The 55,949-nt window shown below is 67.8% G+C and carries 48 protein-coding genes; 17 read left to right on the top strand and 31 right to left on the bottom strand.

What is annotated here, in order from left to right; translation table 11 throughout:
• Nucleotides 1-3: 3 nt before the first annotated feature.
• Nucleotides 4-1,155: an AI-2E family transporter gene (locus UK23_RS18765; RefSeq protein WP_045312852.1), complete on the bottom strand. Its 1,152-nt coding sequence runs from the start codon at nucleotides 1,153-1,155 to the stop codon at nucleotides 4-6.
• Nucleotides 1,156-1,233: 78 nt separating this feature from the next.
• Between UK23_RS18765 and UK23_RS18760 the strand changes: the two genes are divergently transcribed.
• The 3 genes from UK23_RS18760 to UK23_RS18750 all read left to right on the top strand — a co-directional run bounded on the left by UK23_RS18760 (nucleotide 1,234) and on the right by UK23_RS18750 (nucleotide 7,551).
• Nucleotides 1,234-3,411 carry a hypothetical protein gene (locus UK23_RS18760; RefSeq protein ID WP_045312851.1) on the top strand — a complete coding sequence of 726 codons (2,178 nt, stop codon included), beginning with the start codon at nucleotides 1,234-1,236 and terminating at the stop codon, nucleotides 3,409-3,411.
• A gap of 150 nt (nucleotides 3,412-3,561) precedes the next feature.
• Nucleotides 3,562-4,308, top strand: a complete 747-nt coding sequence (locus UK23_RS18755) for a hypothetical protein (protein WP_045312850.1) — start codon at nucleotides 3,562-3,564, stop codon at nucleotides 4,306-4,308.
• A 192-nt stretch (nucleotides 4,309-4,500) separates the two neighbouring features.
• Entirely contained in the window at nucleotides 4,501-7,551 is a 3,051-nt protein-coding gene (locus UK23_RS18750) for a chaplin family protein (protein WP_045312849.1), read from the top strand.
• An 82-nt stretch (nucleotides 7,552-7,633) separates the two neighbouring features.
• On the opposite strand, the gene UK23_RS18745 is transcribed toward UK23_RS18750, so the two are convergent.
• The 3 genes from UK23_RS18745 to UK23_RS48750 are packed head-to-tail and all read right to left on the bottom strand — an operon-like array spanning nucleotide 7,634 to nucleotide 9,262.
• Entirely contained in the window at nucleotides 7,634-7,990 is a 357-nt protein-coding gene (locus UK23_RS18745) for a hypothetical protein (protein ID WP_052684799.1), read from the bottom strand.
• A 19-nt stretch (nucleotides 7,991-8,009) separates the two neighbouring features.
• The gene (locus tag UK23_RS18740) at nucleotides 8,010-8,750 is read right to left on the bottom strand and encodes an MBL fold metallo-hydrolase (protein WP_045312848.1); all 741 of its coding nucleotides are present in this window, start codon (nucleotides 8,748-8,750) and stop codon (nucleotides 8,010-8,012) included.
• Entirely contained in the window at nucleotides 8,741-9,262 is a 522-nt protein-coding gene (locus tag UK23_RS48750) for a GNAT family N-acetyltransferase (protein WP_156213219.1), read from the bottom strand. The genes UK23_RS18740 and UK23_RS48750 overlap by 10 nt, the downstream gene beginning before the upstream one ends.
• Before the next feature lie 231 nt (nucleotides 9,263-9,493).
• Between UK23_RS48750 and UK23_RS18730 the strand changes: the two genes are divergently transcribed.
• Nucleotides 9,494-10,174, top strand: coding sequence for a hypothetical protein (locus tag UK23_RS18730; protein WP_231114565.1), 681 nt, complete (start codon nucleotides 9,494-9,496; stop codon nucleotides 10,172-10,174).
• A 242-nt stretch (nucleotides 10,175-10,416) separates the two neighbouring features.
• On the opposite strand, the gene dnaB is transcribed toward UK23_RS18730, so the two are convergent.
• From dnaB to UK23_RS18700, 6 genes are all read right to left on the bottom strand, one after another.
• Nucleotides 10,417-12,375: a replicative DNA helicase gene (gene dnaB / locus UK23_RS18725; RefSeq protein ID WP_419503888.1), complete on the bottom strand. Its 1,959-nt coding sequence runs from the start codon at nucleotides 12,373-12,375 to the stop codon at nucleotides 10,417-10,419.
• Between the two features lie 609 nt (nucleotides 12,376-12,984).
• Nucleotides 12,985-13,443, bottom strand: coding sequence for a 50S ribosomal protein L9 (gene rplI / locus UK23_RS18720; RefSeq protein WP_045312845.1), 459 nt, complete (start codon nucleotides 13,441-13,443; stop codon nucleotides 12,985-12,987).
• 18 nt (nucleotides 13,444-13,461) lie between these two features.
• On the bottom strand, nucleotides 13,462-13,701 hold the full coding sequence (gene rpsR, locus UK23_RS18715) for a 30S ribosomal protein S18 (RefSeq protein WP_030480165.1): 240 nt from the start codon (nucleotides 13,699-13,701) through the stop codon (nucleotides 13,462-13,464).
• 58 nt (nucleotides 13,702-13,759) lie between these two features.
• Nucleotides 13,760-14,269 (bottom strand): single-stranded DNA-binding protein, encoded by a 510-nt coding sequence (locus tag UK23_RS18710; protein ID WP_045312844.1) that lies wholly within the window; start codon nucleotides 14,267-14,269, stop codon nucleotides 13,760-13,762.
• Between the two features lie 29 nt (nucleotides 14,270-14,298).
• Nucleotides 14,299-14,673 carry a 30S ribosomal protein S6 gene (gene rpsF, locus UK23_RS18705; protein WP_082114766.1) on the bottom strand — a complete coding sequence of 125 codons (375 nt, stop codon included), beginning with the start codon at nucleotides 14,671-14,673 and terminating at the stop codon, nucleotides 14,299-14,301.
• Between the two features lie 101 nt (nucleotides 14,674-14,774).
• Complete coding sequence (locus tag UK23_RS18700; RefSeq protein ID WP_045312842.1) at nucleotides 14,775-15,704, bottom strand: hypothetical protein; 930 nt, start codon at nucleotides 15,702-15,704, stop codon at nucleotides 14,775-14,777.
• A gap of 134 nt (nucleotides 15,705-15,838) precedes the next feature.
• Between UK23_RS18700 and UK23_RS18695 the strand changes: the two genes are divergently transcribed.
• The 3 genes from UK23_RS18695 to UK23_RS18685 are packed head-to-tail and all read left to right on the top strand — an operon-like array spanning nucleotide 15,839 to nucleotide 18,985.
• On the top strand, nucleotides 15,839-16,609 hold the full coding sequence (locus UK23_RS18695) for a deoxyribonuclease IV (RefSeq protein ID WP_045312841.1): 771 nt from the start codon (nucleotides 15,839-15,841) through the stop codon (nucleotides 16,607-16,609).
• 23 nt (nucleotides 16,610-16,632) lie between these two features.
• Nucleotides 16,633-18,042 (top strand): glycosyltransferase family 87 protein, encoded by a 1,410-nt coding sequence (locus UK23_RS18690; RefSeq protein WP_082114765.1) that lies wholly within the window; start codon nucleotides 16,633-16,635, stop codon nucleotides 18,040-18,042.
• Nucleotides 17,978-18,985 (top strand): GDSL-type esterase/lipase family protein, encoded by a 1,008-nt coding sequence (locus UK23_RS18685; protein WP_156213217.1) that lies wholly within the window; start codon nucleotides 17,978-17,980, stop codon nucleotides 18,983-18,985. Before UK23_RS18690 ends, UK23_RS18685 begins: the two co-directional genes overlap by 65 nt.
• Here the strand turns inward: UK23_RS18685 and UK23_RS18680 are convergent.
• The 10 genes from UK23_RS18680 to UK23_RS18635 all read right to left on the bottom strand — a co-directional run bounded on the left by UK23_RS18680 (nucleotide 18,897) and on the right by UK23_RS18635 (nucleotide 34,302).
• The gene (locus tag UK23_RS18680; RefSeq protein ID WP_045312839.1) at nucleotides 18,897-20,489 is read right to left on the bottom strand and encodes a glycosyltransferase family 87 protein; all 1,593 of its coding nucleotides are present in this window, start codon (nucleotides 20,487-20,489) and stop codon (nucleotides 18,897-18,899) included. The genes UK23_RS18685 and UK23_RS18680 overlap by 89 nt on opposite strands.
• A 106-nt stretch (nucleotides 20,490-20,595) precedes the next feature.
• A complete protein-coding gene (locus tag UK23_RS18675) occupies nucleotides 20,596-21,042 on the bottom strand; it encodes a hypothetical protein (RefSeq protein WP_045312838.1) in 447 nt (148 codons plus the stop codon).
• Nucleotides 21,039-24,875, bottom strand: a complete 3,837-nt coding sequence (locus tag UK23_RS18670; RefSeq protein ID WP_045312837.1) for a GDSL-type esterase/lipase family protein — start codon at nucleotides 24,873-24,875, stop codon at nucleotides 21,039-21,041. The genes UK23_RS18675 and UK23_RS18670 overlap by 4 nt, the downstream gene beginning before the upstream one ends.
• A 52-nt stretch (nucleotides 24,876-24,927) precedes the next feature.
• Nucleotides 24,928-25,428: a hypothetical protein gene (locus tag UK23_RS18665; protein ID WP_045312836.1), complete on the bottom strand. Its 501-nt coding sequence runs from the start codon at nucleotides 25,426-25,428 to the stop codon at nucleotides 24,928-24,930.
• A 34-nt stretch (nucleotides 25,429-25,462) separates the two neighbouring features.
• Nucleotides 25,463-25,780: a hypothetical protein gene (locus UK23_RS18660; protein ID WP_156213216.1), complete on the bottom strand. Its 318-nt coding sequence runs from the start codon at nucleotides 25,778-25,780 to the stop codon at nucleotides 25,463-25,465.
• Nucleotides 25,781-25,812: 32 nt separating this feature from the next.
• Complete coding sequence (locus UK23_RS18655) at nucleotides 25,813-26,319, bottom strand: hypothetical protein (RefSeq protein ID WP_045312834.1); 507 nt, start codon at nucleotides 26,317-26,319, stop codon at nucleotides 25,813-25,815.
• Nucleotides 26,320-26,347: 28 nt separating this feature from the next.
• Nucleotides 26,348-27,244: a S8 family serine peptidase gene (locus UK23_RS18650; protein WP_052684796.1), complete on the bottom strand. Its 897-nt coding sequence runs from the start codon at nucleotides 27,242-27,244 to the stop codon at nucleotides 26,348-26,350.
• A gap of 7 nt (nucleotides 27,245-27,251) precedes the next feature.
• Nucleotides 27,252-30,488, bottom strand: a complete 3,237-nt coding sequence (locus UK23_RS18645) for a hypothetical protein (RefSeq protein WP_156213215.1) — start codon at nucleotides 30,486-30,488, stop codon at nucleotides 27,252-27,254.
• A gap of 554 nt (nucleotides 30,489-31,042) precedes the next feature.
• A complete protein-coding gene (locus tag UK23_RS18640) occupies nucleotides 31,043-33,550 on the bottom strand; it encodes a transglycosylase domain-containing protein (protein WP_156213214.1) in 2,508 nt (835 codons plus the stop codon).
• A gap of 353 nt (nucleotides 33,551-33,903) precedes the next feature.
• Nucleotides 33,904-34,302 (bottom strand): DUF5318 domain-containing protein, encoded by a 399-nt coding sequence (locus tag UK23_RS18635; protein WP_196777787.1) that lies wholly within the window; start codon nucleotides 34,300-34,302, stop codon nucleotides 33,904-33,906.
• A gap of 165 nt (nucleotides 34,303-34,467) precedes the next feature.
• Here UK23_RS18635 and UK23_RS18630 point away from each other — a divergent pair, with 165 nt between their 5' ends.
• Together UK23_RS18630 and UK23_RS18625 are read left to right on the top strand one after the other, a co-directional pair.
• Nucleotides 34,468-35,004 carry a PadR family transcriptional regulator gene (locus UK23_RS18630; RefSeq protein WP_045312832.1) on the top strand — a complete coding sequence of 179 codons (537 nt, stop codon included), beginning with the start codon at nucleotides 34,468-34,470 and terminating at the stop codon, nucleotides 35,002-35,004.
• Nucleotides 35,005-35,034: 30 nt separating this feature from the next.
• Nucleotides 35,035-36,117 carry an inositol-3-phosphate synthase gene (locus UK23_RS18625; protein ID WP_045312831.1) on the top strand — a complete coding sequence of 361 codons (1,083 nt, stop codon included), beginning with the start codon at nucleotides 35,035-35,037 and terminating at the stop codon, nucleotides 36,115-36,117.
• Between the two features lie 54 nt (nucleotides 36,118-36,171).
• Here UK23_RS18625 and UK23_RS18620 read toward each other — a convergent pair whose 3' ends face one another.
• A complete protein-coding gene (locus UK23_RS18620; protein WP_045312830.1) occupies nucleotides 36,172-36,906 on the bottom strand; it encodes an SDR family NAD(P)-dependent oxidoreductase in 735 nt (244 codons plus the stop codon).
• A 146-nt stretch (nucleotides 36,907-37,052) separates the two neighbouring features.
• Here UK23_RS18620 and UK23_RS54615 point away from each other — a divergent pair, with 146 nt between their 5' ends.
• Complete coding sequence (locus UK23_RS54615; protein ID WP_269112290.1) at nucleotides 37,053-37,184, top strand: hypothetical protein; 132 nt, start codon at nucleotides 37,053-37,055, stop codon at nucleotides 37,182-37,184.
• Nucleotides 37,185-37,193: 9 nt separating this feature from the next.
• Nucleotides 37,194-37,769 carry a hypothetical protein gene (locus tag UK23_RS18615; RefSeq protein ID WP_045312829.1) on the top strand — a complete coding sequence of 192 codons (576 nt, stop codon included), beginning with the start codon at nucleotides 37,194-37,196 and terminating at the stop codon, nucleotides 37,767-37,769.
• Here UK23_RS18615 and UK23_RS18610 read toward each other — a convergent pair.
• Entirely contained in the window at nucleotides 37,718-38,347 is a 630-nt protein-coding gene (locus tag UK23_RS18610) for an HAD family hydrolase (RefSeq protein ID WP_045312828.1), read from the bottom strand. The genes UK23_RS18615 and UK23_RS18610 overlap by 52 nt on opposite strands.
• A gap of 67 nt (nucleotides 38,348-38,414) precedes the next feature.
• Here UK23_RS18610 and UK23_RS18605 point away from each other — a divergent pair, with 67 nt between their 5' ends.
• The 4 genes from UK23_RS18605 (at nucleotide 38,415) to UK23_RS18590 (ending at nucleotide 44,546) form a co-directional block, all read left to right on the top strand.
• Nucleotides 38,415-39,581 (top strand): MFS transporter, encoded by a 1,167-nt coding sequence (locus UK23_RS18605; protein WP_045312827.1) that lies wholly within the window; start codon nucleotides 38,415-38,417, stop codon nucleotides 39,579-39,581.
• A 56-nt stretch (nucleotides 39,582-39,637) separates the two neighbouring features.
• Nucleotides 39,638-41,653: a PhoX family protein gene (locus UK23_RS18600; RefSeq protein ID WP_231114564.1), complete on the top strand. Its 2,016-nt coding sequence runs from the start codon at nucleotides 39,638-39,640 to the stop codon at nucleotides 41,651-41,653.
• A 129-nt stretch (nucleotides 41,654-41,782) separates the two neighbouring features.
• Nucleotides 41,783-43,882, top strand: coding sequence for a PhoX family protein (locus tag UK23_RS18595; protein ID WP_045312826.1), 2,100 nt, complete (start codon nucleotides 41,783-41,785; stop codon nucleotides 43,880-43,882).
• Between the two features lie 121 nt (nucleotides 43,883-44,003).
• Nucleotides 44,004-44,546 (top strand): DUF3455 domain-containing protein, encoded by a 543-nt coding sequence (locus UK23_RS18590; RefSeq protein WP_045312825.1) that lies wholly within the window; start codon nucleotides 44,004-44,006, stop codon nucleotides 44,544-44,546.
• Here the strand turns inward: UK23_RS18590 and UK23_RS18585 are convergent.
• On the bottom strand, nucleotides 44,519-45,694 hold the full coding sequence (locus tag UK23_RS18585) for an MFS transporter (protein ID WP_231114562.1): 1,176 nt from the start codon (nucleotides 45,692-45,694) through the stop codon (nucleotides 44,519-44,521). The genes UK23_RS18590 and UK23_RS18585 overlap by 28 nt on opposite strands.
• 50 nt (nucleotides 45,695-45,744) lie before the next feature.
• Here UK23_RS18585 and UK23_RS18580 point away from each other — a divergent pair, with 50 nt between their 5' ends.
• Nucleotides 45,745-46,425 (top strand): SDR family oxidoreductase, encoded by a 681-nt coding sequence (locus UK23_RS18580; protein WP_045312824.1) that lies wholly within the window; start codon nucleotides 45,745-45,747, stop codon nucleotides 46,423-46,425.
• A gap of 1 nt (nucleotide 46,426) precedes the next feature.
• Here UK23_RS18580 and UK23_RS18575 read toward each other — a convergent pair whose 3' ends face one another.
• The 5 genes from UK23_RS18575 to UK23_RS18555 form a co-directional block, all read right to left on the bottom strand.
• Nucleotides 46,427-47,734 carry an amidohydrolase family protein gene (locus tag UK23_RS18575; RefSeq protein WP_045312823.1) on the bottom strand — a complete coding sequence of 436 codons (1,308 nt, stop codon included), beginning with the start codon at nucleotides 47,732-47,734 and terminating at the stop codon, nucleotides 46,427-46,429.
• 434 nt (nucleotides 47,735-48,168) lie between these two features.
• Nucleotides 48,169-49,332, bottom strand: coding sequence for a sensor histidine kinase (locus UK23_RS18570; protein WP_045312856.1), 1,164 nt, complete (start codon nucleotides 49,330-49,332; stop codon nucleotides 48,169-48,171).
• 293 nt (nucleotides 49,333-49,625) lie between these two features.
• Entirely contained in the window at nucleotides 49,626-50,732 is a 1,107-nt protein-coding gene (locus UK23_RS18565) for a nitric oxide synthase oxygenase (protein WP_045312822.1), read from the bottom strand.
• A 132-nt stretch (nucleotides 50,733-50,864) separates the two neighbouring features.
• The gene (gene trmB / locus UK23_RS18560) at nucleotides 50,865-51,509 is read right to left on the bottom strand and encodes a tRNA (guanosine(46)-N7)-methyltransferase TrmB (RefSeq protein WP_231114567.1); all 645 of its coding nucleotides are present in this window, start codon (nucleotides 51,507-51,509) and stop codon (nucleotides 50,865-50,867) included.
• A gap of 68 nt (nucleotides 51,510-51,577) precedes the next feature.
• Nucleotides 51,578-51,982, bottom strand: a complete 405-nt coding sequence (locus UK23_RS18555) for a hypothetical protein (RefSeq protein WP_231114560.1) — start codon at nucleotides 51,980-51,982, stop codon at nucleotides 51,578-51,580.
• 260 nt (nucleotides 51,983-52,242) lie between these two features.
• Between UK23_RS18555 and mycP the strand changes: the two genes are divergently transcribed.
• Entirely contained in the window at nucleotides 52,243-53,388 is a 1,146-nt protein-coding gene (gene mycP / locus UK23_RS18550) for a type VII secretion-associated serine protease mycosin (protein ID WP_052684793.1), read from the top strand.
• Here mycP and UK23_RS18545 read toward each other — a convergent pair.
• The 3 genes from UK23_RS18545 to UK23_RS18535 form a co-directional block, all read right to left on the bottom strand.
• Nucleotides 53,354-54,256 carry an ABC transporter ATP-binding protein gene (locus UK23_RS18545; protein WP_045312820.1) on the bottom strand — a complete coding sequence of 301 codons (903 nt, stop codon included), beginning with the start codon at nucleotides 54,254-54,256 and terminating at the stop codon, nucleotides 53,354-53,356. The two genes, mycP and UK23_RS18545, sit on opposite strands and share 35 nt — an antisense overlap.
• Before the next feature lie 99 nt (nucleotides 54,257-54,355).
• Nucleotides 54,356-55,105, bottom strand: a complete 750-nt coding sequence (locus UK23_RS18540; RefSeq protein ID WP_045312819.1) for an ABC transporter permease — start codon at nucleotides 55,103-55,105, stop codon at nucleotides 54,356-54,358.
• A gap of 5 nt (nucleotides 55,106-55,110) precedes the next feature.
• On the bottom strand, nucleotides 55,111-55,949 hold an 839-nt coding region (locus UK23_RS18535; RefSeq protein WP_045312853.1), incomplete at its 5' end, for an ATP-binding cassette domain-containing protein.

Genomic DNA, 55,949 nt, shown 5'->3' with positions numbered 1-55,949 from the left:
CGTCTAGAGGTCCTTGACCCGCTCGCTCCTGTCGTCCTTCGGCGCCGTGTCCTGCGGGTCCAGCACGTCGACCTGCGACGGGTCCTCCTCGGCGTCGGCGTCCGACACCAGCGACCGGATCCCGGAGTTCAGCACCGCCAGCAACGGCACCGCGAGCAGTGCCCCGGCGATCCCGCCCGCGACCAACCCGACGGCGATGGCGACCACCACCGCCAACGGGTGCAGCTTCACCGCCCGCCCGAGCAACAACGGCTGCAGCACGTGCGACTCCAGCTGCATCACGCCGATGAGCACGGCAAGAACGACCAAGGCCGCGATCGGCCCGTTGGTCACCAACGCGATCAAGACCGCCACAGCGCCCGTGAACACCGCACCGATGATGGGAATGAACGCTCCGAGGAACACCAACGCGGACAACGGCACCACGAGAGGCACGCCGATGATCGCCAGTCCGATACCCACACCGAGAGCGTCCACAACCGCGACAGCAGCCGTTGCGCGCACATAAGAAACGAGAGAGCCGAACCCGCGACGCCCGGCAACGTCGACACGAGGCCGCACGTCACGAGGCACCGCACGGATCACGAACCGCCAGATCCCGTCCCCGTCGTGCAGGAAGAAGATGAGCGTGAAGAGCGCCAGCAGCAGCCCGGTGAGCGCCTCACCGACGGTCGCCGCGGTCGTCAGGGCACCGGACGTGATCTCCGCCTGGTTCTCCTTGATCGTCTTCACGATGTCGTTGAGGTAGTTCTGCAGCTGCTGGTCCGACAGGTGCGCGGGCCCGTCCTTCAGCCACCGCTGAATGGTGTCCAGCGACGCGCCCACCTGCGACTGCAGCTCGGGAAGGCCGCGGGAGAACTCGCTGATCACGAACGTCAGCACGCCGCCCAGCACCCCGATGCCGAGGATCATCATCACCGTCGTCGCCACGCCGCGCGGCACCCGCCACTCGACGAGCTTCGCCACGCCGGGGGACAGCAGGGCGGCGAGCAGGAGGGCGATTGCGATGGGGATCACGATCGACGCGAGGAAACCCAGCACGTACGCGACCACGTACAACGCGGCCACCACAACGACGAACCGCCAGCTCAGCGCGGCACTCACCCTCAGCAGAAGAGGAACGCGGCTGCTGATCTCCGACTCCGGTGCGCTCACATGCCTCACGTTAACTGTTCAGCCTCTCGCCAAGCCGGAACCTGATAGGGATGATCCGTTCGTCAGGGGAGGACGAGAGTGATCAAGCCGGAAGACTTGACCGACGTCGAACGCCAGGTCGCAGGGGCCTACGCGGGCGGCACCGAGATCGACCTGACCGGGCGGAGCGTCCGCGGCGAGGTGCTGACCGGGCTGCTGACCGGCATGTACCGCGTTCCGCGCAAGGGATTGCCAGCCCTGCGACTGCAAAACGCGCGGATCACCGGCAAGTTCGAGCTCGAAGGCACCAGGGTCACCCGCGTCATCGACCTCACCCACTGCGCGTTCGAGGAGTCGCTCGACCTCCGCATGGCCCGCCTCATCGGGCTCAGGCTCCGCGGCACCCGCGTGCCCGGACTGCAGGGCCGCAACCTCAGGGTGTTCAGCGACCTGGTCCTCGAAGCCGGCTTCACCTGCACCGGCACGGTCGACCTCACCGACGCGGCGGTCGACGGCACCCTGCGGCTCGCCGGCGCGGTGCTGCGTTCCAACAGCGAGCACGCGTTCCTCGGCGCGAGGCTGCGGGTCAGCGGATCCGTCCAGGCCATCGCCATGCGGGCCAACGGCGAGGTCAGACTCCGCGGCGCGGCGATCGGCGGCAGCGTCCACCTCGGCGGCGCGCGGCTGGTCAACACCGGCCGGGACGCGCTGGAGGCGTCCGGCATCGTCGTCGCGGGCAACTTCTTCTGCAACGCCGAGGGCGGCCGGTTCACCGCGGACGGCCGGGTGCTGCTCGACGGCGCCCGCGTCGGCGGCAACCTCGAGTTCACCGGCGCCCGCCTGCACTCCACCCACCGCGTCGACAACCAGGTGCTGGTCCTGCCGCACGGGTTGGCGGACGAGGCGGCGACGCTGGTGGCCGACCGCATCAAGGTCGAGGGCAACGTCGAGCTCGACAACGGCTTCACCTCCACCGGCACGGTCCGGCTGCCGAACGCGAGCGTCGGCGGCTATCTGCGGCTCTCCGGCGCGGTGATCGGTCCGCGCGAGGTCGCCGAGGAGCTGGCCGGTGACGTCACCAACCGCATCCCGGTGGCGATTCACGCGGACGGCTTGCAGGTCAGGGGCGATGTCGAGGCGCGAAGTGCGGCCAACAACGGCGGCACGCGCACCCCGCCGTTGCACACCTACGGCCAGGTGCGGCTGTCGAACGCGCACATCATGGGCAGTGCCAGCATGTCCGGCGTGTCACTGCACGGGCCGGGCATCGACGTCCTGTTCGCCGACCGCCTCGAGATCGGCGGCACGCTCTTCCTGCGCGAGCTGAAGGCGAAGGGCTCGGTCCGCCTCCAGAACGCGAACATCGGCTCCACCCTCGACATGTCCGGCGCCGAGCTGACCCTGCCGCGGTTGCGTCCCAACGGCACGCAGAAGCCGTCGCTCGACGCCCGTGCCATCACGATCGGCAAGGACCTCCTCTGCAGCCGCGGGTTCACCGCGGTCGGCGGCGTGCGGCTGCGGCTGGGCGAGGTCGGCAAGATGGCGACGTTCAGCGACTCGCACCTCGGTTCGACGGCCGCGGACATCGCGCTCAACGCCTACGGCCTCACCGTGCACCAGTTCCGCCTGCACATCCCAGAGGGCCAGCAGCCCAAGGGCAAGGTCGTGCTGAGCAGGCTCAAGGCTGTCTCGGTGACCGACGGTCCTGGGCTGTGGGACGCGGAGGGCGGCGTCGCCGTCGACGACTTCGAGTTCGCCGGCATCACCGCAGACCCGGACGTGCCCGTGGAGACCCGGCTGAGGTGGCTGCTCAAGGTGCAGCCGGACTTCGCGCCCGGACCGTACGAGCAGCTCGCCGCCGTCTACCAGCAGGGCGGTGAGGAGGAGCTCGCCCAGAAGGTCCAGCTGGAGAAGCAACGGCGGCGCTACTCCGAGCTCGGCCGCGCGGGCCGGGTCTGGGGCGCGGTGCAGCGGTGGACGGTCGGGTACGGCTACCGCCCGTGGCTCGCGATCTGCTGGCTCGGCGTGTTCTGGCTGGGCGGCGCGCTCTGGTTCAACTGGCACCCGATGCTCAAGCTCAACAAGGACGAGGACCCGGTGTGGAACGCCTGGCTCCTGTCACTCGACCTGCTGCTGCCCATCATCGACTTCGGTCACGACGGGAAGTGGCAGTTCACGGGCGCGTCGCAGTGGATCTCGGGGCTGCTCGTGGCCGTGGGCTGGGTGCTGGCGTCGACCGCGGCTGCGGGTGCGGCACGGGTGCTCAAGAGAGTTTGATCTTTGGGCCTTCCGTTCACACGATGTAGTTAACCGAGCGCTCTGAGCGTGCATTCGGGGCAGTGGGACTGGCAGAGTCGCCGACGTCGACTTGATCACTTGATCGTCGGCGAATCCCTTGAGTGCCACCGAGTAGCGAGGTTTCCTGCGTTGACCGCTGATCTGCGAGCGAAGACGGGAGCGAACGGCATCCGCCGGTTCGCCACCCGAGCGCTGCTCGCTGTCGGTGGTGCCATCGCGGGTACGGCCGTTGCCTGGGCGCTCAGCACGGCCTCCGCGAACGCTGCGGAAGACGTGCAGCAGTTCGACGTCGTCACCAAGATCGTCCACGTGGACGAGAAGCTGCCGGTCGTCGTCCCCGCTGCCGAGGCCGTGAACAAGCTCGACGAAACGCTTCGCACCGAGCAGCAGAAGGCTCGTGCCGCTCTGCCGGACGTGCAGGTCTCCAAGGCGGTCGAACAGATCGCCGAGCGGATCCTGCCGCAGGTCACCAGGATCGGTCAGTCCCAGGCTCCCGCCACCGAGCGGGCCATGGACGTGATCTTCCCGGAGACCCCGGCCATCGCCGAGGGCGAGCCCGCCCCGGCGTCCCCGCAGTACACCGGCCCGTCCGGTGCCTTGTGGACGGATCTGCTGGAACACAACGACTTCGTTGTGCCCTCCGAGCAGCTCCCGTCTCTGCCCAGCACCCCGTTCCCGAAGCTGCCCGTTCCGGCCCCCGCGCCGGCGCAGTGCTCTTCGTGCAACGACGGTTCTGGTTCTGCGAAGGGCGGCACCATTGCTGCTCTCGCCTCGTCTGGCACCTCCCACGGCACCTCGGTGACGCGCGCCCTCGCGCCGTCCACCGACGAGGTCACCGTGACTCCGGGCAAGCAGCCCGGTATCAACCCAGACTGATTTCAGCGCGCGGTCCGCGACAGCCCTCTCCCCCGGCTGTTCGGAAATCGACCGTCGCGCTTTTTTCTTGCGCTCTCCTCGGTCGATCACCGCGTGCGACTCCCCCGGTGATGGCGCGCCTTCCCCTGCGCGCCCGGCCCCACCCCCCCATGAACCCCCCTGATTCCAGGGGACTTTGGTAAAGGAGATCCAATGCAGACCTGGGCAAAGCGCGGAATCCAGTCCGCGTTTGTCACTGGTGGTTTGCTGATGCTCGGTACGGGCATCGCTTCTGCCCAGGAGAACGTCAACCCCGACGCAGCACCGTCGCCCGTTGACGCCGGCGTTTCGGTTCCGGTGAAGGTGGACCAGAACAACCTGGGTACCCCCGCCAAGAGCCTGAACGTCCCCAAGATCGACCGGACGATCAGCACGGACCGCGTCACCAGCGCGGTGCCCCTCCGCACGGCCGCTCCGGTCGCGCACCCGTTGATCAAGCAGGCCGCCGACCGCGTGCAGGGCACTGCCGCGCAGGGCCTGTTCCGCGGCAACACGGTCCAGGCACACGTCGATGTGCCGATCAACATCTGCGGCAACGCGATCGCGGTTCTCGGCAACTCCGAGGCGGCCGGCGACTGCTCGCAGGACACGCACCGCGACGGCACCATCGTCACCGACGGCCAGGGCCAGGCGCTTGCCGGCAACGTCGTCGCCGTGAACCACGTGCTGCCGGTTCAGATCACCGGTAACGCCATCGCGGCGGGTGGCAACGCCACCACCAACACGACCGCCGAGCAGGTTTCGACCACCGGCGGCGACATCACCACCAACGGTGACAAGGGCGCCGTCTCCGGCAACGTCGTCGCCGAGCAGGGCGCGACCCCGGTTCAGATCACCGGCAACGGTGTGGGCGCGGTGGGCATCGCCGCGGCCAACTCGGTCGCCCACACGTTCGCCTCCTCCGAGGGCGACACCACCACGAGCGGCAAGAACAGCTCGATCTCCGGCAACGCCGTGCCGATCCCGCTGTCCCCGCTGTTCGAGGTGAACGGCAACTCGGCCGCCGGTGCGGGCAACGCCTCCACCGACTCGGTGCAGACCGGTACCGCCTACACCGGTGGCAAGACGCTCACCGACGGCGACCCCGCCACGCTGGCCGGCAACATCGCCGAGCCCGCGCTCGCCGGCCCGATCACGGTCGACGACAACGCCGCCGCCGCTGGTGGCAACTCGTCCGCGACCAGCTCCACGGTCAACGAGTCGACCGCCGGTGGCGAGAAGTTCACCCGCGGCACCGGGTCCACCGGCTCCGGCAACATCGCCGGTGCGCCGATCTCGCTGCCCGTCGCCGCTGGCGGCAACGGTGGCGCGCTCGTCGGCAACGCGCTGACGGACCACTCGAACGACGCGACGTCGACGGCCGGTGGCAACGCCTTCACCGTTGGCGACAAGTCGGTCCTGTCCGGCAACATCGCCGACGTTCCCCCGGCCACGGCCGTGGACGTGTGCGGCAACGGCGCCAGCGCCGGTGGCCAGGCCGCCGGCACCTGCGAGAACGACGTCAAGTCGGTCACCGGCGGCTACCAGGGCAACACCGGCAACGACTCGGTCGGCTCCGGCAACATCGTGCAGACCCCGCTCGCCGCTCCGGCTGAGGTCTACGGCGTTGCCGGCACCCTCGCCGGCCAGGCGTCCGGCTCGGCGGACGAGACCAAGGAGGTTCGCTCCAGCGGTCAGCCGAACACGGTCGACGACAAGGGCACGGTCTCGAGCAACGTCGTCACCGCGCCCACCGCGGTCGCGGCGCAGGTCTTCGGCTTCACCGCCGGGCTCGTGGGCAACACGACGTCCGACTCGGCGAACGACACCTCGGTCAAGGCCGGCGACGACCCCAAGGCCTGGGGCAAGAAGAGCTCGGTCTCGGGCAACATCGTCCAGGCTCCGACCTCGACGCCGGCGCAGGTCTTCGGCGACGGTGTCACCCTGGTCGGCAACAACGCCACCACGGCCGACAACGCCACCGACATGGCTGCGGGCGGCGACGCTCACACCAACGGTGACCAGGGCTCCATCGCGGGCAACGTCATCTCGGCTCCGGTCGCGACCGGCTCCCAGCTCGCCGGCTGGTCGGTCGGCGGCGGCAGCAACGTCGACTCCGCTGTCACCAACGACCTCGACTCCGTGGCCGGTGGCGACGTCGCCAGCAGCGCCAACGGTGGCTCGGTGTCGGGCAACCTGATCGGTGCGCAGCCGGCGGTGTCCCCGTTGCTCCCGGGCAACACCGTCTCCGCGGCGGGCATCACCAACTCCGACGTGGTCAGCGACAGCAACGTGGTGTCCGGTGGCGACAGCAAGTCGCAGGCCCACGACGCCTCGGTGTCCGGCAACCTGATCCACGTCCCCGCCAACGCGGTTGCCGCCGTGTACGCGGACGCAGTGGCGGCCGCGGGCAACGCGACCACGGCCACGGACGAGAACTCGAACACCACGGCCGGCGGTCTCATGGAGACGGACGGCAGCGGCCCGCTGACCGCCCGCGAGATGACCGTCCCGGTCGAGGCCGCGGCCGGCATCGTCCGCGTTCCCGTCGAGGTCCTCGGCCAGGCGACCACCACGGGCACCGGTGCGGACCTGCAGTCCACCGGCGAGCAGGAGGGCACCCTGCGTGCCACCCAGCTCAAGGGCATCCAGCTCCCCAAGGGCGTGGACAGCCTGATGAAGGCCGACGAGGTTCCGGCGTTCCACGGCATCGACCAGCTGCCGGTGAACACGCTGCCCAGCCCGGCGGGCCTGCAGGCCCTGGCCGGTCAGCTGCCGACCCCGCAGCTGCCCGCCGTCGGCCAGCTGCCCACGCAGCTGCCTGAGCTGCCCGCCGTGGCGCAGGAGCGTTCGAACCTCCCGCTGAACGGTGGCACCGCCGGCATCACGCCGAACGTCCAGGGTCTGCCCCTGGGCCAGGTGCTGGCCGCCGCGCAGGAGCTGCTCCCCACGGGTGCGGCTGCCGAGCGTTCGCTGCCGTCGCTGCCGTTCACCGCGCCGGCTCTGCCGGTTCCGGTGCAGCTGCCCGCGCTGCCGACCGAGCGTTCGCTGCCCGCTCTGCCGCTGGACGGCCCGGCCTCCCTCTCGGGTCTCAACCTGAACCCGGCGCAGGGCCTGGCCCCGAAGGCTGAGGAGCGCGCGCTCCCGCAGCTGCCGGTGAACGCTCCGGCGCTCGCCATGATCGACCCGGCCAACCTGTTCCAGACGGTGACCGGCTCGCTGTAACACCCGAAAGTTGTAACACCCTCCTCCGGTAAGAAGCTGAGCCCCGGCGACACGACGGTGTCGCCGGGGCTCAGTGCTGTTCTCAGTGCTGTTCCGCGGTCGCGAGCAGGTCGTCCGGTTCGGCGTCACCGTCGCTGGTGACCCAGTGGATCTGCGGACTGTCGCCGACGAGTTGCCTGATCAGCGACGAGATCGGGGAGCCGTCACCGAAGTCGTGCTCGGCGAGCACGGCGAGAACCGTGTCGCGGTACCGCGCGACGGTGAAGTCCGGCCGCAGCCCCGCCCGCAGCACCCGCGCGGCGTCGAGCAGCGAGTCCGGCGCAGTGATCAGGACCAGGGTGACGAGAGTGCCGCGTGTCCTGGCACGGATCAGCGACTGCTCCAGTCGGTCGAGCAGCAGCGCGTGGCCGGGCAGGCCCGTGAGCGGGTCGTGCAGCACAAACCGGTTCTAGCCGAGGTCAGGCCCGTTGACCAGCATTGCCGCGCCGAAGCTCGTAGACGTCACCCTCGGAGGCGGCGAAGATCTCTCCGGCGAACTTCCTGCGGGCCTTGGCCACTGCGGCGAACCTGTCGTTGCCCGGCCAGAAGTGGGTCAGCATCAGCCGTCGCGCACCGGCTTCCCGAGCCCACTCACCGGCTGCCTCCGCCGTCATCAACAGCCCCGAGCTGTCTCCCGGCCGATCGGTCGCCTCGACGATGAACAGGTCGGCTCCCCGGCCGAGCGTCGCCAAGGCGTCGGCTGGACCCGTGTCGCCGGTGTAGGCGAGGACGCGCTCGGACTCCAGGCGGACACCCGCGTTCGGGACGAAGTGCGGCAGGTCGATGCCGGTCAGCCGGAACGGACCCATCTCCCACTCACCTGGCAACGGGTGCACGTCGAAGACTTCCTGCAACGACACGTCGGGCTCGAGGCCCTGCAAACGGTCGAGCACACCCGGCGGGCAGTACAACGGCAGCCTGCAGCGCTCCCCGTAGTACCGCATGCGGAACAAACCGTGCAGGTCAGCGCAGTGATCGGGGTGCTCGTGGGTGATCACCACGGCGTCCGGGCCCGCCGGCCACAGGCCCAGCAGCCGGGGCAGCGTGCCGTAACCGAGGTCCAGCGCCACCCGGTAGCCCGCGTCCTCGACGGCGAAACCGCTGCACGCCCTGCCCGGCTCCGGGTAGGCGCCGCAGCTGCCGAGAACCGTCAGTCGCACGGCCTGGCCAGCAGAATCCCGCGCGGCCCGAAGCCCGACTCGGAGTAGAAGGCGACAGCCTCCTGGTTCGTGGCGAAGATGGTGGCGAACAGCGTCCAGGCGCCGTGAGCGGTGGCCACCTCCTGCGCGGCGGCGACCAGAGCCTTGCCGATGCCACGGCCGCGGAACCCGTCGAGCACCACCGTGTGGATGTCGGCGTTGCGCCGCGGCACCAGGATCTGGTGGTCGGGCGGTGGTGGCAGCAGCACCACCTCGGCCATGCCGACGACCTCGCCGTCCACCTCGGCGACCGTGAACAGCCCGGAGTCGAAGGTCTTCTCGAAGTGCTCCCGCACGGCGTCTGTGGAGGGCACGCGGAAGAGCGACGGGTCGAGCTCGACGTGGCGTTCGGCGTTGGTCAGGCGCAGCTGGACGAGGGCGGGAATGTCGTCTCGCGTCGCTGGCCTGATGTAGGTTCTCACGACCGGCGACATGTCGATCTTGAGCGACCGGCGAGTTCGTGCTCGTCTCACGGCGATGGCACCATGATCAGTCTCAGAGCTCGTAGCATTTCCTCATCGTGGCCGGAACACCTTGACGAACTCAAGAAGCTTCCCAACCGACTCGATGCCGCAGATGCAGTGGTCTGCGAGCTACGGCTGTCGTGGACGGCCACGTTGCCCGCCGGAGCCCGACTCCGGTCGCTTGACGAGGGTCATGTCATGTCGTGTCGGGTAGAGGACATCGGCCTGTGGTCTGCCTGCTTGGATGTCGATGTGACCGCGTACGACGTCGCTCGTTGCCTGCCCGCCATCCCAGAACTGCGCGTGCTGTGCCGTGCGCTGGCCGCGCTGGACGTCGTGCTGGCCCCTGGCAGCGAGGACCGGTACCACCTCTACAGCACCACTTGGGCGCCCGGTGAGGAATTGGCGTCCATGTACGACGGCGCAGGCAACGAATACTCCATCGTGTTCACCGCCGCGGGGGCGTACGTGCGCGGTTTCGACCACGAGTCGTCGATGAGTCCCTACGCCACCGACGATGAAGAGCCGTGGCCCGGTGTACTCGACACTGTGCCCGACGTGTTCCGGGAGTGTGTAGAGGAATCGGCGTTCTCCGATGAGTTCGGCACGCCATGCGTCACGGTGTGCCTGTGGCGTGAGCACGGCGACACCGTCTGGCGGCATGGAGACATCACCTTCCCCGATGGAAGCCAGGATCCGGACGGGGCCGACTGGCTGTTCGCCCTGCTGACCAATCGCACGCCCGAGGCGTTCCGCGAGTGGGCGCAGGACTACTACGGCCAGTCGGTCGACCTCGACGCGGTGCGGCACGTCTACACCGGGCGGCCGCTGACCTCAGACGTCGTGACCGCGCTCAACCCCGCTACCACCCTGGCCGCTGTCGCCGATCACCTCGTCGCAACCGGCTACCCGATCCGCTGACCGTAGTGCTGTCCGGTGCCGTACGCCGATGCGTAGGAGCGAGACCGGGCAATGTAGTGGCTAGTCCGATCCTCCACCTGGTCTCAGCAGCATTCCACGTGCGAACCCGCACCGACCCCAGACTGGATCGGGGGCGGCGGCGACCCGGACGGCCGAGTCTCATATCGACTGCATAAGTGCAGCTCAGGTGCAGTTCCCTTTGAGAAAGTGCAGTGAGATTTGAGACCCTGCACTGACCAGCATCAGGCCTGGGCCAGGTCGGTGAAGCGGCTGTAGTGCAGCTGGTGCGCCACGGTGATGGTGGCGGTGGGGCCGGCACGGTGCTTGGCGATGATCAGGTCGGCCTCGCCGGCGCGCGGGTCGTCGCGCTCCCAGGCGTCCGGGCGGTTGATCATGATGACCATGTCGGCGTCCTGCTCGAGCGAGCCGGACTCGCGGAGGTCGGAGAGCATCGGCTTCTTGTCGGTGCGCTGTTCCGGACCGCGGTTCAGCTGGGAGATCGCGATGACCGGGACGTGCAGCTCCTTGGCGATCAGCTTCAGGTTTCGGGAGAACTCCGAGACTTCCTGCTGGCGTGACTCGGTCTTCTTGCCGGAGCTCATCAGCTGGAGGTAGTCGACGACGACCAGCCTGAGGTCGTGCCGCTGCTTGAGGCGGCGGGCCTTGGCGCGGATCTCCATCATCGTGAGGTTCGGGCTGTCGTCGACGAACAGCGGCGCCTCGCTGATCTCGCTCATGCGGCGGGCGAGGCGGGTCCAGTCGTCGTCGCTCATCCGGCCACCGCGCATGTCGCCGAGGCGGATGCGGGCCTCGGCGGAGAGCATGCGCATGACGATCTCGGTGCGGCTCATCTCCAGACTGAAGATGGCGCTGGTCAGGCCGTGTTTGATGGAGCACGAGCGGGCGAAGTCGAGGCCCAGCGTCGAGTTGTGGGTCGGGATCATCGTCTCGCCCGCGAGGTACAGGTGGTCGTGGTTGTCGACCTCCACGCACCGCACCGGCACGGACGCGACCGGGCGCACCGCCACGATCTCCACCTGGTCGTGGCGACCCAGGCCGGCGATCAGCTCGTCGACGTCACGACGCAGGCGCGCGAACCGGCCGTCGATCTGCAACGCCGCCAGCAACTCCTCGCGCTGCTTGCGCGAGGCCCGCAGGTACGTGGCGGGGATGTGCGGGTCGTCGGCCACGTCGAGGTCCTTGGCCACGCGCAGCTCTTCGTCCGTCAGCTCCCCGTCGCCCAGGCCGGACAGGAACTTGCCCAGGGCGGTGGGCGAGAGCGGCAACGACGCGGCGGGCAGCTCCCACGCCGCCGACATGCGCACGAACACGCGGCACACGCCGACGCGCTGGAACAGCTGTGCCGTCGTGCGGATGGCCCAGAAGCCACCGGTCTCGCTGCACGACTCCGTGAGCCACTGGTGCTCGGCGTCGGCCACGATCACCGCGCCGTCGGAGAACTCGACCTCGAAGCACGGGCGGCCCGTCATCACCTCGGTCGCGGCGACCACGCGCGTCGGGCGGCCGTCGGCGCCGATCAGGAGGTCGCCGGGCGAGACCGAACCCATCGTGGTCCAGCCGGACGGGGTGGGCAGCGGGGTGTCCAGCGCGAGCGCCTTGCCGACACCGGGACGGGCGGCGACGATGATCATCTGGCCACCGTGCAGGCCGTTCGTCAGCTCGTCGAGGTCGGCGAAGCCCGTCGGGATGCCCTGCGAGATGCCGCCGCGGGACGCGATCGCGTCGATCTCGTCCATCGTCGGCTGGAGCAGGTCCTCCAGCGCCACGTAGTCCTCGGTCGTGCGGCGGTCGGTGACCTCGTAGATCGCCGCCTGGGCGCGGTCGACCACGTCGTCGACGTCCGCTCCCTCGGCACCGTTGTAGCCGAGCTGCACGATGCGCGTGCCCGCCTCGACCAGTCGGCGCAGCACCGCCTTCTCGGCCACGATCTCGGCGTAGTAACCGGCGTTCGCGGCCGTCGGCACCGTCGCGATCAACGTGTGCAGGTACGGCGCGCCACCGATGCGCAGCAGCTCGCCGCGCCGTTCGAGCTCGGCCGAGATGGTGATCGGGTCGGCCGGCTCGCCGCGGCCGTAGAGGTCGAGGATGCAGTCGTAGATCGCCTGGTGGGCCGGGCGGTAGAAGTCGTTGGGCGCGAGGGCCTCGATGACGTCCGCGATGGCGTCCTTGGACAGCAGCATGCCGCCCAGCACCGACTGTTCGGCGGCGAGGTCCTGTGGCGGCTGACGCTCGAATCCGGGTTCCGCCATACCCCGGTCGTCCACCAGCGCCACTGCCAAATCACCCCTGCGAAGAGTCGAGAGCCGGTGCCTGCCATCTAGTTGTACAGCGCGGCACCGACAATTTCGGGCGGCCACGCTGTGCGATGGTCATCGCCCGAGACGCGACGCTAGAGGGACCCGTCCGGAGCAAGCAAACCAGCGTGTGGATCGTCCTGTGGACAACTGGGGGACAACCTGTGGATGGTTGCTCACAGGGGTGGGAGCGCTGGGGACAACCTGTTGACAACCGGTGGAGTGACAGAAATAACCGCAGCTCAGAGGCTGTGAACAAGTTGTGGAAAAAGTTGTGCGCCACACCCTCGGCGTGTCGCGAAAAACACCCTCTTCGGCGTGTCGCGAGGCCGCTGTACGCACGGTTTATCCACAGGAAGTGGACAGGGCGGTGCTGGTCCGAACGAGCGAAAGCGCCACCCACCCGGAGCATTCCGGGTAGGCGGCGCTTCAGCAATCGCAACCAGCGTGAAGTGCCCCCGAGGAGGTCACGTCACGCGGTTCGCGTTGCGGTGCTTACTCGCCGGCGGTAACAACCAGCGGGAGAGCGACGGTGACCTCGGGGTGGAGGCGAACCGTCACCGAGTGCTTGCCGGTCGTCTTGATGTGACCCGGCAGCTCGATGGCGCGCTTGTCCAGCACGAGGCCGGACGCGGCCTTCTTCACGGCCGCCGCAACGTCAGCGGTCGTGATCGAGCCGAACAGCTTGTTCGAGCCGGCCGCAGCCTTCGCGGTCAGCGTCACGCCGCCCAGGCCCTCGAGCTTGGCCTTGAGCTCCTTGGCGTGGTCCAGGTCGCGCACGCGGCGGGTGTCCTGCGCGCGGGTGATGACCTGGATCTGCTTCTGCGCACCGCGGGTCGCGACGATCGCGAGACCGCGCGGGAGCAGGTAGTTGCGGCCGTAGCCGTCCTTGACCTCGACGATGTCGCCGGGCGCGCCAAGGCCGGAAACGTCAGCGGTGAGGATGAGCTTCATCGCAAAAGTTCCCTTCTCTTAGCGAGCGGTCGAGGTGTAGGGCAGCAGGGCCATCTCACGGGCGTTCTTCACGGCAACAGCGACGTCGCGCTGGTGCTGCGAGCAGTTGCCGGTGACGCGGCGGGCACGGATCTTGCCGCGGTCGGAGATGAACTTCCGCAGCAGCGTCGTGTCCTTGTAGTCGATCAGGGACGCGCTCTTGTCCTTGCAGAAGGCGCAGACCTTCTTCTTGGGCTTGCGCACAGGCGGCTTGGCCATGTGTCTCTAACTCCTGGATACGCAGTGAATGAAGTACTGGATGACCGGTGCAGTCGGTCTAGAAGGGGGGCTCGTCGGCAAAGCCGCCGGAGCCGGCCGGCGGGGCGGAACCCCACGGGTCGTCTGCCGGAGCGCCACCGCCACCGCCGCGAGACTGCTGACCGCCGCCGCCGCCGAAGCCGCCGCCACCGCCGCCGTCTCCACGGCTGACCTTGTTGACCTTCGCGGTCGCGTAGCGCAGCGAGGGGCCGATCTCGTCGACCTCCAGCTCCACCACCGTGCGCTTCTCGCCTTCCTTCGTCTCGAAGGAACGCTGGCGCAGTCGCCCGGTGACGAGCACTCGCGAACCGCGGGTGAGCGACTCGGCCACGTTCTCGGCGACCTGCCGCCACACGTTGCACCGCAGGAACAGCGCTTCGCCGTCCTTCCACTCGCCGGACTGGCGGTCGAAGGTGCGGGGCGTGGAGGCGACCGTGAAGGAGGCCACCGCGGCACCGCTCTGGGTGAAGCGGAGTTCGGGGTCGGCAGTCAGGTTTCCGACTACCGTGATCGTCGTCTCACCAGCCATGTCTTGGGAGCTCCCCTAATCGAGGTTCGTCAGGCCCTGGCGGCGGCCCTGGCAGCCGACTTGGCGGCCTGGGCGTCCGACCTGGCAGCAGCCTTGGCAGCCAACTTGGCAGCCTTGGCGGGCTCGCGGCGCAGGACCTTCGTCCGGAGCACCGTCTCCTGCAGACCGAGCTGGCGGTCCAGTTCCTTCACCGCGTCAGGCGTCGAGGTCAGGTCGAGCACCGCGTAGATGCCCTCGCTGTTCTTGTTGATCTCGAAGCTCAACCGGCGCTTGCCCCACACCTCGACCTTCTCAACGTTGCCGCCCGTGGTGCGGATGACGTTGAGGAACGTGTCGAGAGACGGCGCGATCGTGCGCTCGTCGAGACTGGGGTCGAGGATGACCATCACTTCGTAATGACGCATGAGGACCACTCACCTCCTGTGGACTCGCGGCCACGGGCTTTCCGTGGCAGGAGGGTCGTCGCGTCAGCAACTGAAGAAGGTTAACAGAGCGCGTCCGGCGACTACGCAGGGGTGCGGCGGAGCACCCAGGTCCGCACCAGCGCACCCGTCACGCAGGCCAGCATCAGCACCGCGAGCAGCACCGGAACGCCGACGCCGCCGGGACCGCCGAGCCTGGGCAGTGCCGTCGCACGGCCGGCCGCCAGCACCTCGTCGCCGTCCACGCCGTTTCCGTTGGAGGCACGGGGAACCTGCGAGCCGTAGCGCACGCCGGGCGACGGCGAGTAGAGGCCGGGCATCGCGAACGGCAGCGAGCCGTAGGTGAACAGCGGCACGCGGCCGAAGTTGCCGCTGAGCGAGTAGAGGGAGAAGTCGCGGTTGCTCGGCGCGCCCGGCACCGCTCCGGGTGTGCCGGGAGTCACACCCGGCTGACCGGGCTGCGTGCCCGGCTGGGGCTGGGGCTGCTGGCCCGGCGGCTTCGGCGCACCCGGCAGCTGCACGGCTTGTTGCGACGCGTCCGCGACGGCCTTGGCGCCGTCCTGGACGGGTGCCGCGACCTGGTTCACGCCCGTCACGACGACGTTGCAGCCGCTGGTGAGCGTCGAGCGCACGGTCTGGTCGAGCGTGCCGATGATCGGCCCGAGCAGCGGCAGCTTCCTCAGTTCGGCGACCACGGCGTTCGCGATGGTGGCGCCGGAGATGGTGGTCGTACCGGTCTGCACCGCACCGATCGGAATCGGTTTGCCCTGCGCGAACGCGTCCTGGAACGGCTTGACGAGCGGCGGGCCGAGCAGCGGGATCGCCCTGATCAGGTCGGTGATGGGCTGGGTGACGGCCGCGGGGCTGAGCGAGACGGGGGTGCCCGGCGTGCCCTGCACCGACGTGGCGCAACTGCCCACGACGATGGGATCCGCTGCCGTGGCCGGAGTGATGCCGACAGTGGCGGATGCCAGCGCCAGAAGCGTCGCGGCGGTGACGCTCAGCAGTCGCATGCCAACCCCTTTCCTACTCTCTAGTAGTAACGACCGTAGGCGCTGGTCGTGACGTAGACCATCCCCAGTTTTCGCAATTACTCCTATCGGCGGCGGCTGCGGTCGCGTTATGCCTCCCGACTACCCTCCTCGTCATGCGCATCGGGGCCCATGTTCGCGACGACGACCCCGTCGGTGCCGCTGCCGAACGCGGGGCCGAGGTCGTCCAGTTCTTCCTGTCGGATCCCCAGGGCTGGAAGAAGCCCAAACCTCATCCGCAGACGGAGGCCCTGCTCGCCTCCGACCTGGACGTGTTCATCCACGCCCCGTACATGATCAACATCGCGTCGCTGAACAACAAGATCCGGATTCCCAGCCGCAAGAACGTGCTCCAGCACGCCGAGGCCGCCGCGACCGTGGGCGCGAAGGGCCTGATCGTGCACGGCGGGCACGTCACCAAGGGCGAGGACCCGGCAGAGGGCTTCGCGAACTGGCGCAAGTTCTTCGAGCGCCAGGTCGCCGAGGGCGGCTTCGCGGTCCCGATCCTGATCGAGAACACCGCGGGCGGCGACAACGCCATGGCGCGCTCGTTCGACAACATCAAGCGCCTCTGGGACGCGGTGGGCGAGTTCGGCCAGGGCTTCTGCCTCGACACCTGCCACGCGTTCGCCGCCGGTGAGGACCTGGTCGGCATCGTCGAGCGGGTCAAGGCGATCACCGGCCGCATCGACCTCGTGCATCTCAACAGCTCGCGCGACGAGTTCGGCTCCTCGCGCGACCGGCACGACAACATCAAGACCGGCACGATCGACGCGGACCAGCTGGTGGCCGTGGTCGCCACCGCCGGATGCCCCGTCGTGGTCGAGACACCCGACGAGGGTCAGGCCGACGACATCGCGTTCCTCCGCGACCGCGCTGGTCGGTGACGCGGGTGCACGGGGTGGTGAGCGTGACGCCCGAGCACGATGACACGGGGCGTTCCGCGAGCCGCTTCGGCAGACCCGCCGCCGTCGTCCTCGTACTGCTGTGCGGGTTGACGCTGCTGCTCGGCTTCATCAACAAGGACCGCTGCACCGGTCCGGCGTTCGACCAGTGGGGCCGCTCGCAGCCCGACTACGACGAGCGCAACAAGGAAGAGGTCTGCTACTCCGACATCCAGCACCTGTGGATCGGGCGCGACATCGACCGGCACGTCTTCCCGTACGTCGAGGGCGGCATCAACGACAAGGGCATCCTGGTCGGGGGTTCCGTCGAGTACCCGGTGCTCAGCGGCCTGCTGATCTGGGCGGGAGCGATCTTCGCCCACAACGACGCCGAGTACCTGCTCTTCTCCTCGCTGCTGCTGGCGCCGTTCGGCCTGCTCACGGGCTGGTTGCTGGGCAAGCTCGCCCGCTGGCGCGCCCTGCTGTGGGCGATAGGGCCGCCGTTGATCCTCTACGCGTTCCACAACTGGGACCTGCCGGTCGCGCTGTGCTCGGTGGCCGCGGTCTACGTGGTGCACCGCTGGAACCGGCCGTTGGTCGAACGGGCGACGGTCGCGTCGGTGCTGCTCGGTCTGGGGTTCGCGTTCAAGGTCTACCCGGCGGCGTTCGTGCTGCCGCTGATGCTCTTCGTCGCCACGGGCGGCTGGCGCGGCCAGGAGATGCCGGCGGGCAAGAAGGTCGACATCGCGGGCGCGGTGAAGGTCGCGCTCGCGTCCGTCGTCACGGTCGTGCTGGTCAACCTGCCCTTCGCGGTCGCGGGCTACGACGGCTGGATGGCGTCGTTCGAGTTCCAGCAGTTGCGCCGGGTCGACATCACGACCAACTCGATCTGGTACTGGGGCCTGCGGCCGTTCCTGGGCGACGACCCGATGCAGGACCTGGTCGGCGTCGTCTCGCCGATCGCGATCCTGGTCTCGTTCGCGATCGCCGCCGGCTACGGCTGGCTGCGGTTCCGGCGCGAGGGCACCTACCCGTGGATTCCGGTCTCCGGCGCGATGCTGTGCGGCTTCATGCTGCTGCACAAGGTCCACTCACCGCAGTACACGCTGTGGCTGGTGCCGTTCTTCGTGCTGATCCGGGTGCGGTTGATGTGGGTGTTCGCGTACTTCGTGGCCGACCTGGCGATGGGGATCGGGATCTTCCGCTGGTTCTGGGCGATCGAGTTCGGGCAGCCGGCCGGGATCTACGACAGCCTCTCCGCCCAGGCCGTCATGGTCGGCGTGTGGGGCCGGGCGGCGTTGCTGGTGGCGTTGTTCGTCGTGTTCCTCAAGTCGCGTGACGTTACGGACGACGATCGCGCAGACTTCACTCGTGAGGGTGATCATCGTCCTGGCGCTGTTCCTGGTCTGCGCCTGCGGAGCACCGGAGCGGTCTGAGCCGAGCCGCTGGCTGCCGGTGTGGCAGGCGGTGCCGTCCATCTCCGCCGCGGTGCCGGACCAGCACGTGCGGACGACCGTGCACCTCGGTGCGGCCGGCACGTCGGTCCGCGTCCGGCTGTCGAACCTGATGAGCGACCAGCCGGTGCGCGTCGAACAGGCCTCCGTCAGCGCGAACGGCGAGACGCGGCAGCTGACGTTCGGCGACTCCCGTGTCATCACCGTCCCGCCACGCGAAGAGGTCTACAGCGACACCGTGCGGCTGACGGTGACGAAAACCCTGGAGATCAACACGTATGCGCCGGCCGGCACTCAGTGTCAGGCGCGCGCGAACCGCAATCTCACGTCGACGGGCTCGTACCTCTGTCTCGTGTCCAGGGTCGAGGTCGCGGGCTTCACGGCACCGGGCGCGGTGGTGATGCTCGGCGACTCGATCACCGAGGGCGACCGGGAGGCGAACTGGCCGTCCCTGGTCCAGACCGACCTCGCGGTCCTCAACGCCGGCATCATCGGCAACGGCCTGGTCAGCGGCAACGACCCGATGACGACCAGGGTGATCCGGGACGCCCTGCACAGCGGCGAGGTGCGCAAGGTCGTGCTGCTCGGTGGCATCAACGACATCCAGCACGACGACATCAGCGCGGACGACCTCATCAAAGGTGTTCGCGCGATTCGGATGCACTGCCAGGGCCGGGGCGTGCAGCTGATCGTGGGCACGCTGACCCCGTGGCGCGGCTGGACGAACTGGACGGAGGCGCGCGAACAGCAGCGTCAGCGGCTGAACGAGCAGATCCGCGCCGAGTTCCCCGACGCGATCGACTTCGACGCCGCCGTGCGCGACCCGGCCGACCCGCTCAGACTGCGTCCGGAGTTCGACTCCGGTGATCACCTGCATCCGAACGCGGCCGCATTCGGTGCGATGGCTCGCCTCGTGCGGGTGTGACGATCCGCCGGTCCGGAGCGTCCTCCATGACACCGGCCAACGGGTCGTGGTCGCCAGAGAGACGCACGATGTCGCGTTCCGGGTGGTAGATCTCCTTCACGATGATCACGCACAGCGCGACGACCGCCGCGTCCCGCAGCAGCACGGCGCCGAGGAACCAGTCGATCGGCAGGCCCTTGTTGTCCGTGCCGAGGTAGAAGTACATCCGCGGCACCCACACCAGCGCGTCGACCGTCATCCACGCCAGCAGCAGCTTCCAGCGCGGCAACGCGAGCACCGCCAGCGGCACCAGCCACAGCGAGTACTGCGGGCTCCACACCTTGTTCGTCAGCAGGAACGCCGCCACGACCAGGAACCCGAGCTGCGCGAGCCGCGGCCGGGTCGGCGCGGACAGCGCCACGTAGGCGATGCCGGCACAACACGCTATGAACAGCACCGAGCTGACCGTGTTGAGGACGGTCGGCGCCTGCCCCTGCGTCAGCCCAGGGTCGAAACCCTGCCACCCGGTCCACTGCGCCAGCACGTTGTAGATCGTGTCCGGGTCGGCGTTGCGTTCGGTGTTGAGGCGGAAGAACTCCTTCCACCCCGTGGCCGCGGTCGGGTTCAGCGCGAGCGGGGCGTTGACGAGCGCCCACGCCCCGACGGCCGACGCGGCGGTGGTGAGGCCCGCCTTCAGCCGGTCAGAACGCCAGCACAGCAACAACAACGGCCCGAGCAGGAACAACGGATAGAGCTTCGCCGCGCCGCCCAGGCCTATCAGGACACCGGCGAGCGCGGGTTTCTTCCGCGCCCACGCCAGCAGACCGGCCGTGGCGAACGCCGTCGCGATCGTGTCGAAGTTCGTGAACGCGTGGACGATGACCAGCGGTGACACTGCGACGAGCGCGGCGTCCCACATTCGTCTCCGTGCTATTCGCGCAACCGAGAACACGGTCACCAGCCACGCCACCGCCAGCCAGAACGCCGTGACGTTGAAGAACACGATCACCGTCATCGGCAGGCCGGGAACGAGCGCCACCAGCCCCTGCGCCACCCGCGCGTTCAGCCACATGAACACCCCGGTGATCACCGGGTACTCCATGTACCTGATGTGCTCGGTCGGCTTGCCCTCGTCGTCCTTCCACGACGTGATGTACGGGAAGGAACCGCGCTGGTCGAGCCGTTCCGCGGTGTAGAGCGGCACGGTGTCGGAGTAGCAGAGCGCGGTGAACTGCCTGCTGCCCCGCCAGTCCAGCTGGACCTGGCCCTTCTCGTCGACGTACTGCTGGATGCACGGCGACTTCTGCACCCACCCGGCCAGCAACGTCAGCACGGCGAGCAGCAGCACCACCCGCAGCGCCGTCCAGAACCAGTGCCTGCCGATCTGCGCGTGCTCACCGAGCGGACCGCCGAACGGTCTGCTCAGGGTGCGGGCGATCGACTCGGTCCAGGTGGGCGCCACCCGCTCCTCGTGCGTGAGCGAGTCGGTGTCCTCGGCGGGAAGCTCGGCAGGGCTGCTGGGCACGTCGCGGATGTTACGGCCAAGACCGTTTCGCCGTGGTCAACATCCCTGGACTGGACACGGAGGAGGCCCGGCGTCAGACCGGGCCTCGCGCGCCTTCATCTGCAGTTCAGTCCTGCAGTCGCACGGTCCGGTCGATCCGTCCATAACCGTCGACCGTGTCCGGCAGCGTCGACGGGCAGTCGAGATCCGACAGGTCCACCTTCGGGCTGGGGCGTTGGTGCGTCGTGTACCGCACGCACAGGCGCACTTTCGCCTGTTGGTAGGTCCCGCCTCCCCCGGCCTCGGCGTGGTCGTAGAGCACCGCGTCGATCTCGAAGCCGTCCCCGGTGCGCCTTCTGCCGAGCTCCTGGTCCGCAGTGAGTGGAAGGACGATCTGCGTTTCGTCCTGGCCGTCGGCGACCGCGTGGTTGATGGAGTCACGTAGTTTCGCGGCCTGCTCGCGAACTTGGTCGGTGGCCCGTTCGAAGGAGATGTCCGTGGGCGAGGGGCCGCACGCCGTCGTGCCGGCCGCGAGCGCGGCCAGCACGACGGTGAGAACTGTCCAGTTGGTCACAGACCGATTTTCCTCAATGCGTCGGTGAACACCTCGCCGTACAACGCGTGTCCTTCCTTGGTCGGGTGGAAGCTCTCCATCCCGACTGGGAGCCAGTTGCCGTCGTCGCCGTCGGTGTCCTTGCCCTTGAGCTGGTTGATCCGCTGGGGGTCTCCGCACGCGCCCATGCCGTTGAACTTGGCGATCGGGTCGGCGAAGGTCACCGGGATGTTGTCCTCGCTGTTCATTCGCAGCTCGAGGAGCTTGTACTGATCCCTCAGCAGGTTGGCGATCTCTGACAGCCACACCGCATCGTCGAAGGTGACCGCGCAGACGAGGGCCGGCTCCACCAGCTTCGGATATCCCATGAGGACGATCTTCGCCCTGGGTGCCTTGGCGTTGATGGCCTTGATGGTGTCCCGTACGTTCGCGATCACCTTCTCCTTGATCAACTTTGGCAGGGACTCCCTCAGCGGACCTGGGCCGACCTGGCTCACCTCGAGATCCCTGCAGTTGCGCATCAGCACGCATTTGCTGAGCACCGGTGTGAACTGGGCGTCGTTGCCGCCGATGGAGAGCGTCACCAGGTCGGTGTCCTCGTTGACGAACCCGCGGTCCAGCTGAGTGACTTCCCCGTACTGCCCGAGCCCTCCCGGTTTCAGCTGTTCGGATCTCGCGCCGGAACAGGCGATGAACTGGTAGTCCAGCCTGGAATCGTTGTAGTTGTCCGCGATCTCGCCGATCGTCCTGCCGTTGAACGCGGCCGGCTTGCCCTGCCGCGACCACGCGTGCTGCGAGCGGTGGCAGGCGTTTCGCCATTCGGGTTCGGCGCCGTCGATGTTCGTCTCGCGGTAGTAGGCGTCGTTGCCGCCGCTGCCCTCACCCGACGAGTACGAGTCGCCCATCGCGACGATCATCTGCGGCTTCTGGCTGAGCGGCTGGAACGCGATCGCGTCCCATGCCACGTCCTCGAACCCGCCACTGTGGTTGGTCCCGAAGTTCGACAACGACACCGAGGGTGTTCCGGAGAACTGCATGGCGCCCAGCGACACCCACTTGTTCGACTGGACCCGTTGCAGGATCACCCGTTCCTTGCGCTGGGTGCTCGGGCCGGTGTTGATCTCGTACTTGGCGCGCTGCGTGTGCGCGCCGTGATCCGGCACGTGGACCATCACGCGCCACCAGCCGCTGATCGGCCGGTTCAGCGTCCAGGTTCCGGTGACCTTCAGCTTCTGGGTGTCCGGGTTGTCCCGCCAGGCGTGGGCGAACCAGAAGTGCCCGTTGAAGCCGGCGCCGATCTGGTGGAAGTCGATCTTCGATGCGTACCTGCCCTGCGCGTCGCTGCCGAACTGCAGGTTGAACGAGCCCGAGTTCGGTTGCCTGGTGCAGGATCTCGTCGCCGGCGCGTCCGTGTCGTCGACGATCAGTGCCCCGGTCAGGCCGATCGGGAAGCAGTTCGGCGGGTAGCTGGTCCCATCCGGCTGGTATCCCACGTCCGGATCGCGGAACTTGTTCAGCGAGACACCGCACTGCGTCGAGCAGTCCGCCTTCCAGGTGGCGGAACTGTGCCACCAGCACCTCAGGTCGTAGTAACCCTGTGCGTCGCGGTGGCCGCACGGACCGACCTTCTCACCGATCGTGCCTTCGTCCTCCGGTGTGTTGGGGTCGTCCGGCTTGTCGGGCGTGAAGGACGAGTCCCCGTCGCAGTCGTTCTGGGTCTTCACGCAGAAGAGGAAGTTGCCCGGCTTGACCAGGAGACGTTGGTCGTTGTTGGTCCAGGACAGGTAGCTGTAGCCCGACTGGACAACACCAGGGGAGACCACGGCCTCGATCGGGTACGCCGCCCACCCCATGATCTTTTCGGGGTAGGACCAGTCCTGCGGATGTGCCGCATCGTGGTACCCGGCTGAGAGGAACGGCGTCCGGTTGCGCGGGTAGTTCGGGTTGGCGAGGTTGTTCGCCCAGCCGAGCCCCCACGGGTTGCTGCCGTTCTGCTCGTAGAACCCGGAGTTGTAGGCCCACACCGCGTAGTACCAGTTCTCCGGCCACTGCGCGTCACCGTCGTTGACCTTCATCCCGGCCCGGCGGGTCTGGTTCCACTTGTCCTGCAGGATGCGCAGGCCCGCCGCGATGTTGGTGGCGAAGTCGACGGCGGCCGCGCGCTGCATGTGGGCAGGCAGTGCGGTTTCACCGGGCTTCTCCTGGCCCGCCTTGCGCATGCCGTCGGTGATCTGCGTGATCCCGTAGCCGCAGTCGGCCTTGCGCCAGTCGACGTCCCAGTCGTTGTCGGCGTTGGCGTCGTAGATGTTCACGCCGTAGAAGTTGCCGATCAACGGGTTGCCGGACACGCCGGGCAACGTGAACCGCGAGGCCTGCCACAGGTTGGACTCCTGCGCGAGGATGCCCAGCATCACCTGAGGGGGAACGCTGCCGCCGCCGTCGAGGGGGATCGACGGGAACAGTCCCTGAGGCGTCCACGCGGTCTGCATCCCGGAGTTCTTCCAGTTCGCCTCGCGCTGGATGTTCAGTCCGCCCGTGACGGCGTAGTCCACCGCCCACTCGACCTGCCGAGGAGTCGGTTGGTAGACCTGGAGGTTCGCGTCGTTGCGTGGAATCGCACACTTCGCCTCGGCGTCGAGCGGGGTGTTCGGCGATCCGGCGGCCGTCATCTCACCGCTCGCGGTGGAGAGCTGAGGACTGGGCGCCAAGCCGCCTTCCGACTCGGCTTCGGGCAGCACGGTGAACGCCGCGTCCTTGCCGGTCGTCGCGACCTTCGCCTCGACGCGCACCGGTTGCGCGGCCTCCGGGGTGCTCTGCTCCTGCGTCTTGGCGCGCTGCACCTTGGTCACCGCGAGCTGCCCCTGCACCGACATCGTGCTCGACTTGGGCACGTCGGCACGGGCCACGACGGCCGGCAGCTTCTCGATCTTGTCGGTCTTGCCGGTGATGAACACCTTGCCGTTGGCGCTCGCGGTCAGGCCGAGCTCGGTCAGCGGTCCTGTGGCGAGGGTGCTGACCGGAGCGTTCTTGGCGACCTGGTCGATCCGCCGCACGAGCGACTTCTCACCTTCGGAGTCCAGGAACACGACACCGCCGTCGGAGTCCGTCCGCAGGTAGAACGGCAGCGAGGACGTCTTGGCGAGATGACGGGCCGCCCCCTTCGCGTCCACGGTGATCAGCCTGCCGTTGTCGGCGGCGACGATGCCGTTCTTCGTCGGAATCGCCGACGTCACCTGGCCGGAAACCTCGATCGGCTTGGCCGAGGTCGCTGCCGCCGCGTCGACCTGGAACAGCCGGGTCTTGCCCTTCGACTCCGTCGCGAGCTGGGTGATCACCGCGCTTTCGCCGTTGCCACAGCCGGGGCTGTAGTAGGCGAGGGTGCTGTGCACGGGGAGCTTCTTGACGGCGCCGGTCTCCAGGTCGACGGTCGCGGTGAAGCCGCCGCGCTCGAACAGCTCCACCTTGTTGGTGAACGTCCGCGGAGCGTAGGTGACCACGAGCTTCTTGCCTGAAGCCGTTGCACACGCGTTGCCGATCCACTGGTCCGCCTCGAACCCGGGCTCTGCCAGCGATGTGATGGTGCGCCAGGCGTAGCCGTCACTCGCGCGTGCCGCGAGCACGTGGAAGCCGGTGGCGTCACCGGTGGTGGTCCACGCGATGTCGGTGGACTTCTGCCAGTCCTTGCCGAGCAGCTCGTCCCGCTTGGCCGGGTCGGTGGAGTTCGGCTGGGCCTTGTCGGCCGGTGCCGCCGGCGGTTTCGGTGGTTCAGGTGCCGCGATGGCTTGTGACTGGCTCGCCAAAAGGGCTGTCGCCACTATCAGAAGCGCGCTCGACCTGATGCGCCTTTTGCGCATGCGGATCCCCCCAGGGATTTGTTGTCGATCGGATTTCCAGCTCGGAAAAGGGTCAGTTGAACGTCCGAATCCTGAACCGGTTGATGTGGTCGTTGAACTCGTCGTCAACGTAGTAGGCGTTGCCCGTGTACCCGTTGCTCGGCGAGTTGGGGTTGTGGTCCTGCTTGTACGCGACGGTGTAGCCGCAGGCTCCGTGGATCGTGAACGACGAGATCCGGTTCCGCCAGGCCGTGAAGTTGGATGCGTCGAGATCGACGACGTAGCCACTCGAATCGCAGGTGCCGGCGTATCCGAACCACTGGATCCAGCCGTTGTCCGTGTTGTAGTGCCAGTTGTCGTACCAAGTCATCAGCAACGTGGCGTCAGCGGCCGCGACCGAGGCGTTGTGCAGCTTCGCTGAATTTTCGCGCGTGTCGCACGTCATCGTGGTGCTCTGCTTGTCCGCGCTCGTCACCGCGACGCAGTACTTCTGTGCTGCCGCGGCGTCTGCCGGAGTGGCTGTGGAGCACAGCAGAGCTCCGACGAGCACGCCGAATGGAACGGTCTTCTTCATCTTGTCCCCCAGGACTTTCGTGTTGATTTCGTGGTCAGGTGCAGGGCGGGATGTTCGGGTTCGGGTCGTGGCCGGTCGCGAGGTCCCTGCCGGAGATCCAGCCGTGCGCATTGCCCGACGCCCTGCCCAGGTAAACGGTGATTCCGTGGCACGTCAGCTCCGCGACGGAACCCGCGTCGAGGTAGTAGTAGATGGCCCCGCCGTCGCCGTCGGCATATTGGTGAACGGGAGTTCGGTTGAGCACCGTCGTGCACCAGCCGCCGTCGCACTGCCACACGGAGGCATTGGCTGTGCCGCCACTCGCGACCACGGCGGTGGCGCTGATCGCGGTGACCACGGCGAAGTTGGCCATTTTGCGCAGAGTGTTCATCATTTCGCCTTTCCTCAGCACCAGCAGTCGTTCAGGAAGAAGCCGTGGATCTTGTCGTTGAACTGCGGGCCGTAGTAGTCGGGCACCGAGTAGACGTCGCCGTCGATCCACTGGATGTCGGCGTTGGCGTAGTGGAAGACCGAGCCCGCGTGGCAGTTGCCGTGCAGCCGGAACGAGGAAATCCGCCGGTTCCACTCCCGGTAGACCTGTTCGAGTTCGACGCTGTAGCCGTCGTGGTCGCAGGTGCCGAAAGCGCCCATCCAGTCGATCTGCCCGGCACTGCCGTCGTAGTGCCAGTTGTCGTACCAGGTCATGAGCGGGGTCAGGGCCGCAGAAGCGGCCTTCAGCTCCGGCGCGTCAGCCTTGGCCGCACACGTCATGACGGGCGGCGCGTTCTTGCTCTTCAGCACCGCGATGCAGTGGTTCTTCGCCGGTGCAGCCTCGGCGATGCCCGCGGACATCAGCAGCGGCAGCGCCAGCACGGTGGACAACAACACCGTGATCTTGCGTTTGATGTGCATGATTCCCCCCCATTACCGTGGAATTCCTTCAACAACGCCTGGAGCGGCGTCGTCTGAATGCGAGGAACGCTCCGGCGGCCGCTGTCAGCGCGACTGCCGCGCTCGTCCACCAGATGAACCCCTCGCTCTTGTGGGCAACGGGACTGTTCAACGCCTTCACCGGGTCGACCACCCCGAACCCGTACTCGGGGTCCCTGCCTGGAGCACCGCGGTCCTCAGCCGTCGAGGTGAGCAGCCCGACGACCTCCTGTGCGGTCAGGTCCGGGTGCTCGGCCCGCACCAGCGCCGCCACGCCCGAGACGATCGCCGCAGAGAAGCTGGTGCCGGACTTCCCCGTGCCCGTGACCTGGACGCCAGGTGCGGCGAGCGCGACCTCCGCACCCGCCACGCTCACGTCCGGCCGGAACACCCCGTCATGGCCGACAGCGGACACCGCGAGCACCCCGGGACCGTTCGCGGGTGCGGTCACACCCCTGTCGCGGTCGGCGTTGCCCGCGGCGGCCACGACCACGACATCGTGATCGGCGGCATACCGCAGCCCGTCGTCGAACGTGCCGGTCGCGGAGCTGCCGAGGGACAGGTTCAGCACCCGTGCGCCGTGGTCGACCGCCCACCTGATCGCCGCGTTCGCCTCGACGCTGTTGCCGCTGAGCTTGACCGGCAGGATCTTCGCCTCGGGAGCGACGCCCACGACCAGCTCGGCCACGTCGGTGCCGTGTCCGAGCTGGTCGTGCGTGCCGGTGCCGAGTTCCGGGAACTCGGCACCGGGCAGCACGGCGCCGGCCAGTGCGGGACGGCCGTCGTCGACGCCGGTGTCGACGACTCCGACGACCACCCCGTTGCCCTTGGACAACTGCCAGGCGTGCTCGAGGCCGAGCTGCCCGGAGAGGTCCGCGAGCATCACCAGTGCCAGCAGGATCTTCATCGCGGGATCAGTAGTCCCACAGCAGGTAGCCGTTGGACGTGTCGTTGATGTTCACCTTCTGCTGCTGGATGAAGGCGTGGTCGTCATGGCTGTTACCTGCGGGGCGGACACCCCAGCTGGGAGCACTCAACAGGAAACCGTTGTCCACAGGCCGTGAGGCCAAGTGGTCGGTGGCGCCGTACATGACCGTGGCGAGTTCGCTGCACGGTTTGGTTTCGAGGAAATCGTTGTTCTGCTCGATTCCGGTGTGACTCGCCAGGCACAGACCAGTCCCGCGGTGGACGAACCGGTAGGTCCACCAGTCGATCGGATCGAGATCGGGCCTTTGCACGCTGCCGTTCGGCACGATGCTGATCAGCCAGTGATCGGTGAACGTTCCGGTGCAGTCCCTTTGGTGGACGGAAGAAGCGCCGCCGGCATCCTCGGGCACCAGGCACTTGCCGGTCGCGTTGTTGATGATCGGCGTGGCCTTTTCGTTGGCACCCTTGGGTTTCGGTGAGGTGAACGCGATCGCGTCGAAGACCATGACCTCGTTGTTGAACACCCCGCCGTTGGGAGTGACCGAGCTCAGGCGCACGATCGGGCTCTGGTCGAACACGTACGACCCGACCAACGCCCACTGGTTCGAGTACCTGGACTGGTCGACCACGCCGGTCTTCACGACGCCGTCCTTGGTGAACACCTGGTACTGCGCCTGAGTGGCTTTGTTCTTGCCGTGGGCCGGAATGAACGCCCACACGTCCGCTTTTCCGTTCAGCGGCCGGTTGAGCGTCCACTGGGCCGTGATCTCGGCCTTCCGGTCGGTGACGTTGTCGCCCTTCACCGTGGTCTGCCACATGTGCGCGCCCATGCCGCTGCCGATCTGGTGGAGATCCGCCATCGCGGCCGGTCGGTCGTCGGTCCGGAACGTCATGCTCCCGGACGACGTCGGCTGCGGGCAGAACTTGTTCCGCAGGCCCGGCGCGTTGTGGTCGACGATGAGGCTGCTGCCCTGGATCGCCAGGTCCCCGAGGTCACACGTGGGCGGGTAGCTGGTGCCGTCCGGCACGGACGACTCGCTCGCGTACTCGGGGTAGTCGTAGCGGACGAACTCGAAGCCGCAGGTGGACGAGCAGTTGTCCGACTTCCACGAGACCGAGCTGTGCCACCAGCACCGCAGGTCGTAGTAGCCGGCGCTGTCCTGGTGCGCACACGGCCCCGTGGGCTCACCGATCGTGCTTTCGTCCTCGGGGGTGTTGGGGTTGTCCGGCTTGTTCGGCGTGTACTGACCGTCCTTGACGCAGTTGTTGCTCGCATTGCAGAACGTCCACCACTCCGGCTTGACGTGCCGGCGGTTGTATTTGTCCGTTCCCGGGGTGTCGGCATCTCCGGAAACACCGTTCCAGGACGCGGCGCGGAAGAACGGCACCTCGGTGTTCTCGTCCTCGAAGCCGGACGGCGGGTTGGCCGCGAAGCCCATGACCTTCTCCGGGTAGGGCCACTTCTGCGGGGTGGCGAAGTCCCTCGGGTTCTCGCCGAACGAGCCGCGGCCCCTGTCGTACTTCGGGTTGGCCGGGTTGTTGCTCCAGCCGACGCCCCACGCCGTCGGGTCCTTCTGGCCCTGGGCGTTGAAGCCGGAGTTGTAGGCCCAGACGGCCAGGAACCAGTTCTCGATGTTCGAGTAGTCGTTGTCGTGGACCTTCATCCCGGCGTTCTGGACCTGGTTCCACTTCTCCTGGATCTTCTGCAGACCAGCCGCGACGTTGGCCGCGTAGTCCGTGGCGATCGCGAACTTCTTCTGGTACGTGAGGCTCGTGTCCGACTTGCGCATGCCGTCGGTCATCTGCGTGACGCCGTAACCGCAGTCGGCGTCGGCGAAGTTGACGTCCCAGTCGTTGTAACCGACGTCGTCGTAGATCGGCAGGCCGTAGTAGTTGCCGATCAGCGGGTTGCCCAGCTCGCCCGGCAGCGCGTGGCGTGCGGCCTGCCACAGGTTCGACTCCTGGCCCATGATGCCGAGCAGGATCTGCGCGGGCACCTTGCCGTTGCCCCCTGTGTTGACCATCGGGAGCTGCGGGAACAGCCCCTGCGGGGTGTAGTTGCCCGGGGTGTTCAGGTTGCGCCAGCCCGGCGGGCGAGTCATGTCCAGGTGGTTCTTGACGGCCATGTCCGCCGCCCACTCGACCTGCTTGGGCTTCGGTTGGTACACCTGGATGTTCGTGTCGTTGCGCGGGATCGCACAGGTGTAGCCGGGCTCGACCTCACGTGGCTTGAGCGCCGCGGTGGCGTTGACGGTGAAGCCGACCTCCTTGCCCGTGCGGAGGCTCTTCGTCTTCAGGTGCCACGCCTGGGGATCGGCCTGCATCGCGGAACCTGTCGGAAGCTGCTCGGTGATCGCCGCCTCGCCGTTGGTCGACACCTCGGCGGTCGCTCCGATGTCGAGCTTGCGGACGAACTGGGGCAGCGCCTTGACCTCGGCCGCCTTGCCGGTGATGAACACCTTGCCCGCCGCGCCCTGCGCGACGCCGAGCTCACCCGCCTTGCCGCTGGCCAGAGTGGTGACCTTCGCGCCGACTCCGGAAGTCGCGCGCTGGACGTGGACCTTCGCGGTGTCCTCCGGCGCCAGGTAGACCACGCCGCCCTCGGCGTCGGGGCGCAGGTACGACGGCGTGCCCTTGGTCGTGGAGAGCCTCTTCTTCTGGCCGTCCCTGCCGACCTTGAGCACTCCGCCGCTGCTCGCGACCGCGAACCCCTCCTGGAACGGAACGGCGGAGGTCAGCTGGCCGTCGAGGTCGGTCGGCTGGCTGAGCTTCGCCGACTTGGAGTCGACGGTGAGCAGCCGGGTCTTGCCGCGGTCCTCCTCACCGGCCTGGGTGAGCGCGACCGTGTCACCCGCCCCGCAGCCCGGGTTGAAGTACGCGAGCGTGGTCCTCACCGGCAACCGCTTCACCTCGCCGGAAACGAGGTCGACGACGGCGGTGAGGCCGCCGCGCGCGAACAGCTGGTCCTTGTTCGTGAACGTGCGCGGGGCGTACACGACCACGGCCTTGCTGCCATCGCCGGTGACGCAGGCGTTGCCGATCCACTTGTCGGTCTCGAGGGAATTGGTGCCGAGCGTGGCGACCGTGCGCCACGAGTAGCCGGTCTTGGCCTCCGCCACCAGCACGTGGAACCCGGTGGCGTCGCCCTGGGTGGTCCAGAGCCGGTCACCGGACTGCTGCCAGCCCTGCCCGAGCAGTTCCTGCCGCTTCTCCGCAGGCACCACCGGTGGCTCGACCGGCGGTTTCGGTCTCAGCGGGCCTGGCGCGTCGGGACTCGTGGACGGGACGACCGGAGCGGGTTTCGCTTCGGCCTGAACAACGGATGCGAGCATCAGTGCGGCAGCGCCTGCCGCGACCAGAGCTCGTCTTCGAATTTTCGACAACGCACAGCCCCCAATTGTTTTGTGCATGCCAATCAGACCTGCGGGCGCGCATGCGCGTGCTCGAACAGATCGGTGGGTTCAAGTGAAGTGGTCAACCGTGGATCGCGGCTCGAGTCTGCTCCCCTACCGCTTTTGGGCAGCGCGGAACAACCGAGCGAAGAAAAACGTCGAAACCCCCCAGCAACGACAAAAGAAACTCGGCGTGGTGCTCTCCGAGACGCCCCCAGTGGGCCTGAGGCCCGTTTGCGAGTGGCCTCCCCTGGCCCTCGCTGGAAAAGAGTTAACCGGTCACCCGACGCGACGTCAAGGCCACCGTTCGTAGCAAAGATGATGATCTAGAAATGCGAAAGGGCCTGGTGCGCGAAACGCACCAGGCCCTCAGCTGACGACGGGTGTCACCCGCCGCCGGGGTTTCGCCCGTCTCCTGGACCCGGGATGCCGGGCTTCGGCGTCGTCGTCGTTGTCGTCGGCTTGCCCGTCGTCGGCGGCTTCGGGCACAGGAAGCCCTCACAGGGCTCCTCCGGGTCCCTCGACGGCGTGTTCGACGGAGTGTTGGACGGGGTGTTCGACGGAGTGTTGGACGGGGTGTTCGAGGGAGTGTTCGACGGCTTCGGCGGGTTGAAGTTGCCGAGCGGCCTCGGCTTCGGGAACTTCTCCACCGGGGTGCCCGAGAGCGCCGCGTCCATGAACTTCTTCCAGATCTGGCCCGGGAGGCCCGAACCGAAGATCGCCTTGTTCTCCTTGTTCTTGATCGCCACGTTGCCCTGGTCCTTGCCCATCCACACCGAGGCGGAGAGTTGCGGCGTGTAGCCGACCATCCACGCCTTCGAGTTCTGGTCGGCACTGCCGGGGAGCTCGTGCGTACCGGTCTTGCCGGCACACTCGCGGTTGCCCGCGCACGGAATCCGCGAGTAGCCCGGGATGTCCTTCAGCGTCTCGGTGACGTTGTCGGCGATGTCCCGGCTCTTCTCCTCCACCGGGTCGAACGCCGGCACCGGCTTGTCCGCGTGCTGGTAGAGGATGTCGCCTGTCGGACCGGTGACCTTGGTGATGAAGAACGGCTCGCGGTAGATGCCACGCGCGGCGAACGTCGCGAACGCCGAGGCCATGTCGAACGGGCGCACCTGGGCGTTGTCCGCACCGATGGCGATACCGGCGTTGGGACGGCCGCCGCCCTCACCGACCAGCGTCTCCTGGGACTTGCCGTTGACCATGACGGTCTTCGGGATGCCGGCCGCGTGCGCGGCGTCCGCGACGGCCTTGGTCCCGGTGCCCTCGTTGCCCGCCACCATCTCGTAGAAGACGGTGTTCAGCGATTCCTTCATCGCCTGCTTGATCGGGCACTCCTTGCCGCAGGTGGTGCCACCCGCGTTGCGGATCTGCACACCCGCGATCTTGCGCGGTGTCGCGTCGTAGGTGTCACCGATGCCCTTGCCCATCTTCAGCGCGGCGACCAGGTCGAACGGCTTGAACGACGAGCCGGCCTCCTGGATCGTGCCCTTGGCGTAGTCGATGCCCTGCAGGCCGTCCTTGCCCGGGTAGTAGGCCTTGACCGCACCGGACTGGGGATCGATCGCGCTGAGCGACGTGCGCAGCTCCGGGTCCTGGCCCTCCATCACGGCGTTCACCGCGTCGGTCGCCGCCTGCTGCATCTTCGGGTCGATGGTCGTCTGGATGGTGACGCCGACCTTCTGCGCCTTCTCCATCGTGATGCCGACCATCTCGGCGTCCATCTCGTTCTGGACCTGCTGGCTCACCCGTGCGAGCGGGCCCTCGAGCCCACCAGGCTGGGAGTCGCCGAACGCCACCGGCGTCGGCCACTGCTGCGCGTCGTAGTAGGCCTGGTCGATCCAGCCCTTGTCGCGCATCTGGCCGAGGACGTACTTCCACTGCTTCTGGGAGTACTCCTTGTCCTCCGACCAGGAAGGCGTCTGGATCATCGCCGCGATCAGCGCCGCCTCGGAAGGAGTGAGGTCCTTCATGTCCTTCTTGTAGTACACCTGCGACGCGGCCTTGAAGCCGTTCGCGCCACGACCGAAGTACACCGTGTTGAGGTACGCGGTGAGGATCGTGTTGTGGTCCGACTCGTTGCTCATCTTGTAGGCCTTGACGAGCTCGGTGAACTTTCGGGTCAGCGTCGGGTCCTCGTTGCCGCTGGCCTTCTTGATGTACTGCTGCGTCAGGCCGGAGCCACCACCGGAGCCGCTGGTCACCTGGAACCAGGCCGCGCGCAGGATGGCCTTGGCGTCGAAGCCGGGGTTGTCGTAGAAGTTCGCGTCCTCCGCCGCCAGCACCGCGTGCTTGACGTTCTCGGGGATCTCCTCGTACGTCAGCATCGTGCGGTTCTGACCGGGTGAGGAGATCTTGCCCATCTCGGAGCCGTCCGAGTAGAGCAGCGTGACCGTCTTGTCCTGGTTCGCTGCGACCTCATCTGGCCGCGGCCACTCGACCAGCGGGTACGCGACCGCGATCGCGATCACCGGGCCCAGGATCATCAGGCCGATGAAGATGAACGCGCCGATCCGGACGCGCTTCCAGATCTTCTTCTTGCGCAGACGACGCTCCTCCTCTTCGGTGAGCTCCGGCTCGTCGTCGTCGTAGTACTCGTCCTCGTCGTCGACGCCGCCGGCCAGCAGGAACTCGTCCTCGGGCTCGCGGTGGGTCAGCAGATCGGGTTCGCGCTGCGTCGGCCGGTTGACCGGCGGCAGCTGCGTGGTCCGCTCCTCACCGGGGTTGCGCGGTGGCACGCCAGGACGGCCGGGACCGCCCTGGGGACCGCCGGGGCCACCAGGACCGCCGGGACGCCTGCCACCGGGAGGCGGCGGTGCCATCGGCATGCCGCCAGGAGGCGTCGGAGGACGGCTGCCAGGGCCACCCTGCGGGCCGCCGGGAGGCGGTGCCATCGGCATGCCACCGGGAGGCGTCGGAGGACGGCTGCCGGGGCCGCCAGGGCCACCCTGCGGACCGCCTGGTCCGTTCGGGCGGCGTGGTGGCTGCTGCTGTGGGAAACCACCGGGTGGCGTGCCACCCTGAGGAGGGCGCGCGAAACCGCCGGGTGGAGTGCCCGGTCGTGGCTGATTCGGGACATCGCGTCTCGTGCCGCCGCCGTCCGGGTCGTCCCCGGTCGGCCACTGCGGCTCGCCACCACGCTGCCGGTCATCATGCTGGTCGTTCACGTGAAAAGGCCTCCCAGACCGGCGTGCATCAGCACGCGGTTCGGTGGTCGTACTTCGTTCGGAGCAGTGTCACCTGAGCGTCATTCCGCCGCAGTCCTCCTGCGTGGCTTTTCCAGCCCACGCTTCCCCAGGACGTATGACTGCACCAGGTGGTTCCAACTGCATGTGCGGCAAACTTCGACGACGTACACGGTGAACTCGTCGAAGAGGGTTGCCATCTTCGCCAGTTCCTCGGCTGTACGCGCCGAGCCTGTCGCGTGCTTGAGCTCGTCACCGTAGACCCAAGACACGTTGGTGAGGGGTTCCTTGCGACACACAGGGCAAGGCACTTCCGTCTGCGTACCGTGGAACTTCGCAGCTCGCAGCAGGTACGGGGACGCGTCGCAGACCTCCATGGTGCCCGTGCGGCCGGAGTAGACCTCCGCCAGCAGCGCACGCCGCTGCAGCGAGTAGTCCACCACCTGCCGTTGGGTCAACACGTGACCAGAGTACGTGCCGACCGCTTTGGCGATGATGGGCCGTTCAGGGCAGCGCGGTCCGGCGCGATATGACGGTGTGCCACATCCCACAGTTGAGAGGGGCCATCGATGTATCGCGGCGATATAATCGCCTCACCTATCGGTGCAGGCGCGAGGAGGTGACTCGTGTTCGAGTTCGCGCTGCTCGGCCTGCTGCACGAGGCGCCCATGCACGGCTACGAGCTGCGCAAGCGCTTGCACGACCTGCTCGGAGCGTTTCGCGCGTTCTCCTACGGATCGCTGTACCCAACACTGCGGCGACTCCAACGGGCGGGCCTGATCGTGGAGGAAGGGCCGGAGGAGTCGGCTCTTTCTTGGGGACGTCGGGCTCGCAAGGTCTACAAGCTGACACCGGAGGGTAAGGAGCGGTTCGCCGACCTCCTCGCCAACGCGGGTCCGCAGACCTGGGACGACGACTCGTTCGGAGTCCACCTGGCGTTCTTCTCACGCACGCCCGCCGACGTCAGGATGCGCATCCTGGAAGGCAGGCGGCGGTGTGTCGAAGAACGCAGGGAGGGGCTGCGTGAGCGGCTCACGCGCACGAGTGAGCAGATCGACCGCTACACCCGTGAGCTGCACAGACAGGGCCTGGAAAGCACGGAGCGCGAGGTGCGGTGGCTCAACGAGCTCATCGCGCACGAACAGTCCGAGCAGGACGAGTAGTACTCACCGTTGATCAAGGAGGACTCGGCAATGGGCGGAAATCGCCGCACCGTTCGAGTGGCCATCGTCGGGGTTGGCAACTGCGCGGCGTCGCTGGTGCAGGGCGTCCACTACTACGCGGACGCCGACCCGAACACCCGCGTGCCCGGCCTGATGCACGTGCAGTTCGGCGACTACCACGTGCGCGATGTCGAGTTCGTGGCCGCGTTCGACGTGGACGCGAAGAAGGTCGGTGTCGACCTGGCCGAGGCGATCGTGGCCAGCGAGAACAACACGATCAAGATCGCGGACGTGCCACCGTTGGGCGTCGTCGTGCAGCGCGGGCACACCTTCGACGGGCTCGGCCGGTTCTACCGGGAGACGATCGAGGAGTCCGACTTCGAGCCGGTCGACGTCGTCGCGGCTCTTCGCGACGCCGAGGTCGACGTGCTCGTCTCGTACCTGCCGGTGGGTTCGGAAGAGGCTGACCGCTTCTACGCCCAGTGCGCCATCGACGCCGGTGTGGCGTTCGTCAACGCGCTGCCGGTCTTCATCGCGTCGGACCCGGAGTGGGCGGAGAAGTTCCGCGCGGCCGGCGTGCCGATCGTGGGTGACGACATCAAGTCCCAGGTCGGCGCCACCATCACGCACCGCGTGCTGGCCAAGTTGTTCGAGGACCGCGGGGTCCAGCTCGACCGCACCATGCAGCTGAACGTGGGCGGCAACATGGACTTCCTGAACATGAAGGAACTGGAGCGCCTGGAGTCCAAGAAGGTCTCCAAGACGCAGTCCGTGACCTCGCAGCTGTCCCGCGACATCGGCAAGGACAACGTCCACATCGGCCCGTCGGACTACGTGGCGTGGCTCGACGACCGCAAGTGGGCGTACGTGCGGCTGGAAGGCCGCGCGTTCGGTGACGTGCCGCTGAACCTCGAGTACAAGCTCGAGGTCTGGGACTCCCCGAACTCCGCGGGCATCATCATCGACGCGGTCCGCGCGGCGAAGATCGCCCTGGACCGGGGCATCGGCGGCCCGATCCTCTCGGCGTCGTCGTACTTCATGAAGTCCCCGCCCGTGCAGTACTCGGACCCCGAGGCCCACGCGGCCGTCGAGGCCTTCATCCGCGGCGAGTGATCTGTCGTCTGCAAGTACCGCCAACTCCGAGTTGGCGGTACTTGCAGACGCCGTTCAGCGCTTCGAGAGCCGCAGCTTCTGCCAGCTGCCGTCCGCGGTCCACCCGCCGTCCACGGGCAGCGCGACGCCGTTGACGTACCGCGCGTTGTCGCTCGCCAGGAACCTGACGGCCTGCGCGATGTCGTCCGGCGCCGCGAACCTGTTCATCGGCACGTGGTTCGTGATGTCCTCGTCGACGTAGTAACCGCCGGCCTGCGACTCGACGTCCATCTCGGTCTTGACCCAGCCGGGACACACGGCGTTGACCCGGATCCCCCGCCCGCCCCACTCGACGGCGAGCGTGCGCGTCAGCCCGATCAACCCGTGCTTGGTCGTGTTGTACGCGGCTCGGTCCGCCACACCCTGCAGCCCTGCGACCGACGCGATGTTGACGACGCTGCCAGAACCCTGCTGCAGCATGATCCTGCCCAGCGCCTTGGTGAGCAGGAACGGCCCGGTCAGGTTGACCGCCATGATCCGCTCCCACTGCTCGAGGCTGGTGTCCTCGAACGGCACGATGCCCGCGATCCCGGCGTTGTTGACCAGCACGTCCACCCGTCCGTGGGTGTTGGTCACGTGATCGGTCAGCCGCTGGACGTCCTCGGCGCTGGCGACGTTGCCGACGATCCCGTCCTTGCTCTCCTGCAGGTCGAAGCCGACGACGGCGAACCCGTCCGCGCGCAGCACGTCCGCGATCCGCAGCCCCATGCCCTGCGCCGTGCCCGTGACCACAGCAACTCGATGCGTCATGGGCGCCACGCTAGGACCGCGTCAGCCACGAGCGATAGCACCCGTAGCTGCCTGAACGTCTGAGCCCAACTCCTGCTGTCGCTGGCGGGACCGGTCCCCGCAGCCGCCCCGCACGATGAGGTCTCCCAACGGAAAGGAGCGGATCGATGGTTCGCAGAGCACTGTTCGCGTTGGCCGGAATCGCCTTGATCGTCGCGGGGGCCTACAGCGTCCCCGACATCAACCGCGGCTGGAGCGTCGCGGGCTTCGAGTGGACCAGCGTCAACGACCAGCGCTAGCGTCCGCGGGTGCGCACGCTGCTCCTGGCTGTTCCCGGCCTGATCCTCGCCGGCATCGGCCTGACCCACCCGCATCACCTCGACGCGTCGACCGCGCAGTGGTGGCAGAACATGCACATCATCCTGGCGGTGATCTTCCCGCTTCTCGGTGCCGCGCAATGGGTTCTGCTCGAAGACAGCCCGAAGCTCGTGCGCTACCCCGCCCGGCTCGCCGCGTTCGGCTACGCCGTCTTCTACGGCGCGCTGGACGCGTTGGCTGGCATCGGCGGCGGGGCGATGACGTTGAACGGTGGACGTGACGCCGCCGCGCCGATCTTCAGGATCGGCAACGAGCTCGGAACCATTGGTGCGTGGTCGTTCTTCGCGGCCAGCATCGCCATAGCCGTCTGCGCGCTGCTCAAGCACAAGCTCAAGGCGATCCCAGGAGCAGCCTTCCTCCTCACCGGCAGCTTCCTGTTCCTCGACAGCCACATCTACTGGCCGAAGGGCGTCATCGCGTGCACCTGCATCGCGATCGGCATGGCAGCGACGAGCTACGTCAGCGCGGCCGGCAGCTCGGCGATCGAGGACAGCACCCGCACCTGATCCAGCACTTCCGGAGCAGGCGGGAAATGCGGGTTCGGCACCGCGAGCACGGTCATCCCCGCGGCCAGTGCGGCGCGCAGCCCGTTCGTCGAATCCTCGACGGCGTAACAAGAAGAAGCCGAAACGCCGAGCCGGGACGCCGCCAGCAAATACACGTCCGGCGAAGGCTTGCCCGAAGCGCACTCCTCCGACGACACCGCGACGGGCACCGGCAGCCCGGTCACGTCCAGGAACACCTTGATCAGCACCGCCGGCGCCGAGGAAGCGATCGCCACGGGGAACCGGGAAGCCACCTCACGAACCGCGTCCACCGCACCGGGAATCACCGGAAGGTGTGCTGCGTACGCCTTCTCCATCTCGGCGATCACACCGGCGGACGCCTCGGATGCGGACAGCTGAACGCCCACGGCCGACACCAGGTACGCGCCCCACTCGGGCGTCGACATCCCCTGCATGTCACGGGTGGCGGTAGCAGTCCAGACACCTCCGTGAGCAGCGGCGAACGACTGCCGCACCTCGTCCCACACCTGCTCGGAGTCGATCAGCACGCCATCGAGGTCGAAGATCACCGCTTCCACACCACGAACCGTACCCTGTGCCACACGATACTTCGCTATGCTAATCAAATTCTGTTAGGGTAGCTAAGTGAATTTCAAAGCTCAGCCCAAGCAGGTGTGGATCACGGCGTTCGCCGCGGTCATCGCCTTCATGGGGATCGGGCTCGTGGACCCGATCCTGTTGTCCATCGCGGAGGGTCTGCACGCAACACCGTCGCAGGTCACCCTCCTCTTCTCCTCCTACCTCGGCGTCCAGGTCGTGGCGATGCTCTTCACGGGTGCCGCGACGGCGCGGTTCGGGGCCAAGCGCACGCTCGTCGGCGGGCTCGCGCTGATCGTCATCGCCACGCTCGCGTGCTCGGCGGCGGGGAGCATCGGCCAGCTCGTGGGACTGCGGGCCGTCTGGGGGCTCGGCAACGCGTTCTTCATCGCGACCGCGCTCAGCGTCATCGTCGGCGCGGCCAGCGGCGGGCAGAAAGCCGCGATCCTGCTCTACGAGGCCGCGCTCGGTCTCGGTCTGAGCGTCGGGCCGCTGCTCGGCGCGTTGCTCGGCAGCTTCTCCTGGCGCGGACCGTTCCTCGGTACCGCGATCCTGATGGCCGTCGCGCTGATCCTTTGCGCAGCGTTCCTGGCCAGGGACTCCCACCACGAACGTCCGAAGATCAGCCTGCTCGACCCACTCAAGGCCCTCAAGCACCCGACGCTGCTGCGGACCTCCATCGGTGCCGCCCTCTACACGGCCGCCTTCTTCACCGTTCTGGCCTGGTCACCGTTCGTCCTGCAGTGGGGTGCGGTCGAGATCGGACTGATCTTCTTCGGCTGGGGCGTGTGCGTCGCGGTGTCCAGCGTCTTCCTCGCGCCGCGTCTGGCGGACCGGGTCGGCGAGAAGCGAGCGATCATCGGGTCGGTCCTCGCGTTCGCCCTGCTCATGCTCCTGATGGCGGTGCCGAGCAAGCCGTTGCTGGTGGTCGCCGTGATCGTCAGCGGCCTGGTCAGCGGCCTGCTGAACACCCTGTTCACCGGTACCGCGATGAGCGTCAGCGACGCGCCGAGGCCGGTGGCGAGCGCCGGGTACAACTTCCTGCGCTGGCTCGGCGGAGCGCTGGCGGCGACGTTCGTCAGCCACCTCGCGCAGCCGTTCGTCCTGGCAGCGGTTCTCTGCGCGGTCGCGGCCGTGCTGCTCACGTTCAACCGCCGCGACGTCCGCGAAATACCGACAGAAGTCGTGATTGCGAGCGAGCAGCTAGTCGGTTGACAACGGCTGAACTACGGTCGGTGGCGGTTCCCGCACCGACCGTAGGAGGCCACCACATGATCCCTCTGCCGCTCGTCAACCACCGAATCGGCAGAGCAGCGATGACTTGCGAGTACCGCTGCGGGGACGCGTGCTTCCACGACGTCCCGAACACCTCGGCCAACCCCTACCTCGGCGACCTGATCAGCCGCCGCACCGCCCTCAAGGCAGGTGCCGTCGTCGCTGCCGCCGCGACCGTTGCCGTGCCGGCGACCGCCGCCGCGCAACCCGAGTCGCAGGGCCGCCCACCCAGGGGACTCGACTTCAAGCCCGTCCAGGTCAACACCAAGGACGAGGTCGTCGTCCCCGAGGGGTACGAGCAGGGGGTCGTGATCCGCTGGGGCGACCCGCTCTTCCCCGGCGTCCCGGAGTTCGACTTCGACCACCAGACGGCCGCCAAGCAGGAGAAGCAGTTCGGTTACAACTGCGACTTCGCCGCGATCCTGCCGCTGGACCCGTTGGAGCTGACCGGGATCATGGTCACGAACCACGAGTACACCAGCGAGCCGTTGATGTTCCACGGCTACAGCTCGGCGAACCCCACCGAGGAACAGGTGAAGATCGCCTGGGCCGCGCACGGGCTGTCCGTGTTCATGATCAAGCGCTCGTTGTTCTCCGGGCACTACCGGCCGCGCTTCAGCAGGTACAACCGCCGGATCACCCTCAACACGCCGTTCGAGGTGCGCGGTCCGGCCGCGGGCAGCGACCTGCTCAAGACCTCGGCCGACCCGACGGGCAAGAAGGTCTTCGGCACGATCAACAACTGCTCCGGCGGCGTCACGCCGTGGGGCACGATCCTGTCCGGCGAGGAGAACTTCAACCAGTACTTCGCCAACGCCGCGGGCCGCAACGACCCGAAGCTGACCCGCTACGGCGTCACCGGCACCGCGACCACGCGCAAATGGGAGCGCTTCGACAAGCGCTGGGACCTCGCGCAGGAACCCAACGAGGTCAACAGGTTCGGCTGGGTCATCGAGCTCGACCCGAACGACCCGGACTCGACGCCGGTCAAGCACACGCACCTCGGCCGGTTCAAGCACGAGACCGCCAACATCCGCGTCGCCGAGGACGGCCGGGTCGTCGCGTACTCCGGTGACGACGAGCGGTTCGAGTACGTCTACAAGTTCATCTCGAACGGCAAGATGAAGCACGGCAACAGCAAGGCCGCCCGCCGCCACAACATGACACTGCTCGACGACGGCACCCTCTACGTCGGGCGGTTCAAGGGCGACAGCCCGGTCAGCGAGATCGACGGCACCGGAAAGCTGCCCTCCGACGGGAAGTTCGACGGCACCGGCGAGTGGATCCCGCTGGCAGCGGGCAAGAAGTCCTTCGTGCCCGGCATGACCGCGGAAGAGGTGTACGTCTTCACGCGCATCGCGGCGGACAAGGTCGGCGCGACCAAGATGGACCGCCCCGAGGACATCCAGTGCCATCCGCGCACCGGCGTCGTCTACTGCGCGCTCACCAACAACGTCGAGCGCGGCGTGACCGCGGGCAAGGAAGGCGCGACCGAGCCGAACCCGCGCGTGAACAACCGGCACGGCCAGGTGCTGGAGCTGACCGAACGCCGTGGCGACGCGCTGGCGTTGACGTTCAGCTGGGACCTCTTCCTGGTGTGCGGCTTCCCGGGCGACCCGAACACGTACTTCGGCGGCTACGACAAGTCGCAGGTCAGCCCGATCTCCAGTCCGGACAACCTGGCGTTCGACCGGCACGGCAACCTGTGGATCTCCACCGACGCCGACGGCAAGCTGGACGGGTTGAACGACGGCCTCTACGGCGTGCCGTTGGAGGGGCCCGAACGCGGTCACCTCAAGCTGTTCCTCACGGTGCCACGTGGTGGTGAGACGTGCGGTCCGATCGTCGGCGAACGGGTGATCACCGTCTGCGTGCAGCACCCCGGCGAGATCGACGGCGCGACCGCGGACAAGCCGGCTTCGCACTGGCCGGACGGAGGCACTTCGCAACCCCGTCCGTCGGTCGTGGCGGTGTGGCGCAAGGGCCGTCGTCAGCTGGGTGAAATCGGTTGATCACCCAGCGTGCTGTGATCGTTCGGGAGTAGTACGAGTTCGCCTGTCGTTCATCTGCTGGACGGCAGGCGATCTCGTTGGGCTCTTAGGTTCGGCCAGTTCCCACACTGACCGATCTCGGAGGCCCGCGTGTCTTCATCCACCGATCGGGGCCGCCGCCTGCTGCCCCTGCTCCCGACGAACCACCCGCTCGGGCGTCAGGCCGTCACCTGCGAGTTCCGCTGCGGCAACGCGTGCGCGCACGAGGCGCCCAACACGTCGCAGAACGCCTACTTCGGTGACGTCGTCAAGAACGTCGTGACTCGTCGCGGCATGCTGAAGGCCGGCGCCGTCGTCGCGGTCGCGGGCGCCGGTGCACTCGCGATGGCCGGCTCGGCCGCCGCTGCCCCGGTGCACGTCGATGTCGACGTGGACCTGGACCTCGGTCTCGGCCACAGCTCCAAGGGCCTCAACTGGGAGTCGGTGCAGCCCAACACCCTCGACCAGATCACCGTGCCCCCTGGCTTCCAGCAGGACGTCGTCGTCCGCTGGGGCGACCCGATCCTGCCGGGAGCGCCGAAGTTCGACTTCGACAACCAGACGCCAGAAGCCCAGGCGCAGCAGTTCGGCTTCAACAACGACTTCTGCGGCCTCGTCCCGGTTCCCGGCGACCCGAACAGCTGGCTCATGGTGAGCAACCACGAGTACACGACCGAGTCGTTCATGTTCAAGGACTGGTCGCCGACCACGATCACCGAGAAGCACGCCAAGATCGCGTGGGCCGCGCACGGCCTGTCCGTCGTGATGGTCGACCGCGACCCGCGCACCGGCAAGCTGTTCGTCTGCCCGGACGACAAGGCGAAGTACAACCGCCGGATCACGCTCACCACGCCGTTCGAGGTGCGTGGCCCCGCCGCCGGGTCGAAGTACCTGCAGACCTCCGCCGACCCGACCGGCAGGACCGTGCTGGGCACGCAGAACAACTGCTCCGGCGGCGTCACGCCGTGGGGCACGATCCTGTCCGGCGAGGAGAACTTCAACCAGTACTTCGCGAACGCGAGCCTGGTGACCGACCCGGACACCAAGGCCAAGTTCGCCCGCTACGGCATCAGCGGTGGCGCGTCGCTGCGCAAGTGGGAGAACTTCGACAAGCGCTTCGACCTGTCGAAGGAGCCCAACGAGGCCAACCGCTTCGGCTGGATCGTCGAGATCGACCCGCTGGACAAGAAGTCGACGCCGGTCAAGCACACCGCGCTGGGCCGCTTCAAGCACGAGGGCGCGAACATCATCGTCGCCAAGGACGGCCGCGTCGTCGCGTACATGGGTGACGACGAGCGCTTCGACTACATGTACAAGTTCGTCTCGGACGAGAAGATGCAGAAGGGCGACTCGAAGCGCGCCCGCGAGCACAACAAGCGCCTGCTGGACAAGGGCACGCTCTACGTCGCGCAGTTCACCGGCGACAGCCCGGCGGCCGAGATCGACGGCGCCGGCAACCTGCCCGCGGACGGCCAGTTCGACGGTTCGGGCAAGTGGATCCCGCTGGCCGCCGGCGACAAGTCCTTCGTCCCCGGCTTCACCGCAGAGGAGGTCTACGTCTTCACGCGTCTGGCCGCCGACAAGGTGGGCGCCACGAAGATGGACCGCCCGGAGGACGTCGAGCCCTCGCTGCACAACCGCCGGATCTACGCCGCGCTGACCAACAACACAGACCGCGGCAAAGCCGGCAAGGAAGGTCCGACCGAGATCGCGCCGCGCGTCAACAACAAGCACGGCCACGTCCTCGAGATCGAGGAGCGTCGTTCGGACAACACGGCGCTCACGTTCTCGTGGAAGCTGCTGCTGGTCTGCGGTGACCCGAAAGACCCCGGCACGTACTTCGGCGGCTACGACAAGTCGCAGGTCAGCGCGATCTCGTGCCCGGACAACGTCGCGTTCGACAACCACGGCAACCTGTGGATCTCCACGGACGGCAACGCCCTGGGGTCCAACGACGGCCTGTTCGCGGTGCCGGTCGAGGGCAAGCGCCGCGGGTTGGTGAAGCAGTTCCTCACCGTGCCCAAGGGTGCGGAGACCTGTGGTCCGGTCGTCACCGAGGACTTCGTGCTGGTGTCCGTGCAGCACCCCGGTGAGATCGACGGCGCCTCCGCCAACAACCCGCTGTCGCACTGGCCGGACGGTGGCACCTCGCAACCGCGTCCGTCCGTCGCTGTGGTGTGGCGCAAGGACCGTCGCCGCATCTGCGACTGATCCTGTGGTTCGGCTCACTCAGCTGGAATGAACCGGTGCAGCCGCCTGTCCGTGTGATGGGTGGCTGCACCGCGGACAGCCAAGGGAACGTCCACATTGGCTGTCTACTTTGGAGTGAGCTGTGCAGAAGGTTGGACTTTTCGTTGGTGCCGCGGCTCTTCTGGGTCTCACCGCGTGTGGCACGACTCAGGGAACCGCAACGCCCACCCCGGTCGCCCAGGCTTCTCCCGACGCTCCGGTCGCGGCCGCCGTGCAGGTTCCGGCTGGCCAGAAGCTGATCGGCAAGTACCAGGCAACAGGCGTCCAGACGTACTCGTGCACCGCGAACGCGTGGAAGGGCCTGGAGCCCGCCGCGACGTTGGTGGACAAGGACGGCAAGCCGATCATCCTGCACTCCCGCGGCCCGGTCTGGATCTCCACTGTGGACGGTAGTGCGGTCGAGGCGGCACCCGTCGACGGCGCCAAGAACGACGTCAAGGGCGCCGTGCCGGAGCTCCTGCTGAAGACCAGGACCGTGCGCGGCGACGGTCTGTTCGGCAAGGTCAGCTACGTGCAGAGGCTCGCGACCGAGGGCGGCGTCGCTCCGTCCGGCGGCTGCACCGCCGGGGCCCAGATCTCCGTGCCGTACAAGGCTCTCTACACCTTCTTCGCCCCGGCGCCCTGAGCCAGCGCGACCACCGCCGCCGTGACCATCGTGACGCCGACGACCCAGAGCCCGGTCTTCTGCGTCCCGGTGAGGTCACGCAGCCACCCGGTGACGTAGGGCGCGACGAACCCGCTCACGTTGCCCAGTGAGTTGATCAACGCGATCCCCGCGGCCGCGGCCGTGCCACCGAGGAAACTGGTAGGCAGCGCCCAGAACGTGGGCAGAGCGGCACAAACACCGATCGCGCAAATGCTCACCGCGACCATCGCCGCGACGGGGTTGCTGAGGTAGAGCGCGACGGGGATGGCCGCGCCGCCGAGCAACATGGGCGCGGCGACGTGCCACTTCCGTTCTCCGGTGCGGTCTCCATGCCTGGCCCACAGGATCATGGCGACCGCACCGAGGACGTACGGGATCGCGTTGATCAGCCCGCGCTCGACGATGTTCGCTCCCGGTGCGAGCCCCTTGATGATCGTCGGCAGGAAGAACCCCAGCGTGTACAGCCCGTACACGATCCCGAAGTACACGAAGCTCAACGCCAGGATCCGCGGGTGCGTCAGGGCTTTCCTGAGCGGCCAGTGCTCCTTGGGCGCTTCCTCGATCGCTTCCTCCGGCTTGTCCGGCAACCAGAACCACGTCACGAACGCCAGTGCGATCGCCGGCAGCCCCTCGATCAGGAACATCGTGCGCCAGTCCGTGACCTGGATCAGCAACCCGCTGAGCGTCGACCCGATCGCCGTCGAGATCGGCACCGCCACCATGAACAGCGCGACGATCCGCGCCCGGTCCTTCTCCGGGAACCAGTACGTCAGGTACAGGATGATCCCGGGGAAGAACCCGGCCTCCGCCACGCCGAGCAGGAACCTGAGCGCGACGAGCACCGTGCCGTTGGGCACGAACGCCATCGCGCTCGCCACGATCCCCCAGCTGACCATGATCCGGGCGATCCACCTGCGCGCCCCGAACTTGTGCAGCGCCAGATTGCTGGGCACCTCGAGGATCAGGTAGCCGATGAAGAACACCCCGGACGCGAACCCGAACACGGTCGCGCTGAGCTTGAGCTCCTCGGACATCCCGTTCGGCCCGGCGAACCCGATGTTGACCCGGTCCAGGTAGTTGATGAAGTAGAGCAGGCACAAGTACGGCAGGATCAACTTCCTGGGCACGTTATGTTTCCCCCATGCGTGACGACGTGAGCTCCCCAGCGGAGTCACCAATGGATGCAGCTCGTCCGGTCGCCCTCGTCACCGGGGCATCCAGCGGAATCGGCTCGGCCATCGCCCGCAGTCTGGCCCCAACCCACGACCTGCTGCTAGCCGGACGCGACGAAACGTCCCTGTCTCTGCTGGCATCGGAACTCCCAGGCGCAACCGCTTGGCCTTTCGACCTCACCAACGCGGCCTCGGCCGACGTCGGTCCTCTGTCCCGCTTGGACGTGCTGGTCCACAGCGCAGGCATTGCCCTCCTCGGCCCGCTTGCGGAGGCCTCCCAGGACGACTGGCGCAAAACCTTCGAGGTGAACGTCTTCGCGGTGGCCGAGCTGACCAACCTCGTGCTAGCCCAGCTGCGGGCCTCCTCCGGCCACGTCGTGCTGATCAACTCGGGTGCGGGCCGCAACGCCAACCCGGGCTGGGGCGTCTACGCGGCCTCGAAGTTCGCTCTCCGCGCCTACGCCGACGCCCTGCGGGCAGACGAGCCGTCGTTGCGCGTGACCTCGGTCTACCCCGGCCGGACCGCCACGCCGATGCAGGAGGAGGTGCGGCGCCAGGAGGGCGGCGACTACGACGCCACCCAGTACCTGGACCCGGCCTCGGTGGGCCGCGCGGTGGCGTCGGCCGTGCTGGCGACGCCGGACGCCCACATCACCGAGCTGATCGTCCGCCCACGGCCGCGCTGACTCAGGTCGTGCGCAGCCGCTGAGCCACCGCGGTCACCCCGGCCTGCGCTTCCCGACGGTCCACCCGAGTCGACTCCCCACCGGCCACGACGTGGTCACCGGCCACCCAGACGTCGGTGACCCGGCGAGCCCCGGAAGCCCAGACGAGGTTCGCCAGCAGCTGCTCGTCCGGCGCGTCGAGACCGGTCGCGAACGCCGGGTCGTCCACGTCGATGTGCACGACGTCGGCCCAGCGCCCGGCCTCCAGCGCGCCGATGTCGTCGCGGCCCAGAGCCGCGGCCCCGCCCCGAGTGGCCATCAGCAACGCCTGCGCCGCCCCGAGCGCCGTCGCGTCCATCGTCGAGACCCGCGCGAACATCGCCGCGAGCCGTGCCTCTTCGAACAGGTCGAGGTCGTCGTTCGACGCCGGTCCGTCCGTGCCGAGGCCCACGTTCACTCCTGCCTGCAGCAACGCAGGCACCCGCGCGATGCCGGACGCGAGTTTGGCGTTGGAGCCGGGGCAGTGCGCCACGCCGACGCCGTACGACGCGTACAGCGCGATGTCGTCGTCCGACAGGTGCACGGAGTGTGCGGACAGCACGCGTCCGCCCAGCACGTCCGAGGCCTTGAGCAGCGCGGGCACCGATCCGTACTCGGCCCGCTGCGCGATGTCCTCCTCCGGCGACTCGGCGACGTGCACCATCAGCAACGCGTCGCGTGCCCGTGCCTCCTCGGCCACGGCCGTGAGCATCGACGGCGTCAGCGTGTAGGCGGAGTGCGGCCCGAAGGCCAGCTCGATCCGCTCGCCGGGCCCGAACCGCAGCCCGTCCGCGTCGATCCACGTGGTGATCTCGCTGGTCATCGACTGCCACGACAGGCCGGGCAGGTCGAGGATCGCCGAACCGAACACCACCCGTGAGCCGACGGCCAGGATCGAGGAGACCAGTTCAGGACCGTGGAAGTACATCTCGGCGGAGGTGGTGACGCCGTGCCGCAGCATCTCGACGGCACCGAGCAGCATGCCCACACCGACGTCGGCGGCGGTCATCTTGGCCTCGTTCGGCCACATCTGCTCCTTCAGCCACCGCAGCAGCGGCAGGTCGGAGCCGAGCCCGCGCAGCACCGTCATCGGGCTGTGCGCGTGGGTGTTCACCAGGCCGGGCAGCAGGAGCCCGGACAGCCGCCGGACCTCGCCGTCGAACGCGGGCGCGTCGGCAGCACCACCCACATAGGTGATTCGACCGTCGACCACGTCCACGACGGCGTCCCGCAACACGGAGCAGGACGGGTCGCAGGGCAGGACCACCGGGGCGTGCAGACGCAGTGACATGCGGAGAATCCTGCCATTGTGATGCCGATCACAAGCATGCATACATCCGCAAGACCTGGGAATCCTGGCTCCGTCGGGTGCGGGCCGACCCCCAGGGTCCGCCCCGACCAGACTTTTCTCCAACCAGAGGGTCCGTCGAGCATGAACCGGCGGGCCCTTTGTGCATCCCGAAGCAACCACGACCGCGGGAACGACGTCACATGATCATGTCGAAGAAGCCGTGCACGTCCAGTGGAGACTTCCGGCGCGCGCAGAAGCCCGCCACCCCCAAGCCGCCGACTCGGCGCTGAGTTGGCATGATCACACTCGCACGGGACCGGGCGTGATCATGCGGAGGCATCAGTGGCCGACATCGACCCTCAGAACGACGACCAGTTCAGCGATGTCGAGATGACGCAGGAGTTCGACGTCATCCGCGACGAGCGTTAAGAGCTTCAGGCCAGAGGCAGCTCGGCGCGAACCGTCCACCCAGTCGGTTCGCGTCGCCCTGCGGAGAACCTGCCGCCCAGCAGTTCCACGCGCTCGCGCATGCCGACGAGCCCGTAACCCCCAGACCCGCCAACGGGAACGCCAGAGGCGACACCGTCATCTGCCACGGCCAGCCGGAGCACGCCGTCGCTGGACGACAGTCCTACGTCCACTGAGGACACTGCCGAAGCGTGCTTCTGGGTGTTGGTCAACGACTCCTGCACCAACCGCAGCACCGACCGCGCCAGCTCCTGCGGCACCGCGTCCTGCAGGTCGAACGACAACCGCACCGGCAGCCCGGATTCGGCGGCCAGCGACCGCACGTCGTCCACCAAGGACGATGAAGCCGCAGGTCCGGAAGACTCGCCGTCCCGCAACGTTCCCACCAGACGCCGCATCGCGGTCAGCGCCTCGTAGCCGGACGCCTCGATGGTCGGCAGCACCTGCTCGGCGGCGTCGCGGTTCATCTGACCTGCCTGGGCGTGCACGACGATCGCGGTCACGTAATGCGCCACCACGTCGTGCAGCTCGCGCGCCAACGCCATCCGTTCCGAGTTCTGCGCCGCCGCAACCGAAGCAGCCAACTGAGACGCGCGTTCGGCGTCACGCGCCCGGAAGTACAGCCCGGAACCCACCGACAGCACGAGCAGGACGCACCCGGCGATCGAGAAGTTGAGGGCGTCGGGGCTCCACTCGCGGTACTCGACCGCCGACACGATCGGCCAGCCCAGCACCTCGGCGACGGTCATGGCGGCGAGCACCAGAAGAGTGCCGATCACCGAACGAGCGCGGGACTCCTCCCGCACCAGGGTCGCGATGGTGGCCATCGCGGCACCCGTCATCGAGATGTTCGCGCCGCTCCAGAACAGGTGCGGTGCGATCGACACACCGAGAAACCGCATGTAGACGGCCACGCAAGCGACCGCGAACGCCAGCGCGAGTGCCGCGTCGAACGGTCTGCGGGGCGCCAGCACGGCGATCGCACAGATCACCACGACGCCCGGCAGCTGCCACCAGCCGAGACCGGTGTCGATGGCGCCGGTCTCCGCCAGTGCGATGGCGGTGAGCGAGAGCGCCAGCGGCCACTGGCGTTTGGCGAGCAACCGCCAGTTCAGTTCCGTGCTCTCCACGCGGTACACGGTAAAGCCGGAAGGCTGATCCCGCGTCCGACTCGGGGCTACCCAGGCATCAGCCAGAAGGCTGAGTGGGCGACCTGCGGAAATACCCTCCCGGCGGATGCCGGATCACGCCCCGGTCACGGACTCTGGAGTAGCAGTCGGGGAAACGGAGGACGCCATGTTGTCAGTTGTGTTCACTTGGGCCGCAGCGGTGGTCGGTCTGCTGGTACTCGCTCTCATGGCCCTGTCGGGCGTGATGATCGACTCCCAGCGATAGGCACACCGTCCAGCGTGTGATGGGGAAGTCAGACGCTGGTCAGGGAATGTTGCTGGCGGAGCAGCTCCGCCAGCCTGCTCGTCGGTTGTGGACGGGTTTCGTCCAACGCGGCCGTGAAGCGCGCCGGAGCACCGTTCCGTGCGCGCGCCGCGGCTGCGGTGTCCAGCCGGAACGCCGGACGTGCGGCGGACGGGCGTTGGCGAGAGCGCAGCCACGCGAGGCGGTGCAACGCTTCGGCGTGGTGGTCCGTGATGGTGACGGACGCCTTGTCGAACGAGTGCAGCACTGCGGCGTTCAGGTGAACCGTCGCGAGATCCCGCCACAGCGTGCGTTCGGACGTCGTGTCCAGACCCAACGCGTCGGCGACCTCACGCGCCACGCCGTACGCACCTTCCTCGGCCAGTGAGCGCGTACCGATCTCGGCACCCACGAACCAGGAGTTGAACGGCGCCGCGGGGTAGTTCACGCCGCCGATCGAAAGCTTCATGTTCGAGATGACCGGAACCGCGTGCCAGCGCAGACCCATCTCGCCGAACCACGGCAAGCTCGGGTGCTCCAGCGGAACCTCGTGCACGATCTCGGACGGCAGCGTGAACAGCCGCGGTCCCTCGTGCTCGGTCTCCACCACCAACGGCAGCAGGTCGAAGCGGGAACGACGGGCCGGAGGCCGCCATCCCATGCCCTGCATGGTTTCCGTGAACTGGGTGTAGCGACGGTCCCCCATCCCGTCGGCGTACCCGGCGTACCGGATCAGCTGCTCGTTCCAGATCACCGGACCCGGCGAACCGGGCGCGTCCGGCGCGAAAACCGTTACCAGCGGCCGAATTTCACCACCATTGGTCGCGAGCCGCAGGTGTTCCACGCACTCGCCGGCGACAGCGGCGGCGTTGCGGTAGCCGCGCAGATCGCGGACTTTCAGTCGTCGCCAGGGCAGACCTGAGGTGCACCAACCAGAATCTCGCAGCGCGATCCGCGCGCCGTACGCGAGCTCGTTGGTGGTGTGGCGGTAGGTTCCGGTCTCGGCGATCTCGGCTCGCACCTGGGCGATGCGGGCGGACAACGAGCCTGCGTCGGAGTGCGCCGCGTGGAACATGCGGACGAACTCCTCCGCGACGGGGAGGACGTCGGGGGTCACGGAGCGAGACGCTAAGGCCGGAACGGCTTCACGCGTCACTGCCACTCGGGGCATTTCGGGTGATCAACACCCGCCACTCCATCGAGTGAACGCTAGACCCACTGTGTTCACTCGATGGGCTTGAGACCTCGATCAGGTGAGGTCGTTCCGCTTGAACATCAGATCGTGCGAAACGCGGTCCTCGTTCACAGCGCGCTGCTCGAACTTCGTGACGGGCCGCCAGTCCGGCCGAGGTGCCCAGCCGTCGTACATGTTGGTCAGCAAACGCTCGCCAGAACACACCTCGAGCATCTGGTCCGCGTAGTTCTCCCAGTCCGTCGCGAGGTGCAGCACGCCACCGGGCTCCAGCCGCGTTGCCAGCAACGACACGAACTCCGGCTGCACGAGCCGGCGCTTGTGGTGCTTCTTCTTCGGCCACGGATCCGGGAAGAAGATCCGCACGCCGTGCAACGACGCGGGCGCGATGTGATCCGTCAGCAGATCGACGGCGTCACCGCGCAGCACGCGCAGGTTGTCGAGCCCGCCGAGGTGCTCGCCGCGCAGCAGCAGCTGGGCGAGCCCCGGCTTGTAGACCTCGACGGCGACGTAGTTGAGCTCCGGCGCGGCGGCGACGAGCTGCGACGTCGTCTCGCCCATGCCGGACCCGATCTCGAGCAGCACGGGCGCGGAACGGCCGAACCACGAGTCGAAGTCCAGCGGCCCCTCGGGCAACGACTTCACGTCGTTGCCCATCTTCTCCCAGTACGTGTCCCAGGCACGCTCCTGCCCCACGGTCATGCGCTCGCCGCGCTGGACGAAGCTGACGATGGAACGGGGGAACTCAGGGCTGGTCACGACCGGACAGTCTAGGCAATCAGTTCGATGTCCTCGATCTGAGCACGCAGGTCAGCCACGGTGAAGTCGATGGGCTGAGGACGGCCGGGCCCGCGGTGCGCCGGAACCAGGTGGATCCACCCGGTGTGAGTGGACGTGAACTGCACTGTTGTCGGTGTGGCAGGTCCGTAGACACCGCTCTCGGAAGGCACGAACTCCCAGAAACCGACCTCGCCGAGGTCGACCCAGGGCACGAACACCCAGCCGGGACGTGACGAGAGCAACTCGCTCACGGCGTCCTCGACGGCGTGACCTGCGGCACGGGAAGGCAGACGACCGCGGTCCAGAGCCCGCAGCCACCAGGGAGCGGGCGCGTCCTCGACGGAACGCACCGCGCGGTACATCGCGAGCACTTCGCTCTCGTGAGCGCGGTTCACCCAGGAACGACGCGCCTCTGCAGGGGTGAGGGCGATTTCGGCAGGGTTGGGAGCCTCGAGCGCGCTTGCCCACTCGAGGCCGAGCATTGCTTCCACACGGACCACTGGCCACCTCCGCAGCGGGGATAGCCCAATTGAACTCGAATCCAAACGCGAGGGATGTCCACTAAGCGGCTTTTCACGGCTTGTTAACAGCACTCTTACGCAACGTGTGACCCCAGGCACGTTGCGCTGCGGGATGGAAACACGATGTAGGTGACGTGCCCCTGCTTCCCGCGCTCGCCGTCGCGCTGCCGTTGCTGCTCGCCGCGCAGACGATCGAGGAGCAGGAGTGGCACCTCGACGCACTCGACGTCTACTCGGCGCAGGACCAGGCACGCGGTGACGGCGTGGTCGTCGCGGTGATCGACTCCGGGGTCGACGCCAAGCACCCGGACCTCGCCGGGCGAGTCTTACCCGGAACCGGCTTCGGCAGCTCCAAGGGCACCGACGGCACGACCGACACCGACGGCCACGGCACCGGCATGGCCGCGATCATCGCCGCGACCGGGAAGAACGGCGGTGCGCTCGGCATCGCGCCCGGCGCCAGGATCCTGCCGATCTCCAGCTCGGAGAAGGAGCAGTTCTCGCTCGACGTCGTCGCGGAGAGCATCAGGTGGGCGGCCGACCACGGCGCCAAGGTCATCAACATGTCGCTGGGCTTCTCCAGCTCGATGACGCCCTCGCTGGTCAAGGCCGTGAACTACGCGATCGAGAAGGACGTCGTGCTCGTCGCCGCCACCGGCAACGACGGCAAGGAGGTCTCCGCGCCGGCCAACATCGGCGGCGTGATCGCGGTCGCGGGCACGAACCGCGAGGGCAAGCCGTGGAAGTCGTCCAACGTCGGCGCGGACACCGTGCTCGCGGCACCCGCGGAAGGAATCGTCACGGCGGCGCCGGAGAGCGTCTACGCCAGCGGTTATGCCGAGATGGACGGCACGAGCGCCGCGTCGGCGATCGTGTCCGGTGTCGCGGCGCTCGTCCGGGCGAAGCACCCGGAGATGCCCGCGAAGGACGTCGTCAACGTGTTGATCAAGACCGCCAAGGACATGGCGGAACCCGGCCGTGACGCCACGACCGGGTTCGGCATGGTCAACCCGATGGGCGCGCTCACCGCGCAACTCCCGCCGGTCGCGCGGAACCCGTTGCTGCCGGAGCCGAAACCCTCGGCCGCGCAACCGACTCCGACGCTCCTGTCGCAACGTCCCGTGCAGCCTGTCGCCGGGATGAAGGACAAGCTGCTGTTCGTCGCCGGCGTCGCGGGAGGAACCGCGTTGATGACCGCACTGCTGATCGCGCTGCCCGCCATCAGATCGCGCAGACGCGAGCCGGTCAGTGCGCGTGATATTCCACCGACTCCTTGGTGAGCTGCATGAAGGCCTCCTCCAGCGACCCGCGCTGAGGGCTGAGCTCGTGCAGCACGATCTGGTTCTCCGCCGCGATCTCACCGATCTGCTGCGCCGGAATCCCGTGCACCACGAGGGCTCCGTCGACGGCGTCCTCGGTGACCGTCGCGTGCGCCACGAGGATCTCGCGCAGCTTCAGCGCGTGTGGTGACCGGACCCGGACGTGGTCCTGGGTGGCGTCGGCGATGAACTGCTCGGTGGTGGTCTGCGAGATCAGCTTGCCCTTGCCGATGACGATGAGGTCCTGGGCGGTCTGCGCCATCTCCGAGAGCAGGTGGCTCGACACGAACACCGTGCGGCCCTCGTCCGCGAGCCGGTGCATGAACTGGCGGATCCAGAGGATGCCCTCCGGGTCGAGGCCGTTGACCGGCTCGTCGAACAGCAGCACCTCGGGGTCGCCGAGCAGCGCACCCGCGATGCCGAGCCGCTGCGACATGCCGAGCGAGAAGCCGCCCGCCTTCTTGTGGGCGACCTCGGTGAGGCCGACGATCTCCAGCACCTCGTTGACCCTGCTGACCGGAATCTTGTTGGAGACGGCCATCCACTTGAGGTGCGCGCGAGCGGAACGGTTGGGGTGCACCCACTTGGCGTCGAGCAGAGCGCCGACCTTGCGCAGCGGCTGCTTGAGCTCGGAGTAGTACTTGCCGTCGATCGTGACGTCGCCGCCGGTGGGGGTGTCGAGGCCGAGGATCATCCGCATGGTGGTGGACTTGCCGGCGCCGTTCGGGCCGAGAAAGCCCGTGACGCGGCCGGGCCGGACGACGAACGACAGGTCGTCGACGGCCTTCGTCTGCCCGTAGTGCTTGCGCAACCGCACTGCCTGGATCATGACCTCTCCCGTTCGCTCGAAAGACTGATCGGGAGGTGGGCCATCCCCCGACGGATGACCCACCTCCCGCTCCCCCTCAGTGTTGGATTTCTGGGGAAGTCACGCGTCGCGCCTCTTGGCGACGACCAGCGCGACCACCAGCAGCGCGATGGCGATACCGGCGTAGTAGCCGAGCGAACCCCACTGGCTCAGCTTGTAGACGACTGCACCCGCGGCCTCGGACTCGGCCTGGCTCGGCGGGTTGACCGCGAGGAAGTGGTCCGCGTTCATGAACGGCAGCCACGCCTGGATCTTCACGCCGACCTTGGGGATGATCCCGACCAGGTTCTCCAGCAGCATCGACCAGACCAGCAGGATCGCCACGGCACCGGCGGTCTGGCGGACCAGGATCCCGACGGCGACCGCGAGGACCGCGCCGATCGCGAACATCAGGCCGACGCCGGCGACGTTGCGCCACTCCGCGCCGGAGTTGATCGCGAGGTCGGCGCTCGGCTTGATGACCTTCGCCATCGCCCACGAGCCGAACGCGACGACCTCGCCGATCACCCCGGCCACGACCGCGACCACGGCGGTCTTGGCGACCAGCGCCGAGGTGCGGTTCGGCACCGCGAGGAACGTGGCGCGGATCGTGCCGAAGCGGTACTCGGTGGTGACCGCGAGCGCGCCCAGCACCAGCACCACGACCAGCGCGAGCCGGCTGCCGGCCTGCGTGAGGTCGACGCTCACGGTTTCGGCGTTGGCGGCGAGCAGAGCCGAGAAACCGACGGCCATCGCGATCGCGAGCGCCGCGCACCAGTAGGGCGAACGGGTCGAGAAGAGCTTGATTCTCTCAACGGCCAACAGGGTCATCAGACTCACTTCCCGATCTCTGCGTGGTACTCGACAGCATCGCCGGTCAGCTGCATGAACGCCTCTTCGAGCGAGCCGCGCTGCGGGCTCAGTTCGTGCAGGACAACACCGTTAGCAGCGGCGATGTCACCGATCTGGTCACTCGTTGCACCCGATACGGACAACGCGCCGTCCGCGCCGTCACGAACCGTGAAGCCCTTGTCGACGAGCAGCGGGCCGAGCTTGAACAGCTGAGGACTGCGCACGAGCACCGAGTTACCCGTTGAGCGGTCGATGAACTCCGCCGTGGAGCTCTGCGTGATCAGCTTCCCCTTGCCGATCACGACGAGCTCGCTGGCCGTCAGCGCCATCTCGGACAGCAGGTGGCTCGACACCAGCACCGTGCGGCCCTCCGCGGCGAGGTTCTGCATGAACGTGCGGATCCAGAGGATGCCCTCGGGGTCCAGGCCGTTCACGGGCTCGTCGAACAGCAGCACCTTCGGGTCGCCGAGCAGTGCCGCGGCGATCCCCAGCCGCTGCGACATGCCGAGCGAGAACCCACCGGCGTTCTTGCCGGCCACCTGGGTGAGGCCGACGGCGTCGAGCACCTCGCCGACGCGCTTGTCCGGCAGCCCGTTGGACTTGGCGAGCCACCTGAGGTGAGCCCGCGCGGAGCGGTTGGGGTGCACCCACTTGGCGTCGAGCAGCGCACCGACCGTCCGCAGTGGACGGTTGAGCTCGGCGTAGGGCTTACCGTCGATCAGCACGCGGCCTGCCGTCGGTCGGTCGAGCCCGAGGATCATCCGCATCGTGGTGGACTTGCCGGCGCCGTTCGGACCGAGGAACCCGGTCACCCGTCCAGGTT

Origin of the sequence: Lentzea aerocolonigenes (assembly GCF_000955955.1) — a bacterium.
Lineage (GTDB): Bacteria > Actinomycetota > Actinomycetes > Mycobacteriales > Pseudonocardiaceae > Lentzea > Lentzea aerocolonigenes_A.
This window is presented reverse-complemented; position numbering and strand designations above follow the sequence as displayed.

Coding starts and splice junctions, on each gene's coding strand:
- UK23_RS18750 (WP_045312849.1), top strand. CDS start 4,501: ATGCAGACCTGGGCAAAGCGCGGAATCCAGTCCGCGTTTGTCACTGGT.
- dnaB (WP_419503888.1), bottom strand. CDS start 12,375: ATGCTGCTGTCCAAGGACGCCATCGCGGACGTCATCGAGGCCCTCGCG.
- rplI (WP_045312845.1), bottom strand. CDS start 13,443: ATGAAGCTCATCCTCACCGCTGACGTTTCCGGCCTTGGCGCGCCCGGC.
- rpsR (WP_030480165.1), bottom strand. CDS start 13,701: ATGGCCAAGCCGCCTGTGCGCAAGCCCAAGAAGAAGGTCTGCGCCTTC.
- UK23_RS18710 (WP_045312844.1), bottom strand. CDS start 14,269: ATGGCTGGTGAGACGACGATCACGGTAGTCGGAAACCTGACTGCCGAC.
- rpsF (WP_082114766.1), bottom strand. CDS start 14,673: ATGCGTCATTACGAAGTGATGGTCATCCTCGACCCCAGTCTCGACGAG.
- UK23_RS18700 (WP_045312842.1), bottom strand. CDS start 15,704: ATGCGACTGCTGAGCGTCACCGCCGCGACGCTTCTGGCGCTGGCATCC.
- UK23_RS18695 (WP_045312841.1), top strand. CDS start 15,839: ATGCGCATCGGGGCCCATGTTCGCGACGACGACCCCGTCGGTGCCGCT.
- UK23_RS18670 (WP_045312837.1), bottom strand. CDS start 24,875: ATGCGCAAAAGGCGCATCAGGTCGAGCGCGCTTCTGATAGTGGCGACA.
- UK23_RS18665 (WP_045312836.1), bottom strand. CDS start 25,428: ATGAAGAAGACCGTTCCATTCGGCGTGCTCGTCGGAGCTCTGCTGTGC.
- UK23_RS18660 (WP_156213216.1), bottom strand. CDS start 25,780: ATGGCCAACTTCGCCGTGGTCACCGCGATCAGCGCCACCGCCGTGGTC.
- UK23_RS18655 (WP_045312834.1), bottom strand. CDS start 26,319: ATGCACATCAAACGCAAGATCACGGTGTTGTTGTCCACCGTGCTGGCG.
- UK23_RS18650 (WP_052684796.1), bottom strand. CDS start 27,244: ATGAAGATCCTGCTGGCACTGGTGATGCTCGCGGACCTCTCCGGGCAG.
- UK23_RS18640 (WP_156213214.1), bottom strand. CDS start 33,550: ATGGCACCGCCTCCCGGCGGCCCGCAGGGTGGCCCTGGCAGCCGTCCT.
- UK23_RS18625 (WP_045312831.1), top strand. CDS start 35,035: ATGGGCGGAAATCGCCGCACCGTTCGAGTGGCCATCGTCGGGGTTGGC.
- UK23_RS18620 (WP_045312830.1), bottom strand. CDS start 36,906: ATGACGCATCGAGTTGCTGTGGTCACGGGCACGGCGCAGGGCATGGGG.
- UK23_RS54615 (WP_269112290.1), top strand. CDS start 37,053: ATGGTTCGCAGAGCACTGTTCGCGTTGGCCGGAATCGCCTTGATCGTC.
- UK23_RS18600 (WP_231114564.1), top strand. CDS start 39,638: ATGATCCCTCTGCCGCTCGTCAACCACCGAATCGGCAGAGCAGCGATG.
- UK23_RS18580 (WP_045312824.1), top strand. CDS start 45,745: ATGGATGCAGCTCGTCCGGTCGCCCTCGTCACCGGGGCATCCAGCGGA.
- UK23_RS18575 (WP_045312823.1), bottom strand. CDS start 47,734: ATGTCACTGCGTCTGCACGCCCCGGTGGTCCTGCCCTGCGACCCGTCC.
- trmB (WP_231114567.1), bottom strand. CDS start 51,509: ATGACCGTGGGGCAGGAGCGTGCCTGGGACACGTACTGGGAGAAGATG.
- UK23_RS18545 (WP_045312820.1), bottom strand. CDS start 54,256: ATGATCCAGGCAGTGCGGTTGCGCAAGCACTACGGGCAGACGAAGGCC.
- UK23_RS18540 (WP_045312819.1), bottom strand. CDS start 55,105: ATGACCCTGTTGGCCGTTGAGAGAATCAAGCTCTTCTCGACCCGTTCG.